The sequence below is a fragment of the Pseudonocardia sp. OZ21 genome (genome assembly GCF_059359135.1).
This window is the reverse complement of sequence record NZ_JCADBN010000003.1, coordinates 1-54,888: the sequence shown is the minus strand read 5'-3', so window position 1 is coordinate 54,888 and position 54,888 is coordinate 1. Positions and strand designations below refer to the sequence as shown.

60 protein-coding genes, 1 tRNA gene and 1 pseudogene (1 of these 62 only partly in view) are annotated in these 54,888 nt (G+C 71.6%); 41 read left to right on the top strand and 21 right to left on the bottom strand.

Annotated elements, in window-relative coordinates:
- From dacB to hpt, 4 genes are all read left to right on the top strand, one after another.
- Positions 1–1,003, top strand: partial view of a D-alanyl-D-alanine carboxypeptidase/D-alanyl-D-alanine endopeptidase gene (gene dacB / locus AC5L35_RS07120; RefSeq protein WP_495058756.1) — the 3' portion only. Its footprint begins 422 nt before the window's first position; only the last 1,003 of its 1,425 coding nucleotides appear in the window; its start codon lies off the left edge, out of view; the stop codon is at positions 1,001–1,003.
- Between the two features lie 88 nt (positions 1,004–1,091).
- Positions 1,092–2,174, top strand: a complete 1,083-nt coding sequence (locus tag AC5L35_RS07115) for a zinc-dependent metalloprotease (RefSeq protein ID WP_495058755.1) — start codon at positions 1,092–1,094, stop codon at positions 2,172–2,174.
- A 201-nt stretch (positions 2,175–2,375) separates the two neighbouring features.
- Positions 2,376–3,368, top strand: coding sequence for a tRNA lysidine(34) synthetase TilS (tilS, locus tag AC5L35_RS07110; RefSeq protein WP_495058754.1), 993 nt, complete (start codon positions 2,376–2,378; stop codon positions 3,366–3,368).
- A 30-nt stretch (positions 3,369–3,398) separates the two neighbouring features.
- Positions 3,399–3,950 carry a hypoxanthine phosphoribosyltransferase gene (gene hpt / locus AC5L35_RS07105; protein ID WP_495058753.1) on the top strand — a complete coding sequence of 184 codons (552 nt, stop codon included), beginning with the start codon at positions 3,399–3,401 and terminating at the stop codon, positions 3,948–3,950.
- 67 nt (positions 3,951–4,017) lie between these two features.
- On the opposite strand, the gene AC5L35_RS07100 is transcribed toward hpt, so the two are convergent.
- Positions 4,018–4,950, bottom strand: coding sequence for a serine protease (locus tag AC5L35_RS07100; protein WP_495058752.1), 933 nt, complete (start codon positions 4,948–4,950; stop codon positions 4,018–4,020).
- A 295-nt stretch (positions 4,951–5,245) separates the two neighbouring features.
- Between AC5L35_RS07100 and ftsH the strand changes: the two genes are divergently transcribed.
- The 10 genes from ftsH to AC5L35_RS07050 all read left to right on the top strand — a co-directional run bounded on the left by ftsH (position 5,246) and on the right by AC5L35_RS07050 (position 14,701).
- The gene (gene ftsH / locus AC5L35_RS07095; protein ID WP_495058751.1) at positions 5,246–7,666 is read left to right on the top strand and encodes an ATP-dependent zinc metalloprotease FtsH; all 2,421 of its coding nucleotides are present in this window, start codon (positions 5,246–5,248) and stop codon (positions 7,664–7,666) included.
- 77 nt (positions 7,667–7,743) lie between these two features.
- On the top strand, positions 7,744–8,307 hold the full coding sequence (gene folE / locus AC5L35_RS07090) for a GTP cyclohydrolase I FolE (RefSeq protein WP_495058750.1): 564 nt from the start codon (positions 7,744–7,746) through the stop codon (positions 8,305–8,307).
- Positions 8,308–8,366: 59 nt separating this feature from the next.
- Positions 8,367–9,197, top strand: a complete 831-nt coding sequence (folP, locus tag AC5L35_RS07085) for a dihydropteroate synthase (protein WP_495059243.1) — start codon at positions 8,367–8,369, stop codon at positions 9,195–9,197.
- Positions 9,194–9,583 carry a dihydroneopterin aldolase gene (folB, locus tag AC5L35_RS07080; RefSeq protein WP_495058749.1) on the top strand — a complete coding sequence of 130 codons (390 nt, stop codon included), beginning with the start codon at positions 9,194–9,196 and terminating at the stop codon, positions 9,581–9,583. Before folP ends, folB begins: the two co-directional genes overlap by 4 nt.
- Positions 9,580–10,089: a 2-amino-4-hydroxy-6-hydroxymethyldihydropteridine diphosphokinase gene (folK, locus tag AC5L35_RS07075; protein WP_495058748.1), complete on the top strand. Its 510-nt coding sequence runs from the start codon at positions 9,580–9,582 to the stop codon at positions 10,087–10,089. The genes folB and folK overlap by 4 nt, the downstream gene beginning before the upstream one ends.
- Complete coding sequence (locus tag AC5L35_RS07070) at positions 10,086–10,547, top strand: DUF3180 domain-containing protein (protein ID WP_495058747.1); 462 nt, start codon at positions 10,086–10,088, stop codon at positions 10,545–10,547. The genes folK and AC5L35_RS07070 overlap by 4 nt, the downstream gene beginning before the upstream one ends.
- Positions 10,548–10,587: 40 nt before the next feature.
- Positions 10,588–11,865, top strand: a complete 1,278-nt coding sequence (locus AC5L35_RS07065) for a PrsW family intramembrane metalloprotease (protein WP_495058746.1) — start codon at positions 10,588–10,590, stop codon at positions 11,863–11,865.
- 200 nt (positions 11,866–12,065) lie between these two features.
- Positions 12,066–12,959: a Rossmann-like and DUF2520 domain-containing protein gene (locus AC5L35_RS07060; protein WP_495058745.1), complete on the top strand. Its 894-nt coding sequence runs from the start codon at positions 12,066–12,068 to the stop codon at positions 12,957–12,959.
- The gene (gene panC, locus AC5L35_RS07055) at positions 12,956–13,831 is read left to right on the top strand and encodes a pantoate--beta-alanine ligase (protein ID WP_495058744.1); all 876 of its coding nucleotides are present in this window, start codon (positions 12,956–12,958) and stop codon (positions 13,829–13,831) included. The genes AC5L35_RS07060 and panC overlap by 4 nt, the downstream gene beginning before the upstream one ends.
- 12 nt (positions 13,832–13,843) lie before the next feature.
- Positions 13,844–14,701, top strand: a complete 858-nt coding sequence (locus AC5L35_RS07050; protein ID WP_495058743.1) for a type III pantothenate kinase — start codon at positions 13,844–13,846, stop codon at positions 14,699–14,701.
- On the opposite strand, the gene AC5L35_RS07045 is transcribed toward AC5L35_RS07050, so the two are convergent.
- The gene (locus AC5L35_RS07045) at positions 14,617–15,363 is read right to left on the bottom strand and encodes a class I SAM-dependent methyltransferase (RefSeq protein WP_495058742.1); all 747 of its coding nucleotides are present in this window, start codon (positions 15,361–15,363) and stop codon (positions 14,617–14,619) included. The two genes, AC5L35_RS07050 and AC5L35_RS07045, sit on opposite strands and share 85 nt — an antisense overlap.
- Before the next feature lie 129 nt (positions 15,364–15,492).
- Between AC5L35_RS07045 and lysS the strand changes: the two genes are divergently transcribed.
- The 5 genes from lysS (at position 15,493) to AC5L35_RS07020 (ending at position 22,168) form a co-directional block, all read left to right on the top strand.
- Positions 15,493–16,947, top strand: coding sequence for a lysine--tRNA ligase (gene lysS / locus AC5L35_RS07040; protein ID WP_495059242.1), 1,455 nt, complete (start codon positions 15,493–15,495; stop codon positions 16,945–16,947).
- Positions 16,948–17,061: 114 nt separating this feature from the next.
- Complete coding sequence (locus tag AC5L35_RS07035) at positions 17,062–17,406, top strand: histone-like nucleoid-structuring protein Lsr2 (RefSeq protein ID WP_169400252.1); 345 nt, start codon at positions 17,062–17,064, stop codon at positions 17,404–17,406.
- An 83-nt stretch (positions 17,407–17,489) separates the two neighbouring features.
- Complete coding sequence (locus AC5L35_RS07030; protein WP_495058741.1) at positions 17,490–18,293, top strand: siderophore-interacting protein; 804 nt, start codon at positions 17,490–17,492, stop codon at positions 18,291–18,293.
- 172 nt (positions 18,294–18,465) lie between these two features.
- Positions 18,466–21,012 carry an ATP-dependent Clp protease ATP-binding subunit gene (locus tag AC5L35_RS07025; protein ID WP_169400245.1) on the top strand — a complete coding sequence of 849 codons (2,547 nt, stop codon included), beginning with the start codon at positions 18,466–18,468 and terminating at the stop codon, positions 21,010–21,012.
- A gap of 154 nt (positions 21,013–21,166) precedes the next feature.
- A complete protein-coding gene (locus tag AC5L35_RS07020; RefSeq protein WP_495058740.1) occupies positions 21,167–22,168 on the top strand; it encodes a YihY/virulence factor BrkB family protein in 1,002 nt (333 codons plus the stop codon).
- 194 nt (positions 22,169–22,362) lie between these two features.
- On the opposite strand, the gene AC5L35_RS07015 is transcribed toward AC5L35_RS07020, so the two are convergent.
- Positions 22,363–22,518 carry a hypothetical protein gene (locus tag AC5L35_RS07015; protein ID WP_495059241.1) on the bottom strand — a complete coding sequence of 52 codons (156 nt, stop codon included), beginning with the start codon at positions 22,516–22,518 and terminating at the stop codon, positions 22,363–22,365.
- A gap of 188 nt (positions 22,519–22,706) precedes the next feature.
- On the opposite strand from AC5L35_RS07015, the gene AC5L35_RS07010 reads away from it, so the two are divergent.
- Positions 22,707–22,850 (top strand): hypothetical protein, encoded by a 144-nt coding sequence (locus tag AC5L35_RS07010; RefSeq protein WP_495058739.1) that lies wholly within the window; start codon positions 22,707–22,709, stop codon positions 22,848–22,850.
- Between the two features lie 56 nt (positions 22,851–22,906).
- Here AC5L35_RS07010 and AC5L35_RS07005 read toward each other — a convergent pair.
- Positions 22,907–23,098 (bottom strand): annotated as a pseudogene (locus AC5L35_RS07005) (HTH domain-containing protein); the annotation flags it as partial.
- Between AC5L35_RS07005 and AC5L35_RS07000 the strand changes: the two are divergent.
- A complete protein-coding gene (locus AC5L35_RS07000) occupies positions 23,097–23,987 on the top strand; it encodes an alpha/beta fold hydrolase (protein ID WP_495058738.1) in 891 nt (296 codons plus the stop codon). The pseudogene AC5L35_RS07005 and the gene AC5L35_RS07000 overlap by 2 nt on opposite strands.
- 4 nt (positions 23,988–23,991) lie before the next feature.
- Here AC5L35_RS07000 and AC5L35_RS06995 read toward each other — a convergent pair whose 3' ends face one another.
- Both AC5L35_RS06995 and AC5L35_RS06990 read right to left on the bottom strand, forming a co-directional pair.
- The gene (locus AC5L35_RS06995; protein ID WP_495059240.1) at positions 23,992–24,744 is read right to left on the bottom strand and encodes an SIR2 family NAD-dependent protein deacylase; all 753 of its coding nucleotides are present in this window, start codon (positions 24,742–24,744) and stop codon (positions 23,992–23,994) included.
- Positions 24,745–24,818: 74 nt separating this feature from the next.
- Positions 24,819–25,124: an antibiotic biosynthesis monooxygenase family protein gene (locus tag AC5L35_RS06990; RefSeq protein WP_169400127.1), complete on the bottom strand. Its 306-nt coding sequence runs from the start codon at positions 25,122–25,124 to the stop codon at positions 24,819–24,821.
- Positions 25,125–25,154: 30 nt separating this feature from the next.
- Here AC5L35_RS06990 and AC5L35_RS06985 point away from each other — a divergent pair, with 30 nt between their 5' ends.
- From AC5L35_RS06985 to gabP, 4 genes are all read left to right on the top strand, one after another.
- Entirely contained in the window at positions 25,155–25,931 is a 777-nt protein-coding gene (locus AC5L35_RS06985; protein ID WP_495059239.1) for an alpha/beta fold hydrolase, read from the top strand.
- Positions 25,932–25,954: 23 nt separating this feature from the next.
- Complete coding sequence (locus AC5L35_RS06980; RefSeq protein WP_495058737.1) at positions 25,955–26,521, top strand: PadR family transcriptional regulator; 567 nt, start codon at positions 25,955–25,957, stop codon at positions 26,519–26,521.
- A complete protein-coding gene (locus AC5L35_RS06975) occupies positions 26,518–27,027 on the top strand; it encodes a peptide deformylase (protein ID WP_495058736.1) in 510 nt (169 codons plus the stop codon). The genes AC5L35_RS06980 and AC5L35_RS06975 overlap by 4 nt, the downstream gene beginning before the upstream one ends.
- A gap of 71 nt (positions 27,028–27,098) precedes the next feature.
- Complete coding sequence (gabP, locus tag AC5L35_RS06970; protein WP_495058735.1) at positions 27,099–28,511, top strand: GABA permease; 1,413 nt, start codon at positions 27,099–27,101, stop codon at positions 28,509–28,511.
- Here gabP and AC5L35_RS06965 read toward each other — a convergent pair.
- Together AC5L35_RS06965 and AC5L35_RS06960 are read right to left on the bottom strand one after the other, a co-directional pair.
- Positions 28,455–28,916 carry a 2'-5' RNA ligase family protein gene (locus AC5L35_RS06965; protein ID WP_495058734.1) on the bottom strand — a complete coding sequence of 154 codons (462 nt, stop codon included), beginning with the start codon at positions 28,914–28,916 and terminating at the stop codon, positions 28,455–28,457. The genes gabP and AC5L35_RS06965 overlap by 57 nt on opposite strands.
- Positions 28,917–28,934: 18 nt before the next feature.
- Positions 28,935–29,801: an HhH-GPD family protein gene (locus tag AC5L35_RS06960; protein WP_495058733.1), complete on the bottom strand. Its 867-nt coding sequence runs from the start codon at positions 29,799–29,801 to the stop codon at positions 28,935–28,937.
- Between the two features lie 130 nt (positions 29,802–29,931).
- On the opposite strand from AC5L35_RS06960, the gene AC5L35_RS06955 reads away from it, so the two are divergent.
- From AC5L35_RS06955 to AC5L35_RS06945, 3 genes are all read left to right on the top strand, one after another.
- Complete coding sequence (locus AC5L35_RS06955; protein WP_495058732.1) at positions 29,932–30,390, top strand: hypothetical protein; 459 nt, start codon at positions 29,932–29,934, stop codon at positions 30,388–30,390.
- A complete protein-coding gene (locus AC5L35_RS06950) occupies positions 30,387–30,698 on the top strand; it encodes a transcriptional regulator (protein WP_495058731.1) in 312 nt (103 codons plus the stop codon). The genes AC5L35_RS06955 and AC5L35_RS06950 overlap by 4 nt, the downstream gene beginning before the upstream one ends.
- Before the next feature lie 160 nt (positions 30,699–30,858).
- The gene (locus tag AC5L35_RS06945) at positions 30,859–31,581 is read left to right on the top strand and encodes a hypothetical protein (protein WP_495058730.1); all 723 of its coding nucleotides are present in this window, start codon (positions 30,859–30,861) and stop codon (positions 31,579–31,581) included.
- A 15-nt stretch (positions 31,582–31,596) separates the two neighbouring features.
- On the opposite strand, the gene radA is transcribed toward AC5L35_RS06945, so the two are convergent.
- Together radA and AC5L35_RS06935 are read right to left on the bottom strand one after the other, a co-directional pair.
- A complete protein-coding gene (gene radA, locus AC5L35_RS06940; protein ID WP_495058729.1) occupies positions 31,597–32,964 on the bottom strand; it encodes a DNA repair protein RadA in 1,368 nt (455 codons plus the stop codon).
- Between the two features lie 72 nt (positions 32,965–33,036).
- Entirely contained in the window at positions 33,037–33,795 is a 759-nt protein-coding gene (locus tag AC5L35_RS06935; RefSeq protein WP_495058728.1) for a copper chaperone PCu(A)C domain-containing protein, read from the bottom strand.
- A 284-nt stretch (positions 33,796–34,079) separates the two neighbouring features.
- On the opposite strand from AC5L35_RS06935, the gene AC5L35_RS06930 reads away from it, so the two are divergent.
- The 3 genes from AC5L35_RS06930 to ispF are packed head-to-tail and all read left to right on the top strand — an operon-like array spanning position 34,080 to position 35,751.
- Positions 34,080–34,571, top strand: a complete 492-nt coding sequence (locus tag AC5L35_RS06930; protein ID WP_495058727.1) for a CarD family transcriptional regulator — start codon at positions 34,080–34,082, stop codon at positions 34,569–34,571.
- 41 nt (positions 34,572–34,612) lie between these two features.
- Positions 34,613–35,290, top strand: a complete 678-nt coding sequence (locus AC5L35_RS06925; RefSeq protein WP_495058726.1) for an IspD/TarI family cytidylyltransferase — start codon at positions 34,613–34,615, stop codon at positions 35,288–35,290.
- Entirely contained in the window at positions 35,287–35,751 is a 465-nt protein-coding gene (gene ispF, locus AC5L35_RS06920; RefSeq protein WP_495058725.1) for a 2-C-methyl-D-erythritol 2,4-cyclodiphosphate synthase, read from the top strand. The genes AC5L35_RS06925 and ispF overlap by 4 nt, the downstream gene beginning before the upstream one ends.
- Before the next feature lie 103 nt (positions 35,752–35,854).
- Here the strand turns inward: ispF and AC5L35_RS06915 are convergent, their stop codons facing one another.
- Positions 35,855–36,289: a VOC family protein gene (locus tag AC5L35_RS06915; protein WP_495058724.1), complete on the bottom strand. Its 435-nt coding sequence runs from the start codon at positions 36,287–36,289 to the stop codon at positions 35,855–35,857.
- Between the two features lie 93 nt (positions 36,290–36,382).
- Between AC5L35_RS06915 and cysS the strand changes: the two genes are divergently transcribed.
- Together cysS and rlmB are read left to right on the top strand one after the other, a co-directional pair.
- A complete protein-coding gene (gene cysS, locus AC5L35_RS06910) occupies positions 36,383–37,774 on the top strand; it encodes a cysteine--tRNA ligase (RefSeq protein WP_495058723.1) in 1,392 nt (463 codons plus the stop codon).
- A gap of 5 nt (positions 37,775–37,779) precedes the next feature.
- On the top strand, positions 37,780–38,766 hold the full coding sequence (gene rlmB / locus AC5L35_RS06905; RefSeq protein ID WP_495058722.1) for a 23S rRNA (guanosine(2251)-2'-O)-methyltransferase RlmB: 987 nt from the start codon (positions 37,780–37,782) through the stop codon (positions 38,764–38,766).
- A 19-nt stretch (positions 38,767–38,785) separates the two neighbouring features.
- Here rlmB and AC5L35_RS06900 read toward each other — a convergent pair whose 3' ends face one another.
- The 3 genes from AC5L35_RS06900 to AC5L35_RS06890 form a co-directional block, all read right to left on the bottom strand.
- Positions 38,786–39,631 carry a metal ABC transporter permease gene (locus AC5L35_RS06900; protein ID WP_495059238.1) on the bottom strand — a complete coding sequence of 282 codons (846 nt, stop codon included), beginning with the start codon at positions 39,629–39,631 and terminating at the stop codon, positions 38,786–38,788.
- 8 nt (positions 39,632–39,639) lie between these two features.
- Complete coding sequence (locus AC5L35_RS06895) at positions 39,640–40,422, bottom strand: metal ABC transporter ATP-binding protein (protein WP_495059237.1); 783 nt, start codon at positions 40,420–40,422, stop codon at positions 39,640–39,642.
- Positions 40,423–40,489: 67 nt separating this feature from the next.
- On the bottom strand, positions 40,490–41,452 hold the full coding sequence (locus AC5L35_RS06890; RefSeq protein WP_495058721.1) for a metal ABC transporter solute-binding protein, Zn/Mn family: 963 nt from the start codon (positions 41,450–41,452) through the stop codon (positions 40,490–40,492).
- 133 nt (positions 41,453–41,585) lie between these two features.
- On the opposite strand from AC5L35_RS06890, the gene AC5L35_RS06885 reads away from it, so the two are divergent.
- Positions 41,586–42,689 (top strand): LacI family DNA-binding transcriptional regulator, encoded by a 1,104-nt coding sequence (locus AC5L35_RS06885; RefSeq protein WP_495058720.1) that lies wholly within the window; start codon positions 41,586–41,588, stop codon positions 42,687–42,689.
- On the opposite strand, the gene AC5L35_RS06880 is transcribed toward AC5L35_RS06885, so the two are convergent.
- A complete protein-coding gene (locus AC5L35_RS06880; RefSeq protein WP_495058719.1) occupies positions 42,690–43,262 on the bottom strand; it encodes a TetR/AcrR family transcriptional regulator in 573 nt (190 codons plus the stop codon).
- 81 nt (positions 43,263–43,343) lie between these two features.
- On the opposite strand from AC5L35_RS06880, the gene AC5L35_RS06875 reads away from it, so the two are divergent.
- Positions 43,344–43,733, top strand: a complete 390-nt coding sequence (locus AC5L35_RS06875; protein WP_495058718.1) for a DUF3291 domain-containing protein — start codon at positions 43,344–43,346, stop codon at positions 43,731–43,733.
- Between the two features lie 3 nt (positions 43,734–43,736).
- On the opposite strand, the gene otsB is transcribed toward AC5L35_RS06875, so the two are convergent.
- From otsB to AC5L35_RS06855, 4 genes are all read right to left on the bottom strand, one after another.
- Entirely contained in the window at positions 43,737–44,492 is a 756-nt protein-coding gene (gene otsB / locus AC5L35_RS06870; protein WP_495058717.1) for a trehalose-phosphatase, read from the bottom strand.
- Positions 44,489–45,922 (bottom strand): alpha,alpha-trehalose-phosphate synthase (UDP-forming), encoded by a 1,434-nt coding sequence (locus AC5L35_RS06865; protein WP_495058716.1) that lies wholly within the window; start codon positions 45,920–45,922, stop codon positions 44,489–44,491. The genes otsB and AC5L35_RS06865 overlap by 4 nt, the downstream gene beginning before the upstream one ends.
- A 74-nt stretch (positions 45,923–45,996) precedes the next feature.
- Positions 45,997–47,406, bottom strand: coding sequence for a threonine/serine exporter family protein (locus tag AC5L35_RS06860; RefSeq protein ID WP_495058715.1), 1,410 nt, complete (start codon positions 47,404–47,406; stop codon positions 45,997–45,999).
- Between the two features lie 122 nt (positions 47,407–47,528).
- Positions 47,529–47,792 (bottom strand): hypothetical protein, encoded by a 264-nt coding sequence (locus AC5L35_RS06855; protein ID WP_495058714.1) that lies wholly within the window; start codon positions 47,790–47,792, stop codon positions 47,529–47,531.
- Positions 47,793–47,898: 106 nt separating this feature from the next.
- Here AC5L35_RS06855 and AC5L35_RS06850 point away from each other — a divergent pair, with 106 nt between their 5' ends.
- Both AC5L35_RS06850 and AC5L35_RS06845 read left to right on the top strand, forming a co-directional pair.
- Complete coding sequence (locus AC5L35_RS06850; RefSeq protein WP_495058713.1) at positions 47,899–48,096, top strand: MerR family DNA-binding transcriptional regulator; 198 nt, start codon at positions 47,899–47,901, stop codon at positions 48,094–48,096.
- 102 nt (positions 48,097–48,198) lie between these two features.
- Positions 48,199–48,273, top strand: a tRNA-Thr gene (locus tag AC5L35_RS06845).
- Positions 48,274–48,958: 685 nt separating this feature from the next.
- On the opposite strand, the gene AC5L35_RS06840 is transcribed toward AC5L35_RS06845, so the two are convergent.
- Positions 48,959–49,960, bottom strand: a complete 1,002-nt coding sequence (locus AC5L35_RS06840; protein WP_495058712.1) for an LLM class flavin-dependent oxidoreductase — start codon at positions 49,958–49,960, stop codon at positions 48,959–48,961.
- Between the two features lie 1,303 nt (positions 49,961–51,263).
- On the opposite strand from AC5L35_RS06840, the gene AC5L35_RS06835 reads away from it, so the two are divergent.
- The 4 genes from AC5L35_RS06835 (at position 51,264) to AC5L35_RS06820 (ending at position 53,676) form a co-directional block, all read left to right on the top strand.
- The gene (locus tag AC5L35_RS06835) at positions 51,264–51,743 is read left to right on the top strand and encodes a peroxiredoxin family protein (protein WP_495058711.1); all 480 of its coding nucleotides are present in this window, start codon (positions 51,264–51,266) and stop codon (positions 51,741–51,743) included.
- A 49-nt stretch (positions 51,744–51,792) separates the two neighbouring features.
- On the top strand, positions 51,793–52,134 hold the full coding sequence (locus tag AC5L35_RS06830) for a hypothetical protein (protein WP_495058710.1): 342 nt from the start codon (positions 51,793–51,795) through the stop codon (positions 52,132–52,134).
- Positions 52,135–52,279: 145 nt separating this feature from the next.
- Positions 52,280–52,750 carry a pyridoxamine 5'-phosphate oxidase family protein gene (locus AC5L35_RS06825; protein ID WP_495058709.1) on the top strand — a complete coding sequence of 157 codons (471 nt, stop codon included), beginning with the start codon at positions 52,280–52,282 and terminating at the stop codon, positions 52,748–52,750.
- The gene (locus AC5L35_RS06820; protein ID WP_495059236.1) at positions 52,750–53,676 is read left to right on the top strand and encodes an NADP-dependent oxidoreductase; all 927 of its coding nucleotides are present in this window, start codon (positions 52,750–52,752) and stop codon (positions 53,674–53,676) included. The genes AC5L35_RS06825 and AC5L35_RS06820 overlap by 1 nt, the downstream gene beginning before the upstream one ends.
- Here AC5L35_RS06820 and AC5L35_RS06815 read toward each other — a convergent pair.
- Positions 53,673–54,683, bottom strand: coding sequence for an IS481 family transposase (locus AC5L35_RS06815; protein ID WP_495058708.1), 1,011 nt, complete (start codon positions 54,681–54,683; stop codon positions 53,673–53,675). The genes AC5L35_RS06820 and AC5L35_RS06815 overlap by 4 nt on opposite strands.
- Positions 54,684–54,888: the final 205 nt, after the last annotated feature.

Below are 54,888 nucleotides of genomic sequence, written 5' to 3'. Positions count from 1 at the left end.
CACGCTCGTCACCCGCGTGGTGCAGGGCTCACAGCCCGGCACGGTGGTGCTCGTCGGCGGCGGCGACCCCACTCTCACCACCCTGCCGCCCGGTCAGAACAGCGTGTACCCGGGCGCGCCGCGGATGTCCGACCTCGCGGCTGCCGTGCGGAAGGCGGTGCCCGGCCCGATCACGCGCGTGCTCGTCGACACCAGCCGCTACAAGGGGCCGTCGATGGCCGAGGGCTGGGACCCTGCCGACGTCGCCGCGGGTTTCATCACCCCGATCGAGCCGGTGATGGTGGACGGCGGCCGGATCGACCCGACGGAACAGGACGGCCCCCGCGTCGACGACCCCGCGCTGGCTGCGGGTCGCGCGCTGGCGCAGGACCTGGGAGCCGACCCGAAGAACGTCGCAGAGGGCACCGCACAGCCGGGCGCGAAAGCCCTCGCGGCGGTGCACTCGCTCCCGATCACCGACCTCGTCGAGCAGCTTCTGCGTGCCTCGGACAACGTGCTCGCCGAGATTCTCGCCCGGGAGGTCGCGATCGCCCGTGGCGGCGAGCCGACCTTCGACGGCGCCGCGCAGCAGACCCTTGCCGCGCTCCGCCAGGCCGGTTTCGACCCGACGGGCGCCGTGCTCCACGACGGCAGCGGCCTGTCGACGGAGGACCGGGTCCCGGCACGGCTGCTCGGGTCGCTGCTCGGTGCGGCCGCTGCGCCCGTCGAGGGTCCTGGCGGCACCGAGTTCCTGCGCCCGGTCCTCAGCGGTCTGCCCGTGGCCGGTGGCGACGGCACGCTCGAGGGTCGGTTCGGCCGGTCCGGGCCCTCCGGGCCGGGCCGCGGGGTGGTGCGGGCCAAGACCGGCACCCTGACCGGCGTGAGCAGCCTGGCCGGGGTCGTGACCGACGCGGACGGGAGACTGCTGGTCTTCGCGCTGATGTCCAACGGCGTGAACCCCTCGTCCATCCGGCCGAAGCTGGACGCGATGGCGGCGTTGTTGAGCGGCTGCGGCTGTCGCTGACGCCCCGCCGCTGATCTTTCGCGCGGGTCGGGAAAGGGGTTTCGCCGAGCGGGGGCGCACCCGTCGCCCGTTGCGTAGCGTGGGTCGGGTGCCGCACGCGACCGACGCCATCCAGTCCGACCAGCAGCCCACCCCGACCGAGCGCGGCCTCCCGGTCGACTGGGAGCTGGCCCGGCGCACCGCGAGCCGGCTCATGCAGCCGGGCCCGGAGGCCACCCGGCAGGAGGCGGGCGAGCTCGTCGCGCGGCTGCGGTCGGACGCCGCCGTCGCCGAGGGACACGTCCGCGAGGTCACCGGACTCGGGCACGGCCTGCCGCTGCTGCCCGCCGACGTGGTGGACCGGCCGGCGTGGGCCGCCGCCGCCGTGCACGGCATGGCGGCGCTCACCGCCGACGCCGAGCTGCCCGTGGTGTCCCGTGCCGCCCGTGTCGTCACCGCCCGCACGGCAGGCCTGCAGGTCGGCGGCGTCGTCGCCTACCTCGGGGCCCGCGTGCTGGGTCAGTACGACCCGTTCGGCGGCCCGGGGGGCGACGGCCGGCTGTTGCTGGTGGCGCCCAACGTGCACGCCGCGCAGCGGGTCCTCGACGTGCCGGCAGCCGACTTCGGGCTCTGGGTGTGCCTGCACGAGGCCACCCACCGGCTCCAGTTCACCGCCGTTCCCTGGCTGCGCACCTACTTCGCCACCGAGGTCGGCCGCTTCCTGACCGTCACCCAGGGCATGGAACGGGGCCCGGTGCTGGAGCGGCTGCCCGAGGTGCTGCGCGCGGTGCGCTCGTCCGGCGGCGACTCGCTGGCGATCATCGAGCTTCTGCAGGGGCCCGAGCAGCGGGCGGTGCTCGACCGGCTGCTCGCCCTCACCACGCTGCTGGAGGGCCACGCCGACCACGTGATGGACGCCGCAGGCCCCGAGGTGGTCCCGAGCGTGGCCACCATCCGTTCCCGGTTCACCGCACGCCGCCGCGGCAGCGGTGTCGTCGACCGGGTGCTGCGCGCGCTGCTCGGGGTGGAGGCCAAGGTGCGCCAGTACGCCGTCGGATCCGCCTTCACCCGGCACGTGGTGCTCGCCGTCGGCATGACCGGCTTCAACCGCGTCTGGGACAGCCCCGAAACCCTCCCCACCCGCGCCGAGCTCGCCGACCCCGGAGCCTGGCTGCGCCGAGTCCACCCCTGACCCACCCACCCCACCCACCCCGCGAGTCGCCCGATCCGCGCCCGCGAGTCGCCCGGAACTCGCCCGCGAGTCGCCCGGTCTGCGTGCGCGAGTCGCCCCGGAACCGTGTGGCCCGCCTGGGTCGCGGAGCTCGTCCGGCACACTCGCACCCCAGGTCCCGCGGGCTCGCGGGGCCGGTCGAAGCTAGGCGGGGAGGGACCGGTGGCCGACCGGGCGGAGCGACGCGTCGACCCCGCGGTCGCCGAGGTCCGGCGTGCCGTCCGCGCCGCGCTGGCAGCGCTGCCCTCCCCGTACCGGGACGCCCCGCCGCTCGTGGCCTGCTCCGGCGGCGCCGACTCGCTCGCTCTCGCCGCCGCCGCGCTGGCCGTGCGGGGCGACGGCGAGGTGCACGCCGCTGTGGTCGACCACGGTCTGCAGGACGGCTCGGCCCGGCAGGCCGCCGCCACCGCCGAGCTGCTCAGCGGCATGGGCGCCACGGCGTCGGTGCACCGCGTGGAGGTCGACGGCCCCGGTGGCACGGAGGCCGCGGCCCGGCGGGCCCGCTACGCCGCCCTGCGCGCCGCGCGACCGGACCCGGCAGCGCCGGTGCTGCTCGGCCACACCCTCGACGACCAGGCCGAGACGGTGCTGCTCGGGCTCGGACGGGGTTCGGGACCCCGGTCGATGGCAGGCATGCGTGCCTGGGATCCGCCCTGGTCACGCCCGCTGCTGGGGGTGCGACGCTCCGTCACCGTGGCGGCGTGCGCCGCGCTGGACCTCCCGGTGTGGGACGACCCGCACAACGTCGACCCGCGGTTCACCCGCGTGCGGTTGCGGCACGAGGTGCTGCCGCTGCTGGAGGATGTGCTCGCGGGGGGAGTGGCGGCGGCGCTGGCGCGCACCGCAGCGCAGCTGCGGGAGGACGACGACGCCTTGGACTCGCTGGCCACAGCCCTGTTCGCGCAGGTCCGGGACGGCGAGGCGCTGTGCCTCGAACCGCTCGCGGCCACGCCGCCCGCTGTGCGCCGGCGGGTGCTACGGGCCTGGTTGGCGGCCGCGGCCGTGACCACGCTCACTGAGGTGCATCTGCGTGCCGCTGACGTTCTTGCAGCTCATGGTCCGGATCGTGGGGGAGTCGCCCTTCCCGGCGGGTTGGAGCTGGTGCGGGAGCGTGGCAGGCTTCTCCTGCGCCCGGTCCGCTGGCCATCGGGCTGATCTTCCCCGATACCGCAGGAGGACGTCCGCGTGTACGACGGCGACATCGCCTCGACGCTGGTCACCGAGCAGGCGATCCGCGACAAGATCGCAGAGCTCGCCGGGCAGATCGGTGCGGACTACGCGTCCGACGAGGCCGAGTCGGACCTCCTGCTCGTCGGGGTCCTCAAGGGCGCGGTGATGTTCATGACCGACCTCGCGAGGGCGTTGCCGCTGCCGGTGCAGCTCGAGTTCATGGCGGTCAGCTCCTACGGCTCCGCCACGTCCTCGTCGGGGGTGGTCCGCATCCTCAAGGACCTCGACCGCGACATCGCGGGCCGGAACGTGCTGATCGTCGAGGACATCATCGACTCGGGGCTGACCCTGTCCTGGTTGCTGAAGAACCTGGAGTCGCGCCAGCCCGCGTCGCTCCAGGTGGTCACGCTGCTGCGCAAGCCGGACGCGGTGAAGGTCGACGTACCCGTGAAGTACGTGGGCTTCGACATCCCCAACGAGTTCGTGGTCGGTTACGGGCTCGACTACTCCGAGCGCTACCGCGACCTGCCGTTCATCGGGACGCTGGACCCAGCCGTCTACGCCTGAACGCGCGAACGGCGCCTCCCCTGCCCGGCAGGGGAGGCGCCGTTCGTGTCGGACGGTGGCCGCTCGCTCAGCGCACGGGCGGTCCGGCCGGCCCGGCGAGCGTGGTGGCCGATACGCCGGGGGGCGCCGGGGTGAACGGCTGCGTGCCCGGGACGAGCTGGATGTCGCCGAGGCCGCCGTTGGCGTTGGCGTACTGCAGGTCGTGGGCGAGGTCGCTCACACCGTTGCTCACGGGCAGCGGGGCGAGGTTGAGTGTGGAGAGCAGGCCGACGGCGTCGCCCTTCCCGTCGACGAACGCGCTGCCGGAGTCACCGGGGACGCCGGGGGTGATCGTGTAGACCTCGTGGCTGCGGCCGCCGCCTGCCTCGGCCGCGCTGGCGCCCGCCTTCGGGCTGAGTGCCTTGATGCCCCCGCGCAGAGGTGAGTTCCCGTAGCTGTAGACCGGCTCGCCCGTGACCAGGCCGTCGGTGTCGATGCCGACGGGGCCGCCGAAGAACGGGATGCTCGGGTTGACGTCGGCGACGTCCTCCGGCGCGATCTCGACCAGCGCGAAGTCGTTGTAGGCGCAGATGTCGGGGTCGGACTCGCCGTTGCCCTGCATGGTGACCCATGAGCTGTAGGCGAGTGTGCCGGTGCGGTCGGTGCCGTCGGCCGCCTTGATCGTGACGAGGGTGCCGACGGGACCGGTGCCGGAGTCGCACCCGTTGGTCTCGGTGGCCTCGCCGGTGCCGGCGCAGTGGGCGGCCTGGCCGAGGAACGTCCGGTCGCCGGAGGTGAAGACGAAGTTGCTGGTGCAGGCCCCGCCGCCGGTGGTCTCGGTGACCACGCCGGGGTGGATCGCGGCCGCGTCGGCAGGCGCCCATTCGGCCTGGTCCGTGGCTGTTTCCGCAGCTACCGACGGTTCTGCCGGTGCTGCTGTCGCCGTCGGTGCGGCGAACGCGCCGAGCGCAACCGCGCCCACCGCGATCCCCAGCGCGACACCACGGAACCGGAACCTCATGTGCACTCCCCCATCACCGGCGGCCCGCCGATGTCGATCACTACCACCGTCAACTCAACGAGAGACGGCAATGCGGGATACCCCGGCTTTGCCGGGAAAGGCGGGGTGGGAACACCGGTCCGCTTCCGGCCGTTGTACCAGCACGTACCCATGAGGGGTGCGTCGGTCGACGTCGACGACGCGGCCCGGCTTCAAGACCGCTATCCTGGCGGACTCAGGGCCGGTCAGTGTGCTGCGCCGGGTCTCCGTCGGAGAATCTCGCCAGGGAGGGTGAAGGCCGCACGGCCGAAGCTGCATGGACCGCAAGCGCCTGCTCCGAAACCCGCTGATCTGGATCCTCGCCGCGATCCTGGTCTATTTCACCTTCAGCGTGCTCTTCGACGACACGCGCGGCTATACCCGGGTTGACACGTCGGTCGCGCTCGCCCAGATCAGCAGCGGCAACGTCAAGGACGCGCTGATCGAGGACAACGAGCAGCAGCTGCGCCTCACCCTGAACCAGCCGGTCAACGGCGCCACCCAGGTCATCACCCAGTTCCCGGCGCAGACGAGCGGCCCGATCGTGCAGGCGCTGGAGACGGCGGGCAACAAGCCGTCGTTCAACACGGTCGTGCGCCAGGAGTCGTTCCTGACCACGATCCTCATCTACCTGATCCCGCTCGGCCTCGTGCTGCTCATCCTGTTCTGGATGATGAACAACGCGCAGGGTGGCGGGAACCGCGTGATGTCCTTCGGCAAGTCGAAGGCCAAGCAGCTCAACAAGGACATGCCGAAGACCACCTTCGGTGATGTCGCGGGCGCCGACGAGGCGGTCGAGGAGCTCCACGAGATCAAGGACTTCCTGCAGAACCCCGGTCGCTACCAGGCGCTCGGCGCGAAGATCCCGAAGGGCGTGCTGCTGTACGGCCCTCCCGGCACCGGCAAGACGCTGCTCGCGCGCGCCGTGGCCGGCGAGGCGGGCGTGCCGTTCTACACGATCTCCGGCTCCGACTTCGTCGAGATGTTCGTCGGTGTCGGTGCGTCCCGGGTGCGCGACCTGTTCGAGCAGGCCAAGCAGAACTCGCCCTGCATCATCTTCGTCGACGAGATCGACGCGGTCGGCCGCCAGCGCGGCGCGGGCCTCGGCGGTGGCCACGACGAGCGTGAGCAGACGCTCAACCAGCTCCTCGTCGAGATGGACGGGTTCGATGCCCGCGGCGGCATCATCCTGATCGCGGCCACCAACCGGCCCGACATCCTCGACCCTGCGCTGCTGCGGCCCGGTCGCTTCGACCGCCAGATCCCCGTCGGCGCCCCCGACCTCGCGGGCCGGCGCGCGATCCTGGCCGTCCACTCCAAGGGCAAGCCGTTCGCCAACGACGTCGACTTCGAGGGCCTGGCCAAGCGCACGGTCGGCATGTCCGGCGCCGACCTCGCCAACGTCGTCAACGAGGCCGCGCTGCTCACGGCGCGGGAGAACGGCACGCTGATCAACGGCGCCGCGCTGGAGGAGTCCGTCGACCGTGTCGTCGGCGGTCCCCGCCGCAAGGGCAAGATCATCTCCGAGCAGGAGAAGAAGATCACCGCCTACCACGAGGGCGGCCACGCGCTCGCGGCGTGGGCGATGCCGGACCTCGAGCCGGTCTACAAGCTCACGATCCTGCCTCGCGGCCGCACCGGCGGTCACGCCCTCGTCGTCCCGGAGGACGACAAGGGCCTGATGACCCGTTCGGAGATGATCGGGCGGCTGGTGTTCGCGATGGGCGGCCGGTCGGCGGAGGAGCTCGTCTTCCACGAGCCCACCACCGGTGCCTCCTCCGACATCGACCAGGCCACGAAGATCGCCAAGGCGATGGTCACCGAGTACGGCATGAGCGCGCGGCTGGGTGCCGTGCGGTACGGCCGCGACCAGGGCGACCCGTTCCTCGGCCGTTCTATGGGCAACCAGGCCGACTACTCACTCGAGGTCGCCCACGAGATCGACGAGGAGGTGCGCGCGCTGATCGAGGCCGCGCACACCGAAGCGTGGGAGATCCTCAACACCTACCGGGACGTGCTGGACGACCTGGTGTTCGAGCTCCTGGAGAAGGAGACGCTCACCAGGAGAGACCTCGAGCGCATCTTCGACCGGGTGGAGAAGCGGCCGCGGATCACCGCGTTCAACGACTTCGGCGGGCGCACCCCGTCGGACAAGCCGCCGATCCAGACGCCGGCGGAGCGGGCGAGGGAGCGCGGCGAGCCGTGGCCGCCCCACACCGAGCCGCAGCGCGAGCCTGCTCCCGTCGGGTCCTACCCGGGCGGCGGCGGTTACGCGGTGCCCACGCCCGGTCCCAACGGTGGTCCGGTGCCCACGCCCGGTCCCGGTCCGCACGGCGGGTACCCCGGTGGCCCCGGTCAGCCTCCGTTCCCGGCAGCAGCAGCCCCCGGCGGGTACGGCCCGCCCACGGCTCCGCAGCAGAACTGGGGTCCTCCGATGCAGCAGGCCGGGCCCGTGCAGCAGTCCAACCCCGGGCAGCCCAACTCCGTACAGCCCAACTACGGCGCGCCGGCCGACTGGCGTCCGGCCACCACGCCGCACGGACAGCCCTGGCCGCCGGCCGGGCAGTGGCAGCAGCCCCCGTGGCCGCCCACCGCTGCTCCGCCCGCCGCGGGCAACGGTCACGCCGACGGGCCTGTTCCGCCGCCCGCGCCGCCGCAGGAGAACGGTAAGGGTCCGGACGAGGACGGGTCGCGCTGAGCTCGGGAGCACTGGGCGACACCGGGGCCTCCGCGGACGAGGCGTTCGCGCGAGGCGCCGCGGACGGTAAGCCCAGGATGGATCGGGAGCGCGCCGAGGCCGCGGTGCGCGAACTGCTGATCGCGATCGGGGAGGACCCCGAGCGCGACGGTCTGCGCGACACCCCGGCCCGGGTCGCCCGGGCCTACGAGGAGATCTTCGCCGGCCTGTACGTCGAACCGGACACCGTGCTGGAGAAGACGTTCGACGAGCACCATCAGGAGCTCATCCTCGTCAAGGACATCCCGGTGTTCAGCACGTGCGAACACCACCTCGTGCCCTTCCACGGCATGGCGCACGTGGGTTACATTCCGAACGTGGATGGGCGCGTCACCGGGCTGTCCAAGCTGGCACGGCTGGTCGACCTCTACGCGCGGCGCCCCCAGGTGCAGGAGCGGCTCACCGGGCAGGTCGCCGACGCGATGGTGCGCAAGCTCGCCCCGCGCGGTGTGATCGTCGTGATCGAGGCCGAACACCTCTGCATGGGCATGCGGGGCATCCGCAAACCGGGATCGCGCACCGTGACGTCGGCGGTCCGCGGGATGTTCCAGTCCTCGCCGACGTCGCGGGCCGAGGCACTCGCCCTGATCCGGAGCGGGTGAGGTAGGTGGGCACCCGCCCGGACCTACCCGGACTGCCCCGGCCGGGGCGGTGCGTGGTGATGGGCGTCCTCAACGTCACGCCCGACTCGTTCTCGGACGGGGGCCGGTATCTCGACCGCGAGCACGCGGTGGCGCACGGCGTCGCGATGCACGAGGCCGGAGCCGATCTCGTCGACGTGGGCGGTGAGTCCACCCGCCCCGGCGCCGGTCGTGTCGAGGCCGACGTCGAGAAGGCTCGCGTGCTCCCGGTGATCCGGGACCTGGTGGCCGAGGGTGTGCGGGTCAGCATCGACACCACGAGGGCTGCGGTGGCCGAGGCGGCCGTCGAGGCAGGCGCCTGCGTGGTCAACGATGTCTCCGGCGGCCTCGCCGACCCCGCGATGGCCGCCACCGTCGCTCAGGCGCGCGTGCCGTGGATCCTGATGCACTGGCGCGGACACAGCGACCGGATGAACTCGCTCGCCACCTACGAGGACGTGGTCGGTGAGGTGCGTGACGAGCTCGTTGCGAGGGTGGACGCAGCCGTGCTGGCCGGTGTCGAGCCGTCGTGCCTGGTGCTCGACCCCGGCCTGGGCTTCGCGAAGACGGCGGCGCACAACTGGGCGCTGCTGCGCAGGCTCGACGTGCTGACCGCGCTCGGTTTCCCGGTGCTGGTCGGCGCCTCCCGCAAGCGCTTCCTCGGCCAGTTGCTGGCCGCCGCTGACGGCACGCCGCGGCCGTTCGACTACCGCGACGGCGCCACGGCGGCGGTGAGCGCTCTGGCGGCCTACAACGGCGCGTGGGGGGTGCGGGTGCACGACGTGCACAGCACGCTGGACGCGGTCGCGGTGACCGCGGCATGGCAGCTGGGCACGTCGCGGGCCCGCACCGCGTCCCAGGACGGGCGATGACCGACCGGATCGAGCTGCGTGGGCTGAAGGTCCGCGGGCACCACGGGGTGTTCGACCACGAGCGCCGCGACGGGCAGGACTTCCTCGTGGACGTGACGGTCTGGATGGACCTGGCTGCTGCCGCGGTGTCCGACGACCTCACCGACACCCTGCACTACGGGGTGCTCGCCCAGCGGGTCGCCGCGATCGTCGGGGGTGAGCCGTACAACCTCATCGAGGCCGTGGCGGGGCGCGTCGCGGACGACGTCATGACCGACGTCCGCGTGCAGGCCGTCGAGGTCGTGCTGCACAAGCCGCAGGCTCCGATCCCGCTGGAGTTCGCCGACGTGTCCGTGGTGGTCCGCCGCTCGCGCCGCGACCCGCAGCCGCGGATCATCCCGGCGTGACCCGCGCCGTGCTGTCGCTCGGCTCGAACCTGGGCGACCGGTTCGCCCACCTGCGCGCGGCCGTCGAGGGGTTCGCCGACGTGCTGGTCACGGCATCGCCGGTGTACGAGACGGCCCCGTGGGGTGGCGTGGAGCAGGACGACTTCCTCAACGCCGTGGTCGTCGTCGACGACCCCCACACCGACGCCTGGGGGTGGCTGCGCCGCGGCCAGGGCCTGGAGGACGCGTCCGGCCGGGTCCGTGAGGTGCACTGGGGTCCCCGCACGCTGGACGTCGACATCGTCACGGTGGACGGCCCGGACGGCCCGGTGCGCAGCACGCATCCGGACCTCCTGCTGCCGCACCCCGGCACCCCGGAGCGCGCCACCGTGCTGCGCCCGTGGCTCGACGTGGCCGCGGACGCGGAGCTACCCGGCCACGGCCTCGTGGCCGCGCTGCTGGCGGCGCTGGGGCCGGACGCCGAGTCCGGGATGCGGCGACGCGACGACCTGGTGCTCGTGCCATGACACTGACCCGGCCCCGCCACCTGCTCGCCGTCGCGCTCGTGACGGGGCTGATCGTGAACCTGATCGTCCGGCTGACCTACAACTCGCTCCCGGCGCTCCCGCTCCCGGCCGGGGCGACGTTCGGCGTGCTGGGGGTGGCCGAGGCGCTGGCCGGGAGCGCCCTGCGCTCCCGTATCCGGCGCCGGCCGGGAACGCAGCCGGTGCAGCCGCTGGTGGCGGCCAGGGCGGTGCTCGTCGCCAAGGCGTCGTCGCTGGCCGGCGCGGTCATGGCGGGTGTGTGGGCCGGGCTGCTCGCCCACGTGCTGCCCCGGGCCGCTCAGGTCACGGCCGCGGCTGACGACTCGCTGGCGGCGGGCGTCGGACTGGCGTGCGCCCTCGTCCTCATCGGTGGCGCTCTGTGGCTGGAATGGTGCTGCCGCACCCCTGAAGACGACTCCGGCGAGAAGCCGGGTGAGTGACGTGCACGCCCCGTAGTGGCCGCCCGTAGGCTCTCGGCCCATGGCGCAGGCGACCCGGGCCGTTCCGATGCCCACATTCGGGCGGCAGCGCCGCGGCGTGCTCGGCCCGGTGCTCGGACTCGTCGCACTGGCGATATGCGGGCTGATCGTCCTCGGGATGTTCGGCAGCACCGTCGGGCCGGGCGGAGTCCTCGTCGGTGCGCTGTGTGCGCTCCTGCCGGTCGGCCCGGTCGTCGCGACGTTCCTGTGGGTCGATCGCTGGGAGCCGGAGCCGCCGCGGCTGCTGCTGACCGCGTTCCTGTGGGGCGCGTGCTTCGCCGCTCTCACGGCGCTGCTGATCAACTCGAGCGCCGTGCTGGTGGCCGACGAGGTCGTCGGACGCGGGAGCGGTGACGTCCTCGGGACGGTCGCGATCGCCCCCGTGGTGGAGGAGGCGGTGAAGGGCATCTTCGTCGTCGGTCTGCTGGCTCTGCGCAGACGGGAGTTCGACGGGATCGTCGACGGGATCGTCTACGCCGGGCTGGTCGGCGCGGGTTTCGCGTTCACCGAGAACATCCTCTACATCGGCCGGGCCTTCTCCGAGGGCTCCATGGTCGGGCAGGGCAGCGGGGTGGTGGCCGTGCTCCTGCTGCGCGGTGTGCTCTCGCCGTTCGCCCACCCGCTGTTCACGGTGATGACCGGGATCGGCGCCGGAATCGCGGCCCGCAGCCGCAGCCTGGGCGTCGCGCTGGTCACGGTGCCCCTCGGCTACCTGCTGGCGGTGACGCTGCACGCGCTCTGGAACGCGTCGGCTTCGCTGTACGGCGGCGCCGTGTTCTTCACCGTCTACGGGTTCATCATGGTGCCGATGTTCCTGGCCGTGGCGGCCGTCGTGGTGTGGCAGCGCAGGCGCGAGCAGCGCACCGTGATCGACCAGCTGCCCGGCTTCGCCCGTGCCGGCTGGATCGCGCCGAGCGAGGTGCCGCTGCTGTCGAGCCTGGCCGGCAGGCGCGGCTGGCGGGCCGCGGTGCGGCGGGGCTCGGGCCGACAGGTGGCGAAGGCCGTCTCGGAGTACCAGGACGCCGTCACCGAACTCGCGTTCCTCCGGGCGAGGATGGAGCGCGGTGCGGTCGGGCCCTCCGGGGTGTTCCGACACGACGAGGCGCTGGCCGGCCTCCGCCAGGCGCGCGCCCGCGCCGTGGGCCACCCCGAGGCGTTGACGGTCGCCATGCGGCACCGGGGCAACGAGAACTGGACGCCGCCGCCGCCTGGACCGCCGCCCGTAGCGTCGATGCCCCCCGATGCGCCCCCGCAGAGCTGGCCGCCCCGACGTCACTGACCGGGTCACCCCCCGTACCGGTGCTGCCGGCACGGCTCCTCGTCGCACTCGCCGGGCCGCGTAACCTGTGCTCGCGTCGCGACGGCGGCAGTGGCTCGTCGTCCGGTACCTCAGCGGCACGGCTGGCCTAGGAGGGTGCTGAACAGCTCCGCTCGCAGTAGGGCCGGGTTGTTCAGCGCGCTCCTAGCGAGGAGATGGTGATGGGTGCAGGCAGGCCGGCCCGGCTCGCCGTCGGGGTTGTCTCGGCAGGACGGGTCGGAGCCGTCGTGGGTGCCGCCTGGGCGGCCGCGGGGCACCGGGTGGTCGCCACCTCCGGGGTGTCCAGGGCGTCGGTCAAGCGCGCCGAAGCGCTGCTGCCCGGCGTACCGCTGCTGGCCCCCGACGAGGTCGTGGCGGGTGTCGACCTCGCGCTCCTCGCCGTCCCGGACGACGTGCTGCCCGGCCTGGTCCGTGGGCTCGCCGCCGCAGGCAGCTTCCGTCCCGGCCAGATCGTCGTGCACACCTCCGGCGCCCACGGTGTGGCTGCGCTCGCCCCCGCCGCCGAGCACGGCGTGCTCCCGCTGGCCCTGCACCCGGTGATGACGTTCACCGGCCGCACCGAGGACGTCGCGCGGCTCGCCGGCTGCAGTGTCGGGGTCACCGCCACGGGAGGTGACGAGGCCGCGTGGAGCGTCGGCGAGGCGCTCGTGGTGGAGATGGGCGCGGAGCCGGTGCGGATCTCGGAGGAAGTCCGTCCGCTCTACCACGCCGCGCTGGCCCACGGCGCCAACCACCTCGTCACGCTCGTCCGCGACTGCGTCGAGACCCTGGAGAAGGCCGGCATCAGCCCGGCCGAACGGCTCGTCGCGCCGCTGCTGTCGGCCGCGCTGGACAACGCGCTGCGCCACGGCGACCGCGCGTTGACGGGCCCGGTGGCGCGCGGCGACGTCGAGACGGTGCGCACGCACCTGCGTGAGCTCTCCGCCGCCGACCCCGACCTCGCGCAGACCTACCGGGTGCTCGCCGCCCGCACGGCGCGGCGGGCGTTCGCGGCCGGTCTGTTGTCCGAGTACGCCGAGAAGGACGTGCTCGCCGTTCTGGAAGGCTCCTCATGACGGTTCGTACGCAGGGCGGCTACGCCCCGGGCCAGCTGGTCGTGCACAGCTCGCCCGCCGAGATCGCGCCGGTGACGCGTGCACTGCGCAGCGCGGGCCGCAGGGTGGTGCTCGTCCCGACGATGGGCGCACTGCACGAGGGCCATCGGGAGCTGATCCGGCACGCGCGGCGCACCCCCGGAGCCACCGTCACGGCGGTGTCGATCTTCGTGAACCCCCTGCAGTTCGGGGCGGGTGAGGACCTCGACCGCTATCCGCGGTCGCTCGATGCCGATCTCGAGGTGTGCCGCGAGGAGGGCGTGGAGCTGGTGTTCCTCCCCGAGGTGGCCGACATGTACCCCGAAGGCGCCGACACCACGATCGTGCCCGGCCGGCTCGGCGACGAGCTCGAAGGTGCCGCCCGGCCCGGTCACTTCGGTGGGGTGCTCACCGTGGTCGCGAAGCTCTTCCACATCGTCGCCCCCGACGTCGCGTTCTTCGGCGAGAAGGACTACCAGCAGCTGATCCTGGTCCGGAAGATGGCCCGCGACCTGGACTTCCCGGTGTCGGTGGTGGGTGTGCCCACCGCCCGTGAGCCCGACGGTCTCGCGCTCTCGAGCCGCAACGTCTACCTCTCCGCCGACGAGCGGTCCCGCGCGGCCACGCTGCGGCGCGCCCTGGCCGCCGGAGCAGCGGTGTCGGCTCGCGGCCCGGGAGCCGCGCTGGACGCGGCACGCGCGGTGCTGGCGGAGGAGCCCACGCTGCAGGTGGAGTACCTCGAGCTGCGCGACCCCGACCTCCGGCCGGACCCCACAGCCGGTCGCGCGCGGCTCCTGGTCGCGGCGCGGCTCGGGCGCACCCGCCTGATCGACAACATCTCCGTGCAGCTGTAAGGGGACGGCGCCGTGCTGCTCTGCGTGGACGTCGGCAACACCCAGATCGCGCTGGGGCTCTACGCGGACACCGACGCCGAGGGTGAGCCCGAGGTCGACCCGCCACTGGTGCACGACTGGCGGATGCGCACCGACCCGCGCATGACCGCCGACGAGCTCGAGGTCGCCGTCAACGGCCTGCTCGGCCGCTACGCCACCGAGGTCACCGGAGTCGCGGCGCTGTCCACCGTGCCGAGCCTGCTCCGCGAGCTGCGGCTGCTCATCGACCGCCGTGGTGACCCGAACGTCGTCGTGGGGCCCGGCGTGCGCACGGGCGTGCCGCTGCTGGTCGACAACCCGAAGGAGGTGGGCACCGATCGCGTGATGAACACCCTCGCCGCCCACCGCCTGTTCGACACCGCGTGCATCGTCGTCGACTTCGGGACGTCCACCAACATCGACGTGGTCTCCGCCAAGGGGGAGTTCCTCGGCGGTGCGCTCGCCCCGGGCATCGAGATCTCGCTGGAGGCGCTGGCCACCCGCGCGGCCGCACTGCGCACCGTCGAGCTGGTCCGGCCCCGCTCGGTGATCGGCAAGAACACGGTGGAGTGCCTCCAGTCCGGCGTGCTCTACGGATTCGCGGGCCAGGTGGACGGGCTGGTCAGACGCATCCTCGTCGAGCTCGGGCCCAAAGCGGGCCCGGTCACCGTGCTGGCCACCGGCGGCCTCGCGCCGCTGATGGTCGGTGCCTCGGAGACGATCACCGAGTTCGTGCCCGACCTGACCCTGCTCGGCCTGCGGCTGACCTACCTGCGCAACATCCGCACCACGTCGGTGACGAGCGGGAGCTCGAACTCGCCTGCCGACGTCTCGGGGCGCGTCGCGAGGTAGGCCCGGACCCGTGCGAACGCCGCGTCCCGGTCGGCAGGATCGGCGACGAGCGCCCACGAGTGCGTGCTGAGGGTCGCGACCAGGCCGTCGACCGTGGTGCGAACCGGGTTGGGGTGGACGGTGTGCTGGCTCGCCTCGAAGGCCTCGTGCTCGGGCAGCCGGAGGCCGGCGTCGGCGCGGTCGCGGACCCGCCGCTCGATCAGGGCAGCCGCCCGGTGGTAGCCGGCCACCCACTCGACGCCTCCGTCGTCGCCGTTCCACAAGGCGGCGAGCACCCCGCCGGCCCGCAGGACGCGGGCGATCTCCGGCAGAGCGCGCTCCGGGTCGAACCAGTGCCAGGCTTGACCGACCAGCACGGCGTCGACCGAGGCGTCCGGTAGCGGGATCGCCTCCGCGTTGCCTTCGCGCGCGTCGACGTCCGGGAATCGGGACCGCAGCTCGGCGAGCATCGCCGGGTCGGGCTCAACGGCGACGACGGGACCACGGCCGTGCAGCGCGCCCGTGAGCTTTCCCGTGCCGGCGGCGAGATCGAGTAGCTGGAGCGATGGCCGAGCGGCCACCGGCTCCAATGCCCAGTCGACGGCGTTCTCCGCGTACTCCGGACGGTGGCGGGCGTATTCGGCGGCCGCGGTGCCGAAGGACCGGGCCCGGGATGTCGTCACACGATCGACCGTACGTCGCCCCGGATCGGGCCGGGAAGACCGGCCGGAAACCCGGGAGCGGGCCTCACTAACCTGGAGTCTGTGAGCACCGAGCCCTTCGACGGCCCCGACAACGAGCTTCCCGAACAGATGCGGGTGCGCCGGGCCAAGCGGGCCGAGATGCTCGCCCAGGGCCGGGACCCCTATCCGGTCGCGGTCGAGCGCACGCACAGCCTCCGTGAGGTGCGGGCCGCCCATCCCGATCTGCCGCCGGACACGGGCACCGGGGAACAGGTCGGCGTCACCGGGCGGGTGATCTTCCTGCGCAACACCGGCAAGCTCTGCTTCGCCACGCTGCGGGAGGGCGACGGCTCGGAGCTGCAGGCGATGCTGAGCCTCGCGCTGGTGGGCGACGAGGAGCTGGCCCGCTGGAAGTCCATCGTCGACCTCGGTGACCACGTCTTCGTGCACGGCGAGGTGGCCACCTCCCGCCGCGGCGAGCTGTCGGTGATGGCCGACCGTTGGGAGATGGCGGCAAAGTCCGTGCGCCCGCTGCCGGTGGCACATCGCGAGCTCTCCGAGGAGCTGCGCGTACGCCAGCGTTATATCGACCTCATCGTCCGGCCGCAGGCGCGGGAGATGGTCCGCAACCGCGCTCAGGTCGTTCGGATGCTCCGGTCGGTGCTCCACGAGCGCGAGTTCGTGGAGGTCGAGACACCGATGCTGCAACTGCAGCACGGTGGCGCCACTGCGCGTCCGTTTGTCACCCACGCCAACGCGCTCGACGTCGATCTGTACCTGCGGATCGCCCCGGAACTGTTCCTGAAGCGCAGCGTGGTGGGCGGCATCGAACGCGTCTTCGAGATCAATCGGAACTTTCGGAACGAGGGCATCGACTCCACGCACTCGCCCGAGTTCGCGATGCTCGAGGCGTACCAGGCGTACGCGACCTACGACGACATGGCCGACCTGACACGCGAGATGGTGCTGGCCTCCGCACGCGCCGTCTTCGGTTCGACGGTGATCCGGCACGCTGACGGGACCGAACACGATCTGGGCGCCCCATGGCGATCGGTGACGCTGCACGCGGCCGTCTCGGAGGCGGTCGGCCAAGAGGTGACCCTGGACACTTCGATCGAGGATCTGCGCAAGCTCGCGGCGGCACGCGACGTCGAACTCAAGGATTCATTGAGTGCCGGTGAGATCGTGCTGGAACTGTTCGAGAAGCTTGTGGAGCACACACTCGTCGAGCCGACGTTCGTTCGCGACTACCCGATCGAGGTCCGGCCGCTGACCAGGCGGCACCGCACCGAGCCGCGGCTCGCCGAGGCCTGGGACCTGATCGTGTTCGGCACGGAGCTCGCCACCGCGTACTCCGAACTGGTCGATCCCGTCGAGCAACGGGAAAGGCTCTACGCCCAGTCCTTGCTCGCCGCGGCAGGAGATGTCGAGGCGATGCAGCTCGACGAGGACTTCCTCCGTGCGATGGAGTACGGAATGCCGCCGTCAGGTGGGATGGGAATGGGCATCGACCGGCTGCTCATGGCGCTCACAGGGCTCGGAATCCGGGAGACCATTCTGTACCCGATCGTGCGTTCTGAGTAACTACCAGGAGTGTTGGGCGGCCCGACTCGACAGTCGCACTGAATTGGATATATCGTGCGCGTTGATGCGGCGTCGCCGCAGAACAACAACGATGAAGTATGGAGGGCTGCGACGGTGGCGCAGATCCGTGAGATCCGACTGATCGACGACCTGGACGGAGAGGCCGCCGACGAGACGGTCGAGTTCGGTGTCGACGGCAAGAACTACGAGATCGACCTCTCGAAGGACAATGCGGAGAAGCTGCGGGACTCACTCGCGGCGTTCGTGGCGGCAGCGCGTCGTTCCGGTGGCGGACGTCGCCGCGGCGGTACGGCAACGAGCGCTCCCGCGCGCCGTCCGTCCATCGACCGCGAGCAGAACCAGGCGATTCGCGACTGGGCCCGCAAGCGGGGCATGAAGGTTTCCGACCGGGGGCGTATTCCGGCCGAGGTGCTCGACGCATACCACCAGGAGAACTGAGTTCACGGGACGGGTGAGGGCCGGCGGGGTGCGCCGGCCCCGTCCATCTGTTTAGGGTGTCCTAACCCGGCAGAGGAGGTCCCGTGGCTCGTAGGACGACCGTCCTGGAGGTCCGCCGTACCGAACGGCTGACCCCGAACATGATCCGAGTGGTGGCCGGGGGCGGTGACCTCGATGGTTTCCCCGACACGCCCTACACCGACCGCTACGTGAAGATCCTTTTCCCGCGCGCAGGCGTTGCCTGGCCCGAGCCGTTCGACATGGACGTGATCCGGGCGGAGCTACCGCGCGAAGAATGGCCGATCACGCGCACGTACACGGTGCGTTCCTTCGATCCGCACGCCCGTGAGCTGGCGATCGACTTCGTCGTGCACGGTGACACGGGTGTCGCGGGGCCGTGGGCGGCAGCGGCCCGCCCCGGCGACGTACTGCGGCTCCTGGGTCCCGGCGGCGCGTACGCACCTGACCCCGAGGCCGACTGGCACCTGATGGTCGGCGACGAGAGTGCGCTGCCCGCCATCGGCGCGGCCTGCGAACGTGTCCCGGCGGGGGTGCCAGTGCACGCCGTCCTCGAGGTGGCCGACGCCGCCGAACAGCAGCACCTGAGTTCACCGGGTGATCTGCGGGTCACCTGGCTCCATCGCAATGCCGACACACCTGATCAGCTGGTCGGGGCCGTGCGGGCCATGCCCTTTCCTCACGGGCGCGTACATGCGTTCGTTCACGGCGAGGCGGGCCTGGTGCGCGCGGTGCGAACCCACCTTGTCGGCGAGCGTGAGGTGGACCGCGAACTGCTGTCCGTCTCCGGATACTGGAGACGCGGACGCAACGAGGACGGCTGGCGTGCGGACAAGGCAGCGGAGCGTGCGGCTGCCTCGGCAGGCTGACCAGCGGGTCCACCCGGGCAATGGGCCGATCGGGAATCCGGACAGGCGTTGCAACGTTGTTTCCACTACGAACGACCCGGGCGACCATCGCCCCCGGGCCGATACAGTGGTACCCGGGGTGTACGCGGCGCAGCGCGCGCCGGTGCATGGCGCAGCCAGGCTAGGAGTGTAAATGTTCGAGAGGTTCACCGACCGAGCGAGGCGTGTTGTCGTTCTGGCCCAAGAAGAGGCCAGGATGCTCAACCACAACTACATCGGCACCGAGCACATCCTCCTTGGCCTCATCCACGAGGGCGAGGGAGTGGCCGCCAAGGCCCTGGAGTCCCTCGGGATCGCCCTGGAGGGCGTCCGCCAGCAAGTCGAGGAGATCATCGGCCAGGGCCAGCAGGCACCGAGCGGGCACATCCCGTTCACGCCGCGGGCCAAGAAAGTGCTGGAGCTGTCTCTGCGCGAGGCGCTTCAGCTCGGCCACAACTACATCGGCACCGAGCACATCCTGCTCGGCCTCATCCGCGAGGGTGAGGGAGTTGCCGCGCAGGTCCTCGTGAAGCTGGGTGCGGACCTCAACCGCGTCCGCCAGCAGGTCCTGCAGCTGCTGTCCGGCTACCAGGGCAAGGAGCCCGCCGAGGGCACCTCCGGTGGTCGTGGCGAGGGCACCCCGTCGTCGTCGCTGGTTCTCGACCAGTTCGGTCGCAACCTCACCCAGTCGGCCCGTGAGGGCAAGCTGGACCCGGTCATCGGCCGGGAGAAGGAAATCGAGCGGGTCATGCAGGTCCTCTCCCGAAGGACCAAGAACAACCCCGTCCTGATCGGCGAGCCCGGCGTCGGCAAGACCGCCGTCGTCGAGGGGCTGGCCCAGGGCATCGTCAAGGGCGAGGTGCCCGAGACGCTCAAGGACAAGCAGCTCTACACACTCGACCTGGGTTCCCTGGTCGCCGGCTCCCGTTACCGCGGTGATTTCGAGGAGCGCCTCAAGAAGGTGCTCAAGGAGATCCGCACCCGCGGCGACATCATCCTGTTCATCGACGAGCTCCACACCCTCGTGGGTGCCGGTGCCGCCGAGGGCGCGATCGACGCGGCCAGCATTCTCAAGCCGATGCTGGCGCGTGGTGAGCTGCAGACCATCGGTGCCACCACGCTCGACGAGTACCGCAAGTACGTCGAGAAGGACCCCGCGCTGGAGCGCCGCTTCCAGCCGATCCAGGTGGGCGAGCCGAGCGTCGGCCACACCATCGAGATCCTGAAGGGCCTGCGCGACCGGTACGAGGCGCACCACCGGGTCACCATCACCGACCCGGCGCTCGTCGCCGCGGCCACGCTGGCCGACCGGTACATCAGCGACCGCTTCCTGCCCGACAAGGCGATCGACCTGATCGACGAGGCCGGCGCCCGGATGCGGATCCGTCGTATGACCGCGCCGCCGGACCTGCGCGAGTTCGACGAGAAGATCGCGGCCGTCCGCCGCGACAAGGAGTCGGCGATCGATGCGCAGGACTTCGAGCGGGCCGCGCACCTGCGCGACTCCGAGAAGCAGCTGCTCGCTCAGAAGGGCGAGCGGGAGAAGCAGTGGAAGTCCGGCGACCTCGACGTGATCGCCGAGGTCGACGACGAGCAGATCGCCGAGGTGCTCGCGAACTGGACCGGTATCCCCGTGTTCAAGCTCACCGAGGAGGAGACCACGCGTCTGCTCCGCATGGAGGACGAGCTGCACAAGCGGATCATCGGCCAGGAGGAGGCCGTCAAGTCGGTCTCGCAGGCCATCCGCCGCACGCGGGCCGGCCTGAAGGACCCGAAGCGTCCGTCCGGCTCGTTCATCTTCGCCGGCCCCTCGGGTGTCGGTAAGACCGAGCTGTCCAAGGCGCTGGCGAGCTTCCTGTTCGGCGAGGACGACGCGCTCATCCAGATCGACATGGGCGAGTTCCACGACCGCTACACCGCCTCGCGGCTCTTCGGTGCCCCTCCCGGGTACGTGGGCTACGAGGAGGGCGGCCAGCTCACCGAGAAGGTGCGCCGCAAGCCGTTCTCCGTGGTGCTGTTCGACGAGATCGAGAAGGCCCACCAGGAGGTCTACAACACCCTCCTGCAGGTCCTCGAGGACGGCCGCCTGACCGACGGTCAGGGCCGGACGGTGGACTTCAAGAACACCGTCATCATCTTCACCTCGAACCTCGGCACGCAGGACATCTCCAAGGCGGTCGGCCTCGGGTTCGCCCAGGGCAACGACGAGGTGTCGAACTACGAGCGGATGAAGAACAAGGTCAACGACGAGCTGAAGAAGCACTTCAGGCCGGAGTTCCTCAACCGCATCGACGACATCGTCGTGTTCCACCAGCTCACCGAGGAGCAGATCATCACGATGGTCGACCTCATGATCACGCGGGTGGAGGCTGCGCTGGCCAACAAGGACATGGCCATCGAGCTGACGCCTGCGGCGAAGGGGCTGCTCGCGCGGCGCGGGTTCGACCCCGTGCTGGGCGCCCGGCCGCTGCGCCGCACCATCCAGCGCGAGATCGAGGACCAGCTGTCGGAGAAGATCCTCTTCGGCGAGATCGAGCCCGGCCAGATCGTGGTGGTCGACGTCGAGGGTGTCGACTCCGACGCCCCCGAGGGGTCCCGGGCCGCTGACGACAAGGCGAAGTTCACCTTCCGCGGTGAGCCGAAGCCCGTCACGGTCCCCGACGCCCCGCCGGTCGACCTGGCCAAGTCCAGCGACGACTGATCGACAAGCACAACCACGGACCGGCCCGCCCAGACCAAGGTCTGGGCGGGCCGTTCCGCGTCCCGCGTCCCGGAAGTTCAGGAAAGCCACTTTCAGGTCCTCTCAGGGCAGGAAAGTGGCTTTCCTGAACCGCGGGTGCCGGTAGGTTCGGCGCGTGAGCTCGGTTCGCGTGGTCCCGGAGACCGAGCTGATGTCCGGGGAGGAGCTGTCGGCCGACGACGCATGGCACACGGTGCGTCGCTATGGCCTCGGCCACCTGCTCGCCACGGCGTTCGTGAGGTTCCGCTACGGCGACGGCTTCAGCCACGCCCGCGCCTTCGCCCTGCAGCTGGCGCTGGCCGCCGTCCCGCTCGTGATCGCCGGGGCCGGGTTGGCGAGCGCGCTCGGTGTGGAGTCGTTCGCCGAGGTCGTCGCGCGCACGGTGGTGGCGATCTCGCCGGGCAGCAGCGACTCGCTTCTCTCCGACGTGCTCGACGGGCGTCCCGACGAGGGGAGCGAGCGGGCCGAGATCGTGGTACTGCTCGGGCTGGCCACCGCGTTCGCCGCAGCCACCTCCGCGTTCGCCCAGCTGGAGCGGGGCGCGAACCGGATCTACGGCACCAAGCGGGACCGGCAGGCGCTGCGCAAGTACGGCCGCGCCGCGGTGCTGACGGCCACGGCGGGCGTCGCGATGGCCATCGGCCTGTTGCTGATCGTGGCAGGCGAGCCGTTCGGCGAGGCGATGGAGCAGGTCTACCGCTGGGGCGACGGCGCGGAGGATGTCTGGGACGCGCTGCGCTGGCCGATCGGGCTGGTGGCCCTCGTGGTGGCCGTGACGCTGCTGTTCCGCCATGCGCCCCGGCGCCGTCAACCCGGGCTGAGCTGGCTGGCGGTGGGCTCCGCGGTCACCGTGCTGGCGTGGCTCGCAGGGTCCGGACTCCTCGCGCTGTACGTGGTGGCCGCAGCGGGCTTCGACGACACCTACGGGCCGCTCACCGCCGTGATGGCCCTGCTCCTGTGGGCCAACGTCACCGGCATCGCACTGCTGGCGGGGCTGGCGCTGGCGGCGCAGCTCGAAGCGGTGCGGGCCGGCCGGCCCGATCCCCTGCTGCCCGACAGCGACGACGACGGCATCCCCGACGAGCTGGACGAGCACCCCGGCTCCCCGGCCCGCTGACCACTCCCGCGAGTCGCCCCTTTTCGGGCGGTGAGTCGCCCCCCTCCTGCCGGCCCGACCAGGAGAAGCCGGAAGGCGGGGCGGGCGCAGGGGATGGCGACTCGCGGGCCTGGGACGGGCGACTCGCGGGCCTGGGACGGGCGACTCGCGGGCCTGGGACGGGCGACTCGCGGGGCGGGGGGCGGGGCGGGGGGTCAGCGGAGGGATACGGGGCGGGCGTCGTCGGGGGGTGTGCCGAAGAGTGTGGCCGGGTCGTGGGTGGGGGCTTGTTCGGCGGTGAGGTGCGCTGAGGTGATCCGGCTGGTGCGGAACCACCGCGGTCCCTTCCGCAGGCGACACCAGGCGAGCAGGTACCAGTGGCTCCACGGCGCGCTCGGTGATCTCGCCCGATCCTCCGGCGTAGCGCAGCGCGACCACCTGCTGCCGGCGCACCGCTTCGTCCAGGACCCTGGCGACCGCTGGGCGCGGTGCCGCCTCGGGTACGCGCAGCCAGAGTCGCTGGGCGATCGACTCGGCGCGTTCCCGCTCCGCTGCCGGCATGGCCGCGAGCACCTTCGACAGCGCGCTGCGCCCGTCCACCGCGAACGGGAGGGCGGGGAGGGCGGCCAGCGCCACGGCGATCGCGGCCGCCTCGGCGCCGGTGATGTTCAGCGGGGGCAGCGTGGCGGCGTCCAGGACGTAGCCACCGCCGGGTCCGGCCTGCGCCCACAGCGGGAGTCCGGCCTGGAGCAGGGCCTCGACGTCACGCTTGATCGTGCGGGTGGAGACCTCGAGGCGCTGGGCCAGCCAGCTGCCGGTGCGTCCGGCCGGGCCGGCGGCGCGCAGTTCCTCCGCGATCGCGTACAGCCGTTCGGTGCGGTTCACGTGTCGAGAATGCCCGGAAAACGGTGACACCACGGTGTCACCGACCCGCTGGGATGCTGTGTCCATGATGACGACGAGCACTCCCCAGCAGATCCGTCGCCCCGACGGCCGCCGCGTCGCGCTGCACGACCTCACGCCGGACGCCCCCGCCGGAGCCCCGGTGGTGCTGTTCCTCCACGCGGCACCCGGTTCCGGAGCGTTCGATCCCGACCCCGCGGAGACCGCGGCGCGCGGGGTCCGGCTGGTGGCGCCCGACCGTCCCGGCTACGGCGGCTCCGACCCGGTATCCGGTGAGGCGTTCGCGACCGTGGAGACGGCGGCGGAGGACGCCGCGGCGGTACTCGAGAGCATCCTCGCGCCCGGCAGCACGGCTGCGGTGGCGGGCTGGTCGGCGGGGGGACGGGTGGCGCTCGCGCTCGCGGCCCGGCGTCCTGACCTGGTCGGGCGGGTGGCCGTCATCGGGACTCCGGCTCCGGACGAGGAGGTGCCGTGGATCCCGGAGGAGAACCGAGCGGGCGTCGAGGCGCTCCGGGGTGCCCCCGCCGAGGTCGCGCGCGAGGCGCTGACGGCCGCGTTCGGGCCGGTGCTGGCGGCGCTCACCGGTGATGCCCGCTTCGGGCTCGTCGGGATCGACGAGGTGGACGGGCCGGTGCTCGCGGAGCCGGGCGTGGCGGACCGGGTGCGGGCGATGCTCGACGAGGCGCTCGCGCAGGGCGGGGCGGGCATGATCGCGGATATCGCGGGATACACGCTGCGGCCGTACGGCTTCGATCCCGCCGACGTCGCGGCGCAGGTGCTGCTCGGCTACGGCTCGGCGGACGCGATCGGGCAGGCGCACGGCGTCTGGTGGCAGCGGGCGCTGCCCGATGCGCGGCTGGAGATCGTGCAGGGGGCGGGGCACCTGCTGGTGGTGCCGTTCTGGAAGACGGCGCTCGCGCACCTCGTGCCGGCCTGACGGGTCAGCCGAGCAGGTCGTCCAGTGCGAGCAGGGTGGCTGCGGCGGGCGCGGCGAGGGCCGCGCCGCGGCCGTGGCGCACGTTCGGCTCGCAGGGGTTGATCCGGACCAGTGCTCCGGACGCCGCGCTCGCCCGTTCGGCTTCTCGGCGCACCGTGGGAAGTGCGGTTCCCGCGCCGAGTTCCACCACGGCGAGCCGTTGTCCCGTTGCTCGGAGACCACGCAGCCACGCGTTGTGGGCCTGCATCTGGTCGGCGGAGCGGTCCGCGACCCACTCGACGTCGCCGAACATCAGGATGTTGGGACGGGCGAGCGCACCGCACGACGGGCAGGACGGCAGCGGTCCGGTGGCGCGCATCGTGGCGTGATCCACCTCGACCGCGACCCCGTCGGCCGGCCACACCGGCTGCCCGCAGTCGACCATGCACTGGAGATGGTGGATGGAGCCGTGGCACTCGGTCACCTGGTCCTCGGCGAAGCCTGCGTACTGGAACTGGCCGTCGACGTTGGACGTGAAGACGCGCACGGGCACCCGCTGTGCCCACTTCAGCAGTACACCGAACCCGGCGTGCGGCGCCGTGCTCCGGTAGAGGGCCAGCCGGTGCCCGTAGAAGCCCCAGGCCAGCTCCGGGTCGGCCGCGAAGTGCACCGGGTCGGCGATCTCCTCGAACCGCAGTCCCAGCCCGCGGTAGGGCGGGTAGGCGCGCCAGAAGCCCTCCGGCCCGCGGAAGTCGGGCAGGCCCGAGTCGACGCCCATCCCGGCGCCGGCGCACACGAGCAGTGCGTCGGCGTCGGCGATGAGGGCGGCGGCTGCGGCCGCCTCCGTGAGGTTCAGGAAGCCGTGGAGCGCTGAACGACCTCGAACTCGAGCAGGGACGCTCCCGTGGCGACGGGCTTCGCGCGCTCGCCGCCGTGCGCCTCCGCGGCCGGCCCGTCCCGCCAGGCCTGGAACGACTCGTCGTCCTCCCAGTGCGTCAGCACGAAGTAGCGCGACTCCCCCTTGACGGGGCGCAGCAGCTCGAACGAGATGAAGCCGGGCTGCCCGTCCACGGCGTGCAGCCGGTTGGCGAACCGCTTCTCCAGTTCGGGCCCCGCACCCTCGGGAACCTCGATGGCATTGATCTTCACGACGGCCATGGCACCTAGGCTAGTCGGGTGCGGCGCAGCATGCGGACCAGCGACGGTCTCGACCTCGCCGTGGTGGAGTTCGGCGGCGAGGGGATCCCGATCCTGCTGCTGCACGGCCTGATGGGCCGGGCCACCACCTGGTGGCCCGTGGCGGGCTGGCTCACCGCGCACGGCCGGGTACTCGGTCCGGACGCCAGGGGCCACGGGCGCTCCGATGCGCGCGGGCCGTGGACCACCGATCGCATGACGGCCGACGCTGCGGAGCTGCTCGCCGAGCTGGGCCCCGGCGTGGTGGTCGGGCACTCGATGGGCGGGCTGCACGCACTGGTCCTCGCCGCGCGCCATCCCGAGCTGGTGCGGGCGCTCGTCGTCGAGGACATGGGGGTGGACTTCCGGGGCCGCAGCGCCGAGGTCGCCGGTTCGTGGTTCGGGGCGATGCCGCAGCCGTTCCCCTCGCTCGCCGCCGTGCGGCAGGCCTTCGGCTGGCCGCGCCCCGAGTTCGGCGACTACATGGCCGAGTGCGTCGAGGAACGGGCCGACGGCTACCACCTGCTGGCCCGCGTGGAGGACACGGTCGGGATCGCGGCGGAGTGGGCCGAGCGGCACCACTGGGACGCCGTGGCCGCTGTCGGCTGCCCGGCGCTGCTGATCGAGGCCGGGGAGAGCGTGGCTCCGGGCGGGCAGATGGCGGAGATGGCGTCCCGGATGCCGGCGGCCGCCCACGTGCGCATCCCCGGCACCGGACACCTCGTGCACGCGGGGGACCCGGGCGCCTACCGGGCAGCGGCGGAGGCGTTTCTGAGTACTCATATGTGAGTACTCGTGCTTTACTGCCCGCCGTGAATCCCACCCGCCTGTTCGTGCTCAGCGCGCTCGCGAAACGGGGCGCGATGTACGGCCACCAGATCCGTCGCGACGCCCGTGTCGACCGCGCGGAGCTCTGGTCCGACGTCCGGCCCGGGTCGCTGTACGGCGCGCTGCACCGGCTCGAGGGGGAAGGCCTGGTCCAGGCGCTGTGTACCGAGCAGGAGGGCAATCTCCCCGCCCGCACGGTGTACGAGATCACCGCGGAGGGCAGGCGCGAGCTGCATGCCCTCCAGACGGAGGCGTTCGAGGAGGTCCAGTTCCGGCCCGATCCGGTCGACCTCGCGCTCGCCACCGCGTCCGACCTCGACGAGAGCACGCTGCGGGGCTACCTGGACGACCGGCTGCGGGTGCTGGCCGCCCGACTGTCGCGGCTGGATCACCTGCACGACCGCACCTGGCCCGACCAGACCGTGGCCGACGACCTCGTCGCCGAGCACGCGCGCCTGCGGCTGCGCGCCGAGCTGGAGTGGCACGAGATGGTGCTCGACCAGCTCGGCAAGCTCACCGAGGCCACGGCCACCCGGGAGGCGGGGCTATGACGGTCCGGCCCCTGCGCCTGCTCGGCGACCCGGTGCTGCGTACCCCGTGCCGGCCCGTCACCACGTTCGACGCCGCACTGGAGGCGCTGGTCACCGACCTGCTCGACACCGTGCAGCTGCCGGGGCGGGCGGGCCTGGCCGCCAACCAGATCGGCACGTCGCTCGCGGCGTTCTCCTACAACGTGGAGGGCCGGCTCGGCTACGTGCTCAATCCCCGCCTCGTCGAGACCGAGGGCGAGTACGACGGCGAGGAGGCCTGCCTGTCCGTGCCGGGTGTGCACGCCCTGCGGCTGCGGGCGGCCTACGCGCGGGTGGAAGGCGTCGACCTCCGGCAGCGGCCCGTGGCCGTCGAGGGCACCGGGGAGCTCGCCCGCTGCCTGCAGCACGAGACCGACCACCTCAGGGGCGAGCTCTACATCGACGCGCTCACCGGCGAGCGCCGCCGTGCCGCCATGCGGCTGCTGCGGAGCCGCCCCGCCACACCTCGTGTCGGCTCCCGATGGTGAGGACGCGCCGCTGATGTGACGATGCGCGCACCCCCGGTCCGGGGTGTCCGTGAGGGGGAAGGGGACGGCCCGTGGCCGAGGTGGGTACCGCGCTGAGCTCCGGTCTGAAGAACCGGCACGTCACCATGATCAGCATCGCGGGAGTGATCGGCGCCGGCCTCTTCGTCGGCTCCGCCGACGCGATCGCCACCGCGGGACCGGGCGTCCTCATCTCCTACGCGTTCGCCGGACTACTGGTCGTGCTCGTCATGCGCATGCTCGGCGAGATGGCCGCTGCACGGCCCGACTCCGGCTCGTTCTCCACCTACGCCGACCACGCGATCGGCCCGTGGGCCGGGTTCAGCGTCGGGTGGCTGTACTGGTGGTTCTGGGTGCTGGTGATCCCGCTGGAGGCCACCGCGGCGGCCACGATCCTCAACTCGTGGATGCCGGCCGTCGCCCAGTGGGTGTGGGCGCTGGCGATCACCCTCGCGCTCACGGCGACCAACCTGTTCGACGTCGCCAACTACGGCGAGTTCGAGTTCTGGTTCGCGCTGCTCAAGGTGATCGCGATCATCGCGTTCATCGCCGTCGGAGTGCTGGCGGTGCTCGGCCTGCTGCCCGGCAGCGACGTCAGCGGCGCGTCGCGGCTGTTCGACGACGGCGGGTTCCTGCCCAATGGGTTCGGCGCGGTGATCGCCGCCGTGCTCACCACGATGTTCAGCTTCATGGGCACCGAGATCGTGACGATCGCGGCGGCGGAGTCGGAGAAGCCCGCCGAGCAGATCGGCCGGGCGACCCGTTCGGTCATCTGGCGGATCTCGGTGTTCTACCTGGCCTCGATCCTGCTCGTCGTCGCGCTGGTGCCGTGGAACAGCCCGCGGCTGGCCGAGGCGGGCTCCTACCAGTCGGCGCTGGAGGCCATCGGCATTCCCGGCGCGAAGGGGATCGTGGACGTCGTGGTGCTGGTCGCCGTGGCCAGCTGCCTGAACTCCGCGTTGTACACGGCGTCCCGGATGATCTACTCGCTCGGCCGTCGCGGGCAGGCGCCGCGCGCCGTTATGCAGACGACCGGTGCCGGCGTGCCCCGCATCGCCGTGCTCGCGTCCACCGCTGTCGGCTTCCTCACCGTGATCGCCAACTACCTGGTGCCGGAGGCGGTCTTCACCACCCTGCTCGCCACGTCGGGGGCCATCGCGCTGCTGGTCTACCTGGTCATCGCCGTGTCGCAGCTGCGGCTGCGCGCGAAGCTGGAGCGGGACGGAGCGGAGATGCCGGTGCGCATGTGGGCCTACCCGTGGCTGACCTGGGCCGTCGTGATCGTGATCCCGGTGATGCTCGTCTACATGGCCACCCGTGAGGCCTCGCGGTTCGACCTGGCCATGACCGCGCTGATCGCCGTGGTGGTCGTCGCGGTCGGCGTCGTCACCACCCGGCGGGCCGGGCGCTCAGCCGGTGACCTCGACCTCGACGACGCGCGCGCGGATCGGGGTGACCGGGTGTAGGGCGGCGAACGCGTTCGCGGGTCGTTCGGTGGCGAGCACGCAGTGCGGCAGCCACGTGCCGGGCAGGTAGGCGGCAACAGGTGCGCGGACGCGGCCGGCCAGCGCGTCGTGCACCGCGGCGTGGACGGCCAGCAGTTCGGCGTCGACCACGGCGGCCAGCACCAGCTCGTCGGGCCGCCCGGCGACCGTGCCCAGGGTGGCGAGCCATACCGAGGGCAGCACGAGCAGCCGTAGCTCGGCGGCCAGTGCCTCCCTGGCGGGCGGAGGGACCGCCCCCGCAGCCGCCACGGTGACGGCGGGGATGTCGTCCGGCACGGCGAGGCCCAGCGAGCGCAGCCGCTCCCGGAGCGACGCCACCTCGGCGCGCGCGTCGTCGTCCAACCGGAAGCGGACGGTCTGGGCCATCGTCGGTGCGGGACCGGGTCAGACCGGCAGCGCGAAACGGCCGTCGTCGTGCTGCTCGGCGAGGCCGTCCACCAGCAGCGAGTGCAGGCAGCGGTCCCGCTGCGCGGCGTCGGACCACGCCGCATCCAGCGCCGCCCGCTCGACGGGACCGGGAGCGCCACGCAGCACGTCGAGCAGCCTGCCGCGGACCTGGCGGTCGGTGCCGGCGAACGCCTGCACGGGCTTGCGCGGACCGGCGTACTCCGGCCGGCCGGCCGCCACCCAGGCGCACACGGACCGGACGGGGCAGCCGGCGCAGCGCGGGGCGCGGGCCGTGCAGACCACCGCGCCCAGCTCCATCAACCCGATCGACACCACCGCGGCGGACGCGTCGTCGGCGGGCAGCAGAGCGTCCACGTCGGCGAGGTCGGCGGTGGTGCGGGCCGGTCCGGCGTCACCGGCGCCGTGCACTGCGCGCGCCACCACCCGTCGGACGTTGGTGTCCACCACCGGGCAGCGCCTGCCGTAACCGAAGGCGGAGACCGCCCGCGCCGTGTAGGAGCCGACGCCCGGCAGCGCCTCCAGCGCCGCCACGTCCGACGGGACGACGTCGCCGTGCTCCGCGGCGATCACCGCGGCGGCCTCGTGCAGGCGCAGCGCGCGGCGCGGGTAGCCGAGCTTGCCCCAGGCCCGCAGGACGTCGGCGCGGGTCGCCGCGGCCAGTGCGGAGGGGGCAGGCCAGCGCGCCATCCACTCCGTCCAGACGGGCTCCACGCGCGCGACCGGTGTCTGCTGGAGCATGAACTCGCTGACCATGACCCCCCACGGGGTGGTGCCGGGTCGGCGCCACGGCAGGTCACGGGCGGATGTGCGGTACCAGTCGAGCACGAGAGCGGGCAGTGGCACGGCTGACGATCGTGCCACTGCCCGTTCCCGGCCTGCTACACGACTCCCGCGACACCCTCCTATGACTACTTGCCTACCCGGAAAGAAGAAGCTATTTTCCAGAGAGGCAAGTAGTCACTGGAGGTACGTCATGGACGAACGACTTCACGCCGCCGAGGCCCTGGCGAGTATCCGCGACCACCAGGAGCGCGCCCGGCGGCGCGCCCGCCTGCCGTGGTGGGTCTACGCCGCGATGTTCGTACTGGTCGCCGCAGGCAGCGCGGCCAACGACTTCATCTCCCTGGGCGGGGCGAAACTGTTCGCGCTGCTGATACTCATCGCGTTCGTGGCGGTGCTGGCGATCACGCTCGCCACCCGGTCGGCGCCGCTGAGCGCGGTGCGCGGCGTCCAGCCGCGACAGGCCTTCGCGCCGCGCGCCTTCGTCCTGATCGCGGTGCTCGGCGGCGTGATCGGCTGGCTCATCGCACGGTACGGCCACAAGCTCACCGACCACTTCGGCGCGTACCCCGACACCGTGGCCGGGCTGATCTACGGCGCCGTGTTCACGGGGCTCTTCGCGCTGAGCCAGCGGCTGACCGCCACCCGATGAACCCGGAGCTCAACCGCCTGCTGTCGGAGCCGACCAGGCTGGCCATCATGGCGGTCCTCGGCGCGGTGGACTGGTGCGACTTCGCGTTCCTGCGCGACGAGGTGTCGCTGTCGGACTCGGCGCTCTCCAAGCAGTTGACCACGCTCAGGAACGACAACCTGGTCGAACTGCGGCGCACCTACCTGGGCCGGGTCCCGAAGACCTCGGTCCGGGCCACGGACGAGGGCCGGCGCCGCTTCGTGGCCCACGCCGAGGCGCTGCAGCAGATCATCGCGCAAGCCTCACGGTTCGGACCACGCGAGGAGTGAACCGGCTCCGCCGAGAGGGTGCAACCCGCGCGTCGCGACGCGCCGACGCCGAGCAAATTCCGCAACTTATGGTAGTCGCTCAGATACGGTGCGTGATGTGTGGGAGCCGGTGGGACCGCTACCCGCGTCCGTCTACTGGAGGCGGCGCTGGCTGGCAGTCGTGTCCACGACCACTGTGCTCGTGCTGGTGGCCTGGGCCGTGGCCATCCTCACGACACCCACGCTGACCTCCGATGCCGCCACGACCCGTACGGCCAACCATGCCAGCGCGTCCGCTCCCCAGCAGGCCTCACCGCCCCCGGAAGTCGCTTCGGCGTCCCCCCCGCCGTCGTCGCAGCCGGGGGCGGTGGGGCCCGCACCCGGACCGTCCTCTGTGCCGGTGTCGGGCCCATCGGGTCCCCCCATCACCTCCGAACAGCTGGTCCCGGACGACTCGCCGCGCCGGTCGGTGCCCGTTCCTCCGCCGGTGCCCGTGCCGCCGACCGGCCCGGTGCCCTGCACCAACCAGATGCTGGCGGTGGGCGCCGAGATCGACCGCCCCGAGCATCGCGTGGGGGAGCGGCCGGTGCTGCGGCTGGTCGTCACCAACATCAGCGACCAGCCCTGCATCCGGGACCTGGACTCGGCGCGCCAGGAGATCGTCGTGTGGGGTGCAGGCGGTGCGCGGATCTGGTCGAGCAACGACTGCGTCAACGCCGGCAGTGCCGACCTCCGGACCCTCGTCCCCGGCCAGCCCGTCGCGTTCGCCGTGCGATGGGCTGGCCGGACCTCCAGCCCGGGCTGCGCCGCGCCGCGCACCGAGGTGCCTGCCGGCGACTACAACGTGATGAGCAGGGTGGACGACGCGATCAGCGCCGCCACCGCGTTCCGTCGGGTCCCGTGACGCCTTCCGCCGACCTCAGCGGATCGCCTGCAGCACCGCCCCGACGTCGCGGACCTCGGTGATCCTCATGCCGGCCGGCGCCACGCCGCTGTCCGGAGGGACGAGCGCGTGGGTGAAGCCCAGCCGGGCCGCCTCGGCGAGCCTGCGGTCGACACCGGTGACGCGGCGGACCTCGCCCGCCAGCCCGATCTCGCCGAGCACGACGACGTCCGACGGCAGGGCGATGTCGCGGCGGGCCGAGGTGATGGCCAGCGCCAGTGCCAGGTCAGCGGCGGGTTCGACCACCCGCATCCCGCCTACGGTGGCGGCGTAGACCTCCGCGTCGTGCAGCCGCACGCCCGCCCGCTTCTCGAGCACGGCGAGCAACATCGCGACGCGGGCGTTGTCGAGGCCGCTGACGGCACGCCGGGGGCTGGGGATGTCCTTGCCCGTGACGAGGGCCTGGAGCTCGGCAGGGAGCGGCCTGCGGCCGTCCATCACCACCGTGACGGCGGTGCCGGGCACCGGAGGGCCGCCGAACCGCGCCAGGAAGAGCCCGGACGGGTCGGGCATCCCGACGATGCCCTCGTCACGCAGTTCGAAGCAGCCCACCTCGTCGGCCGGGCCGAAGCGGTTCTTGACCCCGCGCACCATGCGCAATGTCGAGTGCTTGTCGCCCTCGAACGCCAGCACGACGTCGACGAGGTGCTCGAGCACCCGCGGGCCGGCGATCGCCCCGTCCTTCGTGACATGTCCCACGAGCACCACCGGCAGCCCGCGTTCCTTGGCGAGCCCGGTGAGCGCGACGGTCACCGCGCGCGTCTGTGTCACCCCGCCCGGGGTGCCGTCGGCGTCGCCCGTGGACATCGTCTGTATCGAGTCGACGACGAGCAGGTCGGGATGCAGCTCGTCGATGTGCCCGACGATCGCGCCGAGGTCGGACTCGGCGGCGAGGTACAGCTCGTCGTGCACCGCCCCGGTGCGCTCGGCGCGGAGGCGGACCTGGCCGGCGGACTCCTCGCCCGTGACGTACAGCACCCGCCCCGTGGCGGCGGCCTTGGCCGCGACCTCCAGCAGCAGTGTCGACTTCCCGACCCCGGGCTCGCCTGCCAGCAGGACGACCGAGCCGGGGATGAGCCCACCGCCGAGCACGCGATCCAGTTCGGACACCCCGGTGGGCCGTGAGCGGGCCGAGTCGAGTGCGACGTCGGCGATCCGGCGGGCGGGTGCGGTGGGGGCTCCGGCGGCGACCCTCGTCCGGGTGGGGGCGGCCGCCACCGGTGCGGTCTGTTCCAGGCTGCCCCACGCCTGGCAGGACGGGCAGCGGCCGACCCACTGGGCGGCCAGGTGCCCGCACTCGGCGCAGCGGTGGCCGCCACGGGCCGTGCGGGTGCGCGGAGTCACGCCTGCTCCTCGCTCGTGCCGGTGGGCGGTGGCGGGATCACGGCCGGAACGTGGACGCGCCCGCCGGTGCGGTCACTCGGCCGAAGCGTCGCGGGGGCCGGTGGGGTTCTCGACCGGAACGTCGAACTGGAGGACTCCGCCGCGTTCGAACGTGAAGGTGACGGGGTAGGTCGGGCCGGCCTGGATGTCCTCCCGCAGGCCCGTGAGCACGATGCTCGCCTCCCGGGCCGAGCCCGGCGCAGCCGGAGCAGCAGGCGGCGGGGCGGCCTGAGTGGTGGCGGCCGGGCGGCCGGGGGCCGTGGTGGGCGGGGGAACTGCCGCGCCGCCCGGGACCGCCACGCCACTCGGGGTGGGACCACCGGCCGTCGTGGGTGCGGCGCCGCCGGGCGCTGCCGGGGCGCCGGGCGCTCCGGAGACGGGCCCGCCAGGGGCCGCGGGGCCTGCCGGGGCGGCGGCAGGGCCGCCCTCGATCAGGAGCACGTGACCGGCCGGGATCTCGGACGGGCCGATGATCTGCACCGAACTGGCGACCGGGCTCGTGACCGAGACCAGCCGGTCACTCTGAGGGCCGGCGTTGACGATGCTCATCTGCAGGGGCGCGCTGCCCCCTCTGGGGTAGACGGTGGCGCCCTTGGCCACGTCGCTGAACTCGATCGTCGCGTCCCGGACGGAGATGGAGCCCGCGCGGACGTTGGCGCCGTTGACCGACGCGACCTGCGTGTCGGTCTGGGTGATCTGGCCCGCCCCACAACCTGCGAGTGCGACGGCCGCGGTCATCGCGCCGATGACGACCGCTACTGCGGTCGGACGGGTACGCACGTAGCGGCTCACGGGTGTGGTGTCCTTCCTGGCGGGCCATCTCGTCGTGCCACGGGCGCAGCGGCGCGACGGACGCGGATGCCTGGTGTCCGCGACGGCCACTGGCTTCGGCCTGGGTAAAGCCTAACGCCACCTGTAGGAGCGCTGGTCCCGGTCCCCCGCAGGCGTCACAATTGCTGACCGTGCACGTTTGCCGCTTGTTGTCAATCCCCTGACCTGCGACGACAGGCTGGGCCGTGCAGCGGCGTCATGTCCAGGCGTGTTAACCTGGTGGCAGCGAAAGGGGCAGAGGACACATGGTTTTCAAGGTCGGAGAGACCGTCGTCTACCCGCACCACGGTGCCGCTCTCATCGAGGCCATCGAGACTCGGACGATCAAGGGCGAGGAGCGCAAGTACCTCGTCCTCAAGGTCGCGCAGGGTGATCTGACGGTGCGTGTTCCCGCTGAGAACGCCGAGGTTGTCGGCGTTCGTGACGTGGTGGGCCAGGAAGGTCTGGACAGGGTGTTCGAGGTGCTCCGCGCCCCGCACACCGAAGAGCCCACGAACTGGTCGCGACGGTACAAGGCAAACCTGGAGAAGTTGGCTTCGGGTGACGTCAACAAGGTTGCCGAGGTCGTGCGCGACCTGTGGCGTCGCGAGAAGGACCGCGGCCTGTCCGCGGGAGAGAAGCGCATGCTGGCCAAGGCCCGCCAGATCCTCGTCAGCGAGCTCGCGCTCGCCGAGGGCACCGACGAGGAGCGAGCCGAGATGCTGCTCGACGAGGTGCTGGCCACCGCATCCGCCTGAGCACCAACGCACTGCCCCCTTCCGCCGGTCCCGGTCGCAGCATGAGCGTCATCGCTGTGGTCGTGGCCGGCGGCCGTGGTGAGGTGGATCCCCTCACGACCGTCGGTGGTGAACCGATGGTCGTTCGAGCTGTGCGATCCCTGCTGGCCACGGGTCTCGTCGATCATGTCGTCCTGCTCGATGTGGACGAACGCCCCGATGCTCTCATGCGTGCCTGTTCCGGGTTGCCCGTGAGCACGCGACGAGGTCTCGCGCAGGCGCTGTCCGGGGTGGGGCCACACGTCGGTCAACGAGCAGATGCCACCACGGGTGACGGTCCGGTCACGGTCGGTTCGGCGGATGTCGTCCTGCTTCACGAAGCCGCCCGACCCTTCGCGCCGGCCGCACTGGCCACCACCGTCGTCACCGCCGTCCGCGACGGCCACGAGATGGCCGTTCCCGTTCTGCCGCTGGTCGACACCGTCAAGCAGGTGGACGCCACGGGCCTCCTGCAGGGCACCCCCGACCGGTCGGGCCTGCGGGTGCTCCAGACACCGCTCGCGGTCCGAGGGGACCTGTTCGACGTCCTGCTCGCCCCCGAACCCCTCGAGCTGGCTCGCCGCCATGCCGCGGCCGGGGGCGCGGTGCACACCGTTCCCGGCCATTCGGCAGCCTTCCCCGTGCGCAGCGACTGGGATCTGGAACTGGCCGAACTACTGGCGGGGAGTGACGACGGATGAGAGTGGGCGTCGGCACGGATGTGCATCCGGTCGAGGCAGGCCGCGACTGCTGGATGGCGGGCCTGCACTGGCCGGGGGTCGACGGCTGCGCGGGACACTCCGACGGCGACGTCGCATCCCACGCCCTCTGCGACGCGCTGCTGTCGGCGGCCGGACTGGGTGATCTCGGGGCGGTGTTCGGCACCGGCCGTCCGGAGTGGAGCGGCGCGAGCGGGCTGGCGCTGCTCGGAGAGGTGCGCACGCTGATCTCCGCCGAGGGCTGGCTGGTCGGCAACGCCGCGGTGCAGGTGATCGGCAACACTCCGAAGATCGGCACCCGGCGCGCCGAGGCGCAGCAGGTGCTCTCCGCCGCTGTCGGCGGTCCGGTGTCGGTGTCGGGCACCACCACCGACGGGCTCGGCCTGACCGGACGGGGCGAGGGCATCGCGGCGATCGCGACGGCCCTGCTCCTCCCCGCGTGACCGTCCCCGCGTTGCAGCAAAGCCACTTTCATGCCACCTCGTTGCCGCAAAGTGGCTTTGCTGCAACGGGGGGCGCAACCCGGGGGGTCAGGGGCGGGGCCGCTCAGGTCTCCTGCAGCGCGTCCCGGCGGCGCTGCACCTGGTCCGCATCCAGCTGTTCGATGCGCTGGCTGAGCATCCACTGGTGGCCGAACGGGTCGGCGAGCCTGCCGCCGTAGTCGCCGTAGCCGTGGTCGGCGATCTCGAAGATCACGCTCGCGCCCGCCGCCAGCATCCGCTCGGCCACCGCGTCGGCGTCCGACACGTCCAGCGACATGATCACCGGGATGCCACCGCCGGTGGGGGCGGGGTCGCCGTCGCCCGCGTCCTTCACCGCGAAGCGCGCCGGACCGATCTGGACCATGCTGTGCACGACCCGGCCGTCGGGGGCGGTGTAGCGCTCGAGCACCTCCCCGCCGAGCGCGGCCGTGTAGAAGGCGAGCGCCGCGTCGGCGCCCTCCACGACGAGGCGGGCATGCAGGCCGAGGATCTCCGTCATGGGCCCAGGATGGTGACCTGTGAGCTTCCCGTCGTGGACGAAGCGGAACTGCCCTGGTAAACAACGCGTGCAGTGGGTCCGTACTCTGAAGATGTGAGCCTGCGCCTGTTCGACACCGCCACCAGAAAGCAGCGGGACTTCGTCCCCTTGCGGACCGGGGCTGCGTCGATCTACGTGTGTGGCGCCACTGTGCAGGGCCTTCCACACATCGGGCACGTCCGCTCCGGGCTCAACTACGACGTCCTCCGCCGGTGGCTCGCCCACGGCGGACTCGATGTCGAACTGGTGCGGAACGTCACCGACATCGACGACAAGATTCTGCGCAAAGCCGCAGACGCCGGTCGGCCCTGGTGGGAGTGGGCGGCCACCCACGAGCGTGCCTTCAGCGCGGCCTACGACGCGCTCGGCTGCCTCCCGGCGTCCGTCGAGCCGCGTGCCACCGGGCACATCACGCAGATGGTCGAGCTGATCGAGCGCCTGGTCGACGGCGGCCACGCCTACGCCGGTGGCGGCGACGTCTACTTCTCGGTGCGGTCCTTCCCCGACTACGGGGCGCTGTCGCACCAGCGGGTCGACGACGTCGCGCAGGGGGAGGGCGAGAGCGGCGCCAAGCGCGACCCGCTCGACTTCACCTTGTGGAAGGCGGCCAAGCCGGGAGAGCCCTCGTGGCCCACCCCGTGGGGACGGGGCCGTCCCGGCTGGCACCTGGAGTGCTCGGCCATGGCCACGAACTACCTCGGTCCCGAGTTCGACATCCACGGCGGCGGGCTCGACCTGGTCTTCCCGCACCACGAGAACGAGCGGGCTCAGTCCAACGCTGCGGGCGACCCGTTCGCGCGGTACTGGCTCCACAACGCCTGGGTCACCATGGGCGGCGAGAAGATGTCGAAGTCGCTCGGCAACACGCTCTCCATCGACGTGCTGCTGCGCCGGGTGCGTGGGGTCGAGCTGCGGTACTACCTCGTGGGCCCGCACTACCGGTCGTCCATCGAGTACTCCGACGCTGCGCTGCACGAGTCGGTGGCCGCCTACCGGCGCATCGAGTCGTTCGTGCACCGGGTGCGCGAGCGGATCGGCATGCCGGAGCCCGGCTCGGTCTGCCCGGAGTTCGCCGCCGCGATGGACGACGACCTGGGCACACCGGGCGCGCTGGCCGTCATCCACGGCACCGTCCGTGACGGCAACAGCGCCCTGGACGCCGGGGATCATCCGGCCGCCATGCGCGCGGCGGAGGCCGTGCGCGCCATGACGGGCGTGCTCGGCCTCGACCCCCTCGATCCCCGCTGGGTGGGTGACGACACCACGGCGGACGCCGCCACGGGGGCGCTCACCTCCCTGGTCGAGGACCTGCTGGCGCAGCGTCAGGAGGCCCGCGCCCGGCGGGACTTCGCCGCAGCCGACGAGGTGCGCGATCGCCTCACCGCCGCCGGGGTGTCCGTGGAGGACAGCCCGGACGGCCCCACCTGGTCACTGAAGGACGTGTAGGGAAATTGGCCGGCAATTCCAAACGCCGTGGCGCAATGCGCAAGGACGGCACCAAGAAGGGCATGGTGGTCGGGTCCGGAGGGCAGCGCCGTCGCGCTCTCCAGGGCAAGGGCCCCACGCCGCCTGCCGAGATGCGTCCCGGTCATCCCAAGGCGCGCAAGGCCGCACGGGACGCGAAGCCCGGGAGACCGGGCGGCGGCGGCCGTTCGTCGAGCACCGCGGGCCATCGACGTAAGCCCGGTGACGGCGAGACGCCCGAGACGGTGCTCGGCCGCAACCCCGTGGTGGAGTGCCTGCGGGCCGGTGTTCCGGCCACCGCGCTGCACGTGGCGATCGGCACCACCTCCGACGAGCGGGTCTCCGAAGCGGTGCACCTGGCCGCCGACGCCGGCATCTCCATCCTCGAGGTGCCTCGCCAGGACCTGGACCGGATCGCGGGCGGTGCGCTGCACCAGGGCCTCGCGCTGCAGGTGCCGCCGTACGCCTACGCACACCCGGACGAGCTGCTGGAGATCGCGGCCGATTCGGGCGAGCCGGGGCTGATCGTCGCGCTCGACGGGGTCACCGACCCTCGGAACCTGGGCGCGGTCGTCCGGTCGGTCGGCGCGTTCGGCGGCCACGGTGTGGTCGTGCCGCAGCGCCGGGCCGCGGGGATGACGGCGGTGGCGTGGCGCACCTCGGCCGGCGTCGCGGCGCGGCTCCCGGTGGCCCGGGCCACCAACCTCACCCGCACCCTGCGTGAGTACGCCACCGCCGGCTTCATGGTCGCCGGGCTGGACGCGGAGGGCTCGGTGTCGCTCGACGACTTCGAGTTGGCCACCGACCCGCTGGTGCTCGTGGTCGGTTCCGAGGGCAAGGGCCTCTCGCGCCTGGTGAAGCAGACGTGCGACGTCACGGTCTCGATCCCGATGGCGGGGCCGGTGGAGTCGTTGAACGCCTCGGTGGCTGCCGGGGTCGTGCTGGCCGAGATCGCGCGTCAGCGGCGTCGCTGAGCGCCGGGCGCCGCAGCGGTCAGGCCGCGGCGACGCGGCGCCCGCGCAGCCGGGCCACCACCCGGCAGCCGACGTAGCAGAGAAACGCGATCGTGGCGACGTAGCCCGACACCGGCAGGCCGGGCGCCAGCGACATCACGGTGCCCCCGACCAGCGCGAGCTCGGCGAACAGCACCGCGAGCACGGTGGCCAGCAGGGGGTTCGCCGTCACGCGCGCGGCGGCCGCCCCCGGCGCGATCATCACCGACAGCACGAGCACCGCGCCGACGATCGGCACCGCGAGGGCGGTGGTGAGCCCGATCAGCACCGCGAACACCAGCGACAGGAACCGCACCGGTACGCCGCGGGCCAGCGCGACGTCCGGGTCGGCGCTGGCGAACAGGAGCGGGCGGTAGAGCACCGTGAGGGTGCCGATGACCAGCACGGCGACGATGGCGAGCACCGTCAGGTTCGTCGAGTCGACCGACACGATCGAGCCGGTCAGCAACCCGAACTTGTTCGACGCGCGCCCGCTGTAGAGCGCCAGCAGCAGCACGCCGAGCCCGAGACCGAACGCGAGCACGACGCCGATCACCGAGTCGCGCTCGCGCTGACGCAGCCCGAGCAGGCCGAACACCAGCCCGGCGACGACCGCCCCGACGACCGCGCCGATCTCCACGCCGACGCCGATGAGCAGTGCTGCCGCGCCTCCGGTGAACGCGAGCTCGGCGGTGCCGTGCACGGCGAACGCCATGCCCCGCGAGACGATCAACGGGGTGAGCGCGCCCGCGACGAGACCGAGCACGGCACATGCGATCAGCGCGTTCTGCACGAAGGGCAGCCCCAGCAGCTCGCCGATGCCCGAGAAGGTGAAGAGCCTGCCCAGGATCTCGCTCACGCCGGCTCCTCCTCGCGGCAGTGTTCGCCGTGCTCCTCCGCGCCGACGACGACCAGCCTGCCGCGCACCTGCACCACGTCGACACGGGTGCGGTAAAGCTCCGACAGCACGTCCGACGTCATGACCTCCGACGGCGGCCCGATCCGGAAGCGGCCGTCGACGAGGTACAGGACCCGGTCCACCAGCGGCAGCACCGGGTTGATCTCGTGGGTGACGAACAGCACCGCGGTGCCGGCGGTGCGGCGGCGCTCGTCGATCAGCCGGGTGACGGTGCGCTGGTGGGACAGGTCGAGCGAGAGCAGCGGCTCGTCGCAGAGCAGCACGTGCGGGTCGCCGACGAGGGCCTGGGCCACCCGCAGCCGCTGCTGTTCGCCACCGGAGAGCCGCCCGACCGGCGCGCCGGAATAGGCGGTGCCCCCGACGGCCTCCAGCGCCCGGTCGACCCGTTCGCGCCGGGCTCGCCTGCTGCGCAGCCCGATCCCGAGCCGGTGCCCGTCGAGGCCGAGGCCGACGAGGTCGCGGCCACGCAACGGCAGGTCCGGGTCGAGCGCCTTCTGCTGGGGCACGTAGCCGATGCTCGGGCTGCCGCGGCGCGGCGGCTTGCCGCCGATCCTCACCTCGCCCGCCGAGAGCGGGAGCAGCCCGAGCAACACCCGCACCAGGGTGGTCTTCCCCGATCCGTTGGGGCCGAGGACCGCCACGAACTCGCCGGGCTCGATGTCGAGGTCGAGGCCGTCCCAGAGCGTCCGCCGGCCGAAGGTCACCCGAGCGGAACGCATCGACACGGCGGGCGCCGCAACGGGCCGGGACACGGCAGGAGCCGTGGTGCGGGGGATGGTCACGTTGTCAGCTCCCGTTCAGCGCGTTGGCCACGGCGTCGATCTCCGAGCTCATCCAGGTGATGTAGTCGTTCACGCCTGCCGGCAGCGTCTCCGTCACCTTGACGACCGGAACGTTGGCCGCCTGTGCCGCCTGCTCCACCTGCGTCGTGGTGGGGGTCTCGGTCTGGGCGTTGAGGATGAGCAGCTGCACCGGGTTGGACGTGAACAGGTCGAGGGTCTGCTGCAACACCGCCGCGGGCGGGTCGGTGTCCTCCTCGATCGCCTCGGTGAACGCCGGGGGCGTCACGTCGGTGAGCCCGGCGGCCTGGACGAGGTAGCCCGGCACCGGCTCGGTGATCGCCACGCGGGCGCCGGGGTGGGCGGTGCCGATCGCCTGTTCCTTCGTGATCAGGTCGGCCACCTTGCCCTTGAAGGCCTGGGCGTTCGACGTGAAGCGGGCGGCGTCGGTGGGGTCGGCGGTGCCGAGATCGGACGCGATCTGGTCGGCGACCTTCTGCACGGTGGGGAGGCTGTACCAGAGGTGTTCGTTGAACGAGGGGTCATCGGCGGGGGCGGTGTCGGAGCCTGCGGGCTCCGGCGGGGCCAGCCCGGAGAGCTGCGTGACGTCGATGACGCTCGGCTTGGCGCCCGACGACTGGACCAGTCGCTCCATGAAGTCGTCGTATCCGCCGCCGTTGTAGAGCACCAGGCTGGCGCCGGCCACCTTCGCGGCGTCCCCGGGAGTGCTCTCGTAGGAGTGCGGGTCGGCGGCGGGGTCGTTGATCAGCGACGTCACGGAGACCCGGTCCCCGCCCACGGCCTGCGCGATGCTGCCGTAGACGTTGGTCGAGGTGACCACGCTGAGAGGGGCGTCACCTTCGGGAGTAGCGCCCGGAGCGGCCGGTGTGTTCCCGGAACCGCAACCGGCCAGGCCGAGAGCGGTGAACGCGGCGAGCGCGGTGAGTACGCCGGAGCGGCGGAACGGCATGGGTGCAGGTCTCCCCGGTCATGGTCAGTTATTGATAACCGTTGTCGCTTCACTGTAGCCCTGTGAGCATTGGCTCCCCCCACCACCGGCTCTCGACTTTCCCGGTGACCAACTGAACCGTTACGGTTTGCCGATGTCCGGGCTTCCGAATGTCCGACGCCCCGCGACTCTGGCCTCGTTGGCGGCCGAGCTGGGTGTGTCGCGGACGACGGTCTCGAACGCGTACAACCGTCCTGACCAGCTGTCCGCGCCCCTGCGCGCGCGGGTGTTGGAGGCGGCGAGGCGGCTCGGCTACCCCGGCCCGGACCCGGTGGCCCGGTCGTTGCGCACCCGCAAGGCGGGCGCCGTCGGCCTGTTGCTCACCGAGGCCCTCTCCTACGCCTTCCGTGACCCTGCGGCCACCGGGTTCCTCGAAGGTCTGGCGCTGGCGTGTGAGCAGGCCGGCCAGGGACTGCTGCTCATCCCGGTGAGCCCTGAGCACGCCGACGTCACCGCGGTGCACCAGGCGGGCGTCGACGGGTTCGTCGTCTACTCCGTCCGCGAGGACGATCCCCACTTCATGGCGGTGCTCGAGCGTCCCGTGCCCACCGTGGTCTGCGACCAGCCGACCGGCGTCGAGGGTGTGGACCGGGTCGGCGTCGACGACCGGGCCGGGATGCTCGCGCTGGCCCGGCACCTCACGGCGATGGGGCACCGGCGCATCGGAGTGCTCTGCATGCGCCTCGCCTCGGGCCGCAACGACGGTCCCGCCTCGGCGGAGCGGCAGGCGAGCGTCACCTACCCGGTGCAGCGCGAGCGGCTCGCCGGTATCCGTGACGGGCTGGCCGAGGTCGGCGTCGACTGGACCGACGTGCCGGTCCACGAGCGGTTCGAGCACAGCGTCGACTCGGGACAGGCGGCCGCGGCCGCGCTGCTCGCGGCCCACCCCGAGCTCACCGCCGTGGTCTGCACGTCCGACATCCTCGCGCTCGGGGCGCTGCGCCACGCCGCGGACCGGGGGTTGTCGGTGCCCGACCAGCTCACCGTCACCGGGTTCGACGGTGTGCCCGAAGCCGAACGGGCCGGGTTGACCACGGTGCGACAGCCACTGCTGGAGAAGGGGCGCGTCGCGGGTGAGCTCCTGCTGGAGCGGGGCGAGCGCAACCGGCCGCGGCGCGTCACGTTGCCCACCGAGCTGACTGTTGGTGAGACGAGCGCGAAGCCCCGCGTCGACCAGCGCTTCTTCTCCGGCTGGTGATCAGCCCCGCGGGCTGAGCCGGGTGGTGACGGACCGCGCCAACGCCGCGACGTCCGTGCCGGGTTCGAGGCTCACCATGCCTTCGAGGAGCAGCGCGGAGAGCCCGTGCACGAGCGACCACGCGGCCAGCGCGGTCGTCGCGGTGTCCGAGGTGGCGCTTCCGTCGTGCCCCTCCGATCCGGCCTCGAGCCGTGCGCCCGCCCGCTGCTGCGCGGCCACCAGTTCCGGGTCGTCGCCGCGCACCAGGCCCGGTGCGCGCATCACCGCGAAGTGCGCGGGATGCGTGGTGGCGAACAGCACGTAGGCGACGCCGAGTTCGGCGAAGCTCCGGTGCTGCTCGGCGCTCTCGGTCAGCGCGTCCGCGAGCAGCGTCCAGCCCTCCGTGGCCAGCGCGGTGAGCAGCCCGGTCTTGTCGCCGAAGTGGTGGGTGGGAGCGGCATGAGACACCCCTGCTCTGCGGGCGACGTCCCGGAGGCTCACCGCCGCCGGGCCGTGCTCCTCGACCGCCAGGAGTGCGGTGTCGAGCAGCGCTCGCCGCAGATCGCCGTGGTGATAAGGCACGACACGCAGCATAGCTCTCATCTTTACGTTGACAAGATTCGGTCCGGGATGCCATCTTGCCACTGTCAAGACCGACAAGTCCGAGGAGTAGACGTGCCCACGATGCCCTGGATCGCCGTCCACGAGCCCGCCCCGAACGCCGAGGTCGTCGTCATGGCGTCCCGGTTCCGCGTACGGGGCTTCCGCCACGTTCTGCCGTTCTTCATCGACTCGCTGCGGGTGCATGCCCAGGTCCGCCGGAGCGAGGGCGCGCTGGGCATCTCGCTGGTGGCCCACCCGCTGCGCCGCGAGTTCCGCACGCTCAGCGCCTGGGAGAACCGCGCGGCCCTGGACGCGATGGTGCGCTCCGAACCGCACCTGTCCATGATGAAGCGCTACCGCAGCGCCATGACCGACGCGGCGTTCACGTTCTGGACGGTGCCGGCAGCCGCACTCCCGCCGGCCTGGGACGAGGCCGACGAGCGTCTCAGCGCAACGACGTGACCGCTATCCCGTCAGGGACGTGCGGACGGCGAGCAGTTCCTGCAGCAGCGCGCCGATCTCGGCAGGCCCCGGTACGCGGTGCCCGGCCGCGGTCTCGCCGGGGCCCACCTTCACACCCACGTCACCCGGCCGCAGCCGGGCGAAGGCGGTCTCGTCGGTGACGTCATCACCTGCGAACAGGACCGCGTCCGGCTCGAGCCGCTCACGCAGCAGGTCCAGGGCGAGGCCCTTGTTCACCTGCAGTACCGCCAGATCGAGCACCGCCTTGCCGGGAGTGGTCTCGATGCCGGGCCAGGAGGCCGGCCCGGTGCGCACGGCCTCGAACACGCGCTCGCCGACGTCGGCCGGTGCGTTCCGCACGTGGACGGCCAGACCTGCGGGCTTCTCCTCCAGCGTGACACCGGGCTCGCCGTCCACGAGCGCGCGCAGTTCCGTGCCGAGACGTTCGAGCCGCTCGCGCTGGGCGTCGTCGAGCACCGCGCCGCCGTCGTCGAACTCGGCGCCGTGGCTGCCGATGAGCCGGATCGGGGTGCCGAAGCCCGACACCGCGGCCAGGTCGGCCAGCCCGCGCCCGGAGACGAGCGCGACCGTGGTGTCCGGCACCGTCGCGAGGGAGCCGATCGCGGCGGCCGAGACCGGTAGCGGCCGGGCGTCCGACGGCACGGCGACGATCGGAGCGAGCACTCCGTCGAAGTCCAGGGCCACGAGCAGGCGGGGGACGCCGGCGACGGTCCGCACGGCGTCGTCGAGAGCGCTCATGACGCCGAACCGTCGGCGGGCGGCAGCCCGAGCGTGTCCAGGAACGAGCGGGCCCACCGGTCGACGTCGTGGGTGAGCACCTGGCGGCGTAGAGCACGCATCCGCTTGGCGGCGTCCTCGCGGGGCATGGTCAGGGCGACGTGCAGAGCGTTCTTGACGCCGTCGGTGTCGTGCGGGTTCACCAGGATGGCCTCCTTCAGCTCGTACGCCGCACCGGCGAACTCCGAGAGGACGAGCGCACCCCCGTTGTCGTGCCGGCACGCCACGTACTCCTTCGCGACGAGGTTCATCCCGTCGCGCAGCGGCGTCACCAGCATCACGTCGGCGGCGACGAAGAAGGCGGCGAGCTCCTCGCGGGGCAGCGACTGGTGCAGGTAGTGCACCGCGGGGTGGCCGACGCGGGCGTACTCACCGTTGATCCGCCCGACGGACTGTTCGATGTCGTTGCGCATCTTCTGGTAGTGCTCGACGCGTTCCCGGCTGGGCGTGGCGAGCTGGATCATCACCACGTCCTCGGGATCCACGCGGCCCTCGGAGAGCAGTTCCTCGAACGCCCGCAGCCGTACGTCGATGCCCTTGGTGTAGTCGAGCCGGTCGACGCCGAGCACGACCTTGGCCGGGTCGCCCAGGTCGGAACGGATCTGCTTGGCCCGTTCGAGCACCTCGGGGGTGCGGGACAGCTTGTCGAGCGCCTCCGAGTCGATCGAGATGGGGAACGCCCCGAGCTTGACCGTGCGCCCGTCGTAGGTGACCTCGGTGCGTCCCTGACCGGGCGTGGCGTCGGTGAGGCGGGTGGCCAGCCACCGGAAGTTGCGGGTGCCGCCGGGGGTGTGGAAGCCGACGAGGTCGGCCCCGAGCAGCCCTTCGATGATCCTGCGGCGCCAGGGGAGCTGCATGAACAGCTCGGTGGGCGGGAACGGGATGTGCAGGAAGAACCCGATGCGCAGGTCGGGCCGCAGCCGCCGCAGCGCCGCGGGGAGCAGTTGCAGCTGGTAGTCCTGGATCCAGACGGTGGCGTTGCGGGCGGCCACCCCGGCCACCACCTCGGCGAACCGCTCGTTGACCCGCACGTAGGCCTGCCACCAGTGCCGGTGGAACATGGGCGGGGCTACGACATCGTGGTAGAGCGGCCACAGCGTGCCGTTGGAGAAGCCCTCGTAGTACTCCTCGACCTCCTGGGCTGACAGGCGCACGGGGTGCAGCTGCAGGCCGTCCTCGACGAGCGGTTCGACGTCGGCGTCGGCCAGGCCCGGCCAGCCGACCCAGGCGCCCTCGCGGCTGCGCAGCATCGGCTCCAGCGCGGTGACGAGACCGCCGGGGCTCCGCTTCCAGCGCTGCGACCCGTCAGGGAGTTTCTCCAGATCGACCGGCAGCCGGTTGGCCACGACGACGAACTCGGCGTCGGAGAGCGTGGTACTGCCGGTCGGCATGATCCTCCTCGTGCATATCGCCTGTTTGGCGACGGTGTGGCAGGGGCTGGCCGCTGCCAACCGTTGGCGGCAGCCTACTGCCGTGGCTGCTCGTTCGCGGTACTTGCGACGACGGAGCGGCTGGGCCGCGGGGGCCGCGCGACGAAGTCGCCGAGCGTGACACCGGCGGCGAGAGCGAGCCCGATGGCCAGTGCGAGGGTCACCGTCACGAGCCCTTCGGCGAGCCCCTCGACGGCCAGTTGGTAGAAGCCGCGGTAGGCGGTCAGGCCGGGCAGCAGCGGGGTGATCCCGGCGAGGGTGACGACGAGCGGGGCGACCCGCCCACCCCGGCGCAGCAGGCCGGTGGCGATCCCCACGACGATCGCGGCGACGCCGGTGGCGGCGACCGGTCCGATGTCCGTGAGCTGGGTGAGTGCGCCGTAGGTGCCCCAGCCGGCGGCACCGGCGATCCCGGCGACCAGCAGCGGGCGCGGGCGGGCGTAGCCGGCGAGCGAGAACGCCGCGGCGCCTGCGGCAGCAGCGAGGACGGCGACGCCGAACCGGCCCGACCCGGCCGAGAGCGGGCCGGTCACCTCGAGCGTGAGCCCGAACGCGAGACCGATCTTCAGGCCGAGCACCACACCGGTGAGCAGCCCGGCGGACAGCAACAGGATCTCCGCCGCTCGGCCGGCCGACGTGACGAAGTAGCTGGAGATGGCGTCCTGCACGCTGCCGACCACCGAGAGCCCGGACAGCAGCACCGTGATGCTCGCCGCGACCACCAGCGAGGGCTGCGTACCCGGCGGGAACACGCCTGCGGCGAACAGCGCGAGCGTCGAGCCGGTGGCCACGACCCCGCCGACGACCTGCTGGAAGAACGGAGGAAGCCCCCACCTGTTGAGCAGCCGACCGATGCGGTCGATGAGCGCCGTGACCACGAACGCGGCCAGCGCCGTGATCGGCGCGGCACCGAGCAGGACCGCGATCGACGCGGCCAGTGACGCCCAGCCCACGGTGGCCACCCACCGCGGGTACGGGTGGGGAGCGCTCACCGCGTCGGTCAACGCGACCGCGGCCTGCTCGGCGTCGATTTCGGCGCGTTCCACCCGCTCGACGATCGCGGCGACCTCCGCCAGCCGCGTGAGGTCGAGCGACCGGTACCGGACCAGCCGCATCGACGTCACCGGCGCCGCCGCCATCCCCCGATGACAGCAGATGGTGATCGAGGTGAACGTGATGTCGACGTCCACTGTGGAGAGCCCGCACGCCGCAGCCATCCGCAGCATCGTCTCCGTCGTCTCGTCGGCACTCTCACCGGCCGACAGCAGCACCTCCCCGACCCGCATGCACAGATCGAGCACCTGCTGCACGTGCGCGTCGTCGGGCACCTGTGGGCCGAGCGGACGCAGCAACTGCAAACTGGGCGGCCCCGCGTGCAGCAGTTCGTGCGCCTCACGACGCAGGACGTTCCGAACCCGTCGGGTGAGCCGGCGAGCTGCGGTCACGAGGCATCACCGGCGCCGCCACCGGCCGCGATCCACTCCACCATGGCCGTCAGGGTAGGTGCGGCGCCCGTCGGGACCGACGGCACTACGACGGTTGCGCGATGTGTACACAGGACTCCCCGCTACACGGCGTCCCGCTGCAGCGGGACCACGTAGCCGCTGACGTGCTTCACTCGCGACGCCCACCGCTCACGCGCACGGGTTGTCAGTGTCGCGAGGGAGCACGGGTGGCGGACGTGCGCGGTTCCGCGACCGGGTGTCCGGCACTCGCTGCACCACCCGTCCCTGTCGTCGATGGGGACGACCAGGAGCCGCGTGAACACGTCCGGCATGACGGAGAGCAGCTCAACGATCTCCCACCACGGGTCCCGCGCAGAGTCAGTCATGGGAAGCCTCCGCGCGCACACTTTCCACAACAACCGGCGTTCGCCCGCATCACGCGGAGCGCACGCATCGACCACATCGCGCGGTTCCCGCAGCTAGCGTCGGGGTGTGGCAGGGGACCCAGGTGACAAGCTGCGCACCACGGGGAAGCTGGCGGAAGCGCTCTCCGTCTCCGCGACGGCGGTACTCAACTGGCAGCGGAGCGGGCTGATCACTCCCGCATGGACCACGCCGGGCGGACACGCGCGGTGGAGACTCGAAGATGTCGAGAACCAGCTACGTGCCGCGCGCAAGCGCGACGAGTGACCCTGGACCCGGGGTCTGCGTGGCGCACAATGATAGCGTTGTGAGAGCGCTCGAAGGATCAACGGTTCAAGAGTTCGAGCAGGTCAGACGCCCTGACCACCCGCCGGTGTAGCTCAGTGGTAGAGCAACCGCCTTGTAAGCGGTAGGTCGTCGGTTCGATCCCGACCTCCGGCTCCACGCCTGACCAGGGGCTTTAGCTCTGCCGAATGGGTCAGATCGGGCGACGTGGCATCAAACGTGGTGCGAGACGCCTTACGATCTTGTCGTGCCGCGCCGTTCCGCCATTGGTCAGGCCCGCGCGCGAGGCAGCGTCCAGGCGCTGCCCAGCGGCGCGCTCCGCGTGCGCGTGTACGCCGGCATCGATCCCGTCACGGGACGCCGGCACTATCTCTCGGAGTTGGTCAAAGCTGCGACCAGTTCGACGGCGCACCGAACACACTGACGCTGTACCGCGGGTATCTCCGCAACCACATCTCGCCGTTCCTCGGGCAGCTGACGGTCGGCGCGCTCGACGCCGACGTGCTCGACGCGTTCTACGCAGAGCTCCGCAGGTGCCGGAAGCACTGCACGGGGCGGCGCCGGATGAACCACCACACCGCTGGCTCGCACGATTGCGACCGGCGGGTGCAAACCGCATCGGATCGCGCGGTCAACGACGTGTAGAACTCCTGGCGGAACCGGGTGAGCTCCCCGAGCGCGGCCGCCCGAGCTTGATCGTGCACACTACCCACCGCAGCCCTTGTGTTGATCTTCTTCCTTCGGCAGAAGCATGATCAGCCAAGGGATGCGTCCATGATCACCCGGGGTCGACGCAGCGGCGGACGCCTGACCACCGAGGTTAAGGATCAAGCTGAGGAAGTGCTCAGGAACGCACGGCGTCTGCGAATACTTCCAGTTCGCGGCGGATGTCCGGGCCGGTCGGCTGCAGCTGGACCTCGGTGACTCCTTGCTCGGCAAGTGCCCGCACAGCCGGGCCGAACTCGGTGACCGGCGCGGTCCACGTCGTCTCGGTCAGCGAGACGTACCCACCCGCATCCCAGGCTGCCAGGTCTGCCTCGTTCATCTCCTGGACGTGCCCCAGGTGGATCGCCAGGTGCCGCTCCCGCTCCGGGACTCGCTCAATGACGTCCAACCACGCCTCACCGCCGGGCATCTCGCGTACCGCGTCCGCGCCCTGCATCGTGTACACGAAGTGGAACATGCCGCCCCACAGCGGGCCCGCGGCAAGACGGACACGCTCGTCGGTGACCTTCTCGCCCTCGTCCATCGGAGTCCCCATGATCACGAGGCTCGCCCGCTTCCAGCGCTTAAGATTCCCCGTCGGTCGCAGCATGCCGAACAGCCCGTCGGCGCCGACCCGACGGGCAACCGCGTCACCCTTCGGACCGATGGCACCGACCAGCAGCGGGACCCGCAACGGAAGCTCCTCCACCAAGTCCGACGTCAGCAACAGCTTGATCAGAGCCCCCTCCCACTCCGCGGACTCGCCACGCAGGAGCGCCTGAAAAACCTGGATATACTGCTCCATGTAGGACCACTTGATGGCTGGCTGACCCGTGGCGGCGCGGCTCGAAAAGCCGGTGCCGAACGCCACGCTCACACGGCCGGGCGCCAACTGGTGCAGCGAGATGGTGTTCGCGGCATTCACCAGCGGGTGGCGCAGGCTCGGCACGAGCACCCCCGGTCCGAGCCCGATGGTGCTCGTCCGGTCCGCCGCCCGATGCAGCTGCACCCACACGTCGTCGCCCTGGAACGGCGTATCGAACAAGAAGGCGTGCGAATAGCCAAGTCCCTCGGCCCACTGGATGTACTCCGGCGAACGCCGCGTCGGCGGCAGGGCAACATTGATCGCAAGATCAGTCATCGGGTGCTCCTCTTCCTCCCAGATGTTCCATCGGATGCAGCACCTCCGGTCCACAGCCGGATTCCTGCCCCGTCGGTCCGAGGTGCTGGCGACGCACGTGAGTCGGGTGACGCGGCTCCGTCACCGCTGCCCACCGCCTATTGGTCGAGAGGCGCTCGGCTTTCCAGACCGGCCAGCCGGCAGACGAACCGACACTCTTGGGCCCAGGCAGGCCAACCATCTCCGTGACTCTTCGAACTGTCAAGTCCACTTTCTTACCCCGGACACCTGGGTTCCGCAGCTGTCGGCGGGTGAAAGTGCCCGATTGTGGGGTCTGAGCTGGGCAAACGGGTGTCGGACTGGTGACATGTCGTGTCACTAGGCGTAGGTGTTGTGCCTGGTCAGCGCGTTGCGGGCTGCTCGGGGTCGAGGTGCAGGATCCGCGGTGGCAGCGCGAGGTCGAGGGCGTGTGTGTAACCGCCGGACCTCGGCGCTGGGCTGGCTGGTCTAGCGGACATCCCGGCCGGGCCGGTGAAGGTGCCGACGTGCGGGCCGTTGTAGTTCGGTAGAAGAGGATCAAGCGGTGGCCGTGCCATGTCTCGACGACACGCCGCACGAGCAGCGCAAACCGGCTCGATCCGGTAGCCCGAGGTTAAAGATCAAGCTAAATGTGCGCTCCCGGACGCCGTCACGGCTGGACTTGACAGTCCAGTAGGTTCCGCCAATAGTCGACTGAGCCAGGCCGTCGCAGGCCTCCGCACGGGCGTCGCCGTCGGCCCGTAAAGATCTCAAATGGGAGCTAAAATGCCCTTAACGAGGGGCTTCGCCGCCGGTCGTCGCGGTGCGCGCGACTCACGACTGCCTCCCGTGCACAACGACGCGAGTACAGACGTCTCGGTCCAACATGGTGAAGCGTTCACGCCGACGAGGTCGCACGCGGGCAACACCGTTGACGTCGCACTTCAGGGTCTTACTGGGGTGAAGGCCTGGGCCGCATGTGACGTCAACGGCACGCCCTCGAACGACATCTACGGCGGCCCCCGTACTGCTACCAGGGGATTGATGACCACCGCAGCCGCCGAGCCGCCAGGACTCGGGACGTGGCAGACGGCCACGGTCGTCCGGGTCCGTCAGGAGACTCCCGCCGCCAAGACCTTCACTCTGGAGTTGCCCGAACCTCCACGAGCGTTTCACCCGGTACCACGCCGACGGCAGCCTGATCGCGCCGGAGCAGTCGGCGCGCTCACTGGTCGCGCTGCTGCGCACCGCAGCAACCGGCCGGACCTGGACCGTCTCCGATCACACCCCAGAAGAGGAGTAGACCGTGCCCATACTCGGTGTCGGTGACAAGTTTCCCGCCCTGCCCGTCCGGCTCCCCGGCGGTAGGACCCTCCAGCTGCCCGATACCCTGGCCGGGCACTACGGCGTCGTGCTCTTCTATCGCGGCTCGTGGTGCCGGTACTGCAGTGCCCAGCTGCGCGCCTTCGAGCGCGCCAATGACAGCCTGGCCGAGGTCGACGCCCGGGTCGTCGCGCTCTCCGCCGACGACGAGCCCACCACCCGGGCCCTCGTCGACAAGCTCCGCCTGCCCTTCCCCGTCGGTCACAGTGCCGACGCCGGCGCCGTCCGCGAGGCCACCGGAGCGTTCGTCAACGACGATCCGCTGTACCTGCAGTCCACCGGGTTCGTCCTCGACCCGAGCGGAGCCGTCATCGTCAGCGTCTACTCCAGCGGCGCCATCGGACGACTCGTCCCCGACGACGTCGTCGGCCTCATCCGCCACCTGGATCAGCACAGAAGCTGACGCAGGACCTCTATCGGATCGCCTGCAGCGGTGTCGGCTATGGACTCTCATGGAACCAACCACCGCGAGCGCGGACGCCGCGATGGTGCGCCTGCGGGTCCGTGAGCTCGAACATCCGGAAGCTGACGATCAGGTCGTGGCGTTGCTGGCGGACCTGCGGCCGGGCACCGTTGACCTGGTTGGAGCCATCGCGGCGGCGGCGCGAGGTGGGCGCTATCTGGGTGCGTACGAGCGGGCCGGGCGACTCGCCGCGGTGGCCGGCTGGCGGGTCATGGCGAGCACGCGCGGGTGGGTGCTCTACGTGGACGACCTCGTGACCGATCCGGCGAGGCGAGGTGTGGACGCCGGCGGCGCGTTGCTCGCCTGGCTTGAAGCGGGCGGGCGTCGCTGAGCGCTGTCGGGCACTCGAGCTGGACTCGGGTGTGACGCGACGCGCATCGCTTCTACGCCCGCGCCGGCCTGTCCATCAGCGCTTTTCACTTCGCCAAGCCCCTCGGTGCGGCCATGGACGTTCGGGAAACGAGAGGAGCTAGATCATGATCGACGCCGATATGCGGCTGATCGTGGCGGCCGCCAAACTGACCTTCGTCGCCACGGTGCGCCCCGACGGCTCGCCCAACCTTTCGCCGAAGGGATCGGTGCGGGTGTATGACGACGAGCACCTGGCATTCATGAACATCGCCTCGCCGGGGACGATCGCCAACCTCACCGCGGACCCGCGTATCGAGATGAACTCGGTGGACTTCCTGCGGCGCCGGGGTTATCGGTTCACCGGAACCGCGGCGGTTCATGGTCCCGGAACGCCGGTTTACCATTGGTTACACACCTGGCTGCTCGATCTGAACGGACCGGGTTACCCCGCCCACGAGGCTGTCCTGGTCCGCGTCGATCACGCCGAACCGATCAGATCACCCGCTTACGCCTTCGGCGGCGCGAAGGAATCCGCGCTCATCGCCGAATGGTCCGCCAAGTACCAGGTCGTTCATAGTGAAGAGGAGAAGGCGTGATGCGTGCCGCTGGAGTGCGTGAGTTCGGTGGTCGGGTCGAGTTGCTCGACCTTCCCGACCCCCGTGATCCCGCTCCGGACGAGGTCGTGATCGAGGTCGCCGCGGCCGGCGTCGGCAACTGGGACGACATCGTGCGCACCGGTGCGTGGAACGTCGGGCTGACACCGCCGATGGCGCTCGGCGTGGAGGTCGCCGGCACGGTGACCGCGGTCGGCTCGCGGGTCACGGGTATTCGGCAGGGCGATGAGGTTCTCGGTCATCCGCTGCAGCTGCGTGAACAGGGTTGCTGGGCGGAGCGCGTCGTCGTGGATGCCGATCTGGTTGTGAAGAAGCCTCTGGGCGTGTCGTGGGAGGTCGCGGCGGCGTTCCCGGTGCCGGCTCTGACCGCGGAACAGGTCCTCGCCGACTCGCTCCAGCTCGCCGAGGGCGAGACGCTGCTCGTGCACGGCGCCGGCGGGACGACCGGTGGGCTGATCGTGCAACTCGCCGCCCTGCGTGGGGCAGGCGTCATCGCCACTGCCGGACCGTCCAGCGCCGATCGGACAGCTCAGGGCGGAGCGGCCGAGGTGATCGACTACCACGACAGTGGGTGGCCCGAGCGCGTCCGCGAGCTGACCGGTGGCGTGGGCGTCGACGCCGCCGTCAACACCGTCCGCGGTGGGAGCACGGACACCATCCTGGCGGTGCGGGACGGCGGTCGGATGGCGACCATCACCGGTGACCCGCCGGCGGGCGGCCGCGGCATCAGCGTCGCCGACGTCTATGTGCGCCCGGACGCCGCTCAGCTCGCGACACTCTGCGCACAGCTGCGGGATGGCCGGCTGAACCTTTCGGTCGGCGCCGCGCTGCCGCTGGTCGAGGCGGCAACGGCGCTGCAGCGCGTCATCGCGGGCACCAGCGGCGGTCCGATGGTGCTGCTCGTCTAGTTGTGATGTCCAGCCAGGTTGTCCAACCTGGTGATGGGTGCGGCCTTCCCGATTGCTGAGTGGGGTCGGTGGTGGTTGTACTCGTGGACCCATGCTGGCAGAGCGGCCAGGCGAGCTGACTCGGAGTTGTAGAACTTCTTGAAGGCCCAGCCCTCGGCCAGGGTTCGATGGAAGCGCTCGATCTTCCCATTGGTCTGCGGTCGGTAAGGGCGGGTCTTCTTCGAAGTGATGCCCAGGTCGGCGCACGTATCGCGCCACAGATGGGACTTGTAGCAGCTGCCGTTGTCGCTGATCACGCGCGTCACGGTGACGCCCCGGCCGGTGAACCAGGCGACCGCGTTCTTGAGGACCGCGGCCGCAGTCTGCTTCGTCTCGTCGTCGTGTGCCTCGACGTAGGCGACACGGGAGTGGTCGTCGATAACGGTGTGCAGGTAGCAGGTGCCTACCAGCGGCTGGCGGTACTGGCTCTTGGGTACGCCGGTTCGTGCCGATGTCGCAGCACGGTTCTTCTGGCCTTGTTGGCGACCGACGTAGCGCCAACCACCGCCATCGGGCACCTTGCCGAGCTTCTTCACATCGACGTGGAGCAGGTCAGCGGGCCTCTCGTGCTCGTAGCGGCGGATCGGCTCGCCGGTTGCTCGGTCGAGATGGGTGAGCCGGTTGATGCGACAGCGCACAAGGACGGCGTGCACAGTCGAGGACGCCATACCGAGCCGGTCGGCGATCTCGACCGGTCCAAGTCGCTGCTTCCAGCGCAGGTGCACGATCTTGCGGACGATTGGGGCCGGCGTCCGGTTCTGCTGATGGTGTGGGGCCGAGGAGCGGTCGAACATGCCGTCCGGGCCTTCGTTGCGGTAGCGGTCGGCCCACTTGTTCGCCGTGCGCCACGAGACGTCGTAGCGCTCGGCCGCACGAGCTGGTGGCCAGCCGTGCTCGACGATCAGCCGGGCGATTCGGAGCCGGGCGCGAGGAGTCAGGGCAGCGTTGGCGTGAGTAGCGTGGGGCACGAAGGCCTCCCGGGTTAGTGGAGCGGTTCCTCGACAGCTCCACTCCACACCGGGGAGGCCTTCGCCCATCTACAGATCACACCGTGTCGTCGCAGGATCTCGACCAACGTGCCTGGACATCACATCTAAGGGCGTGTCCTGTAGGTCGGCACGCAGCCACAACACGATGGCCGCGATACTGATCTCTGACCGGTAGTAGGCCATC

Coding starts and splice junctions, on each gene's coding strand:
- AC5L35_RS06925 (WP_495058726.1), top strand. CDS start 34,613: ATGAGCGTCATCGCTGTGGTCGTGGCCGGCGGCCGTGGTGAGGTGGAT.
- AC5L35_RS06955 (WP_495058732.1), top strand. CDS start 29,932: ATGGACGAACGACTTCACGCCGCCGAGGCCCTGGCGAGTATCCGCGAC.
- AC5L35_RS06865 (WP_495058716.1), bottom strand. CDS start 45,922: ATGCCGACCGGCAGTACCACGCTCTCCGACGCCGAGTTCGTCGTCGTG.
- otsB (WP_495058717.1), bottom strand. CDS start 44,492: ATGAGCGCTCTCGACGACGCCGTGCGGACCGTCGCCGGCGTCCCCCGC.
- folB (WP_495058749.1), top strand. CDS start 9,194: ATGACCGACCGGATCGAGCTGCGTGGGCTGAAGGTCCGCGGGCACCAC.
- AC5L35_RS06885 (WP_495058720.1), top strand. CDS start 41,586: ATGTCCGGGCTTCCGAATGTCCGACGCCCCGCGACTCTGGCCTCGTTG.
- AC5L35_RS06855 (WP_495058714.1), bottom strand. CDS start 47,792: ATGACTGACTCTGCGCGGGACCCGTGGTGGGAGATCGTTGAGCTGCTC.
- AC5L35_RS06830 (WP_495058710.1), top strand. CDS start 51,793: ATGGAACCAACCACCGCGAGCGCGGACGCCGCGATGGTGCGCCTGCGG.
- AC5L35_RS07100 (WP_495058752.1), bottom strand. CDS start 4,950: ATGAGGTTCCGGTTCCGTGGTGTCGCGCTGGGGATCGCGGTGGGCGCG.
- AC5L35_RS06965 (WP_495058734.1), bottom strand. CDS start 28,916: ATGGCCCAGACCGTCCGCTTCCGGTTGGACGACGACGCGCGCGCCGAG.
- AC5L35_RS06825 (WP_495058709.1), top strand. CDS start 52,280: ATGATCGACGCCGATATGCGGCTGATCGTGGCGGCCGCCAAACTGACC.
- AC5L35_RS06840 (WP_495058712.1), bottom strand. CDS start 49,960: ATGACTGATCTTGCGATCAATGTTGCCCTGCCGCCGACGCGGCGTTCG.
- AC5L35_RS06985 (WP_495059239.1), top strand. CDS start 25,155: ATGCGGACCAGCGACGGTCTCGACCTCGCCGTGGTGGAGTTCGGCGGC.
- AC5L35_RS06995 (WP_495059240.1), bottom strand. CDS start 24,744: ATGGGCGTCGACTCGGGCCTGCCCGACTTCCGCGGGCCGGAGGGCTTC.
- AC5L35_RS06820 (WP_495059236.1), top strand. CDS start 52,750: ATGCGTGCCGCTGGAGTGCGTGAGTTCGGTGGTCGGGTCGAGTTGCTC.
- lysS (WP_495059242.1), top strand. CDS start 15,493: ATGCGGGTGCGCCGGGCCAAGCGGGCCGAGATGCTCGCCCAGGGCCGG.
- AC5L35_RS06890 (WP_495058721.1), bottom strand. CDS start 41,452: ATGCCGTTCCGCCGCTCCGGCGTACTCACCGCGCTCGCCGCGTTCACC.
- AC5L35_RS07065 (WP_495058746.1), top strand. CDS start 10,588: ATGGCGCAGGCGACCCGGGCCGTTCCGATGCCCACATTCGGGCGGCAG.
- AC5L35_RS07025 (WP_169400245.1), top strand. CDS start 18,466: ATGTTCGAGAGGTTCACCGACCGAGCGAGGCGTGTTGTCGTTCTGGCC.
- AC5L35_RS07070 (WP_495058747.1), top strand. CDS start 10,086: ATGACACTGACCCGGCCCCGCCACCTGCTCGCCGTCGCGCTCGTGACG.
- AC5L35_RS07000 (WP_495058738.1), top strand. CDS start 23,097: ATGATGACGACGAGCACTCCCCAGCAGATCCGTCGCCCCGACGGCCGC.
- AC5L35_RS06950 (WP_495058731.1), top strand. CDS start 30,387: ATGAACCCGGAGCTCAACCGCCTGCTGTCGGAGCCGACCAGGCTGGCC.
- AC5L35_RS06930 (WP_495058727.1), top strand. CDS start 34,080: ATGGTTTTCAAGGTCGGAGAGACCGTCGTCTACCCGCACCACGGTGCC.
- ispF (WP_495058725.1), top strand. CDS start 35,287: ATGAGAGTGGGCGTCGGCACGGATGTGCATCCGGTCGAGGCAGGCCGC.
- AC5L35_RS06880 (WP_495058719.1), bottom strand. CDS start 43,262: ATGCTGCGTGTCGTGCCTTATCACCACGGCGATCTGCGGCGAGCGCTG.
- AC5L35_RS06915 (WP_495058724.1), bottom strand. CDS start 36,289: ATGACGGAGATCCTCGGCCTGCATGCCCGCCTCGTCGTGGAGGGCGCC.
- AC5L35_RS07060 (WP_495058745.1), top strand. CDS start 12,066: ATGGGTGCAGGCAGGCCGGCCCGGCTCGCCGTCGGGGTTGTCTCGGCA.
- AC5L35_RS07010 (WP_495058739.1), top strand. CDS start 22,707: ATGGCCGCGAGCACCTTCGACAGCGCGCTGCGCCCGTCCACCGCGAAC.
- AC5L35_RS06975 (WP_495058736.1), top strand. CDS start 26,518: ATGACGGTCCGGCCCCTGCGCCTGCTCGGCGACCCGGTGCTGCGTACC.
- AC5L35_RS06895 (WP_495059237.1), bottom strand. CDS start 40,422: ATGCGTTCCGCTCGGGTGACCTTCGGCCGGCGGACGCTCTGGGACGGC.
- folP (WP_495059243.1), top strand. CDS start 8,367: ATGGGCGTCCTCAACGTCACGCCCGACTCGTTCTCGGACGGGGGCCGG.
- folE (WP_495058750.1), top strand. CDS start 7,744: ATGGATCGGGAGCGCGCCGAGGCCGCGGTGCGCGAACTGCTGATCGCG.
- panC (WP_495058744.1), top strand. CDS start 12,956: ATGACGGTTCGTACGCAGGGCGGCTACGCCCCGGGCCAGCTGGTCGTG.
- ftsH (WP_495058751.1), top strand. CDS start 5,246: ATGGACCGCAAGCGCCTGCTCCGAAACCCGCTGATCTGGATCCTCGCC.
- AC5L35_RS06990 (WP_169400127.1), bottom strand. CDS start 25,124: ATGGCCGTCGTGAAGATCAATGCCATCGAGGTTCCCGAGGGTGCGGGG.